At 62.9% G+C, this 52,267-nt stretch carries 47 protein-coding genes and 3 tRNA genes; 33 read left to right on the forward strand and 17 right to left on the reverse strand.

From position 1 onward, the window contains the following. The first annotated feature begins 209 nt into the window (after positions 1–209). From Q0D44_RS16195 to Q0D44_RS16230, 8 genes are all read left to right on the forward strand, one after another. A complete protein-coding gene (locus Q0D44_RS16195; RefSeq protein WP_294137995.1) occupies positions 210–1,436 on the forward strand; it encodes a hydrolase in 1,227 nt (408 codons plus the stop codon). Further along, complete coding sequence (locus Q0D44_RS16200; RefSeq protein WP_294137996.1) at positions 1,433–2,452, forward strand: arginine N-succinyltransferase; 1,020 nt, start codon at positions 1,433–1,435, stop codon at positions 2,450–2,452. The genes Q0D44_RS16195 and Q0D44_RS16200 overlap by 4 nt, the downstream gene beginning before the upstream one ends. Further along, complete coding sequence (locus tag Q0D44_RS16205) at positions 2,449–3,708, forward strand: N-succinylarginine dihydrolase (RefSeq protein WP_294137997.1); 1,260 nt, start codon at positions 2,449–2,451, stop codon at positions 3,706–3,708. The genes Q0D44_RS16200 and Q0D44_RS16205 overlap by 4 nt, the downstream gene beginning before the upstream one ends. A gap of 30 nt (positions 3,709–3,738) precedes the next feature. Continuing rightward, complete coding sequence (locus Q0D44_RS16210; protein ID WP_119745953.1) at positions 3,739–3,960, forward strand: hypothetical protein; 222 nt, start codon at positions 3,739–3,741, stop codon at positions 3,958–3,960. Positions 3,961–4,244: 284 nt separating this feature from the next. Continuing rightward, complete coding sequence (locus tag Q0D44_RS16215) at positions 4,245–5,144, forward strand: PAS domain-containing protein (RefSeq protein WP_294137998.1); 900 nt, start codon at positions 4,245–4,247, stop codon at positions 5,142–5,144. 167 nt (positions 5,145–5,311) lie between these two features. Next, positions 5,312–5,749: a TadE/TadG family type IV pilus assembly protein gene (locus Q0D44_RS16220; protein WP_294137999.1), complete on the forward strand. Its 438-nt coding sequence runs from the start codon at positions 5,312–5,314 to the stop codon at positions 5,747–5,749. Continuing rightward, positions 5,746–7,362: a pilus assembly protein TadG-related protein gene (locus tag Q0D44_RS16225; protein ID WP_294138000.1), complete on the forward strand. Its 1,617-nt coding sequence runs from the start codon at positions 5,746–5,748 to the stop codon at positions 7,360–7,362. The genes Q0D44_RS16220 and Q0D44_RS16225 overlap by 4 nt, the downstream gene beginning before the upstream one ends. 41 nt (positions 7,363–7,403) lie before the next feature. Further along, positions 7,404–8,855, forward strand: coding sequence for a cobyric acid synthase (locus Q0D44_RS16230; RefSeq protein WP_294138001.1), 1,452 nt, complete (start codon positions 7,404–7,406; stop codon positions 8,853–8,855). Positions 8,856–8,863: 8 nt separating this feature from the next. On the opposite strand, the gene Q0D44_RS16235 is transcribed toward Q0D44_RS16230, so the two are convergent. Both Q0D44_RS16235 and Q0D44_RS16240 read right to left on the reverse strand, forming a co-directional pair. Then, a tRNA-Arg gene (locus tag Q0D44_RS16235) sits at positions 8,864–8,940 on the reverse strand. 53 nt (positions 8,941–8,993) lie between these two features. Then, positions 8,994–9,070, reverse strand: a tRNA-Arg gene (locus Q0D44_RS16240). 142 nt (positions 9,071–9,212) lie between these two features. Here Q0D44_RS16240 and Q0D44_RS16245 point away from each other — a divergent pair. Further along, positions 9,213–9,698 carry a hypothetical protein gene (locus tag Q0D44_RS16245; protein ID WP_294138002.1) on the forward strand — a complete coding sequence of 162 codons (486 nt, stop codon included), beginning with the start codon at positions 9,213–9,215 and terminating at the stop codon, positions 9,696–9,698. Positions 9,699–9,740: 42 nt separating this feature from the next. Here the strand turns inward: Q0D44_RS16245 and ppdK are convergent, their stop codons facing one another. The 3 genes from ppdK to Q0D44_RS16260 all read right to left on the reverse strand — a co-directional run bounded on the left by ppdK (position 9,741) and on the right by Q0D44_RS16260 (position 15,904). Continuing rightward, the gene (gene ppdK, locus Q0D44_RS16250; RefSeq protein ID WP_294138003.1) at positions 9,741–12,443 is read right to left on the reverse strand and encodes a pyruvate, phosphate dikinase; all 2,703 of its coding nucleotides are present in this window, start codon (positions 12,441–12,443) and stop codon (positions 9,741–9,743) included. Positions 12,444–12,581: 138 nt separating this feature from the next. Beyond that, positions 12,582–15,032, reverse strand: a complete 2,451-nt coding sequence (glyS, locus tag Q0D44_RS16255) for a glycine--tRNA ligase subunit beta (RefSeq protein WP_294138020.1) — start codon at positions 15,030–15,032, stop codon at positions 12,582–12,584. Continuing rightward, entirely contained in the window at positions 15,032–15,904 is an 873-nt protein-coding gene (locus Q0D44_RS16260; RefSeq protein WP_294138004.1) for a glycine--tRNA ligase subunit alpha, read from the reverse strand. The genes glyS and Q0D44_RS16260 overlap by 1 nt, the downstream gene beginning before the upstream one ends. 134 nt (positions 15,905–16,038) lie before the next feature. On the opposite strand from Q0D44_RS16260, the gene Q0D44_RS16265 reads away from it, so the two are divergent. The 10 genes from Q0D44_RS16265 to Q0D44_RS16310 all read left to right on the forward strand — a co-directional run bounded on the left by Q0D44_RS16265 (position 16,039) and on the right by Q0D44_RS16310 (position 25,470). Next, entirely contained in the window at positions 16,039–16,932 is an 894-nt protein-coding gene (locus tag Q0D44_RS16265; protein WP_294138005.1) for a TraB/GumN family protein, read from the forward strand. Between the two features lie 3 nt (positions 16,933–16,935). Next, on the forward strand, positions 16,936–17,820 hold the full coding sequence (locus Q0D44_RS16270) for a TraB/GumN family protein (RefSeq protein WP_294138006.1): 885 nt from the start codon (positions 16,936–16,938) through the stop codon (positions 17,818–17,820). A 235-nt stretch (positions 17,821–18,055) separates the two neighbouring features. Then, entirely contained in the window at positions 18,056–18,670 is a 615-nt protein-coding gene (locus tag Q0D44_RS16275; protein WP_217674940.1) for a 50S ribosomal protein L25/general stress protein Ctc, read from the forward strand. Positions 18,671–18,822: 152 nt separating this feature from the next. Continuing rightward, positions 18,823–19,392 (forward strand): aminoacyl-tRNA hydrolase, encoded by a 570-nt coding sequence (gene pth / locus Q0D44_RS16280; protein WP_294138007.1) that lies wholly within the window; start codon positions 18,823–18,825, stop codon positions 19,390–19,392. Positions 19,393–19,481: 89 nt separating this feature from the next. Then, a complete protein-coding gene (locus Q0D44_RS16285) occupies positions 19,482–21,110 on the forward strand; it encodes an alpha-D-glucose phosphate-specific phosphoglucomutase (RefSeq protein WP_294138008.1) in 1,629 nt (542 codons plus the stop codon). A 71-nt stretch (positions 21,111–21,181) separates the two neighbouring features. After that, the gene (gene ychF / locus Q0D44_RS16290) at positions 21,182–22,282 is read left to right on the forward strand and encodes a redox-regulated ATPase YchF (RefSeq protein ID WP_294138009.1); all 1,101 of its coding nucleotides are present in this window, start codon (positions 21,182–21,184) and stop codon (positions 22,280–22,282) included. Positions 22,283–22,288: 6 nt separating this feature from the next. After that, positions 22,289–22,819 carry a hypothetical protein gene (locus tag Q0D44_RS16295; protein WP_294138010.1) on the forward strand — a complete coding sequence of 177 codons (531 nt, stop codon included), beginning with the start codon at positions 22,289–22,291 and terminating at the stop codon, positions 22,817–22,819. Continuing rightward, the gene (locus Q0D44_RS16300) at positions 22,816–23,316 is read left to right on the forward strand and encodes a DNA-deoxyinosine glycosylase (RefSeq protein WP_294138011.1); all 501 of its coding nucleotides are present in this window, start codon (positions 22,816–22,818) and stop codon (positions 23,314–23,316) included. The genes Q0D44_RS16295 and Q0D44_RS16300 overlap by 4 nt, the downstream gene beginning before the upstream one ends. 85 nt (positions 23,317–23,401) lie before the next feature. Further along, a complete protein-coding gene (locus tag Q0D44_RS16305) occupies positions 23,402–24,952 on the forward strand; it encodes an alkaline phosphatase D family protein (RefSeq protein WP_294138012.1) in 1,551 nt (516 codons plus the stop codon). Between the two features lie 50 nt (positions 24,953–25,002). Further along, complete coding sequence (locus tag Q0D44_RS16310) at positions 25,003–25,470, forward strand: MaoC family dehydratase (protein WP_294138013.1); 468 nt, start codon at positions 25,003–25,005, stop codon at positions 25,468–25,470. Between the two features lie 107 nt (positions 25,471–25,577). Here the strand turns inward: Q0D44_RS16310 and Q0D44_RS16315 are convergent, their stop codons facing one another. Together Q0D44_RS16315 and mutL are read right to left on the reverse strand one after the other, a co-directional pair. After that, on the reverse strand, positions 25,578–26,078 hold the full coding sequence (locus Q0D44_RS16315; protein WP_294138014.1) for a hypothetical protein: 501 nt from the start codon (positions 26,076–26,078) through the stop codon (positions 25,578–25,580). Positions 26,079–26,082: 4 nt separating this feature from the next. Beyond that, positions 26,083–27,870, reverse strand: coding sequence for a DNA mismatch repair endonuclease MutL (gene mutL, locus Q0D44_RS16320; RefSeq protein ID WP_294138015.1), 1,788 nt, complete (start codon positions 27,868–27,870; stop codon positions 26,083–26,085). 174 nt (positions 27,871–28,044) lie between these two features. On the opposite strand from mutL, the gene Q0D44_RS16325 reads away from it, so the two are divergent. The 6 genes from Q0D44_RS16325 (at position 28,045) to Q0D44_RS16350 (ending at position 33,937) form a co-directional block, all read left to right on the forward strand. Further along, on the forward strand, positions 28,045–29,091 hold the full coding sequence (locus Q0D44_RS16325; RefSeq protein ID WP_006957952.1) for a rod shape-determining protein: 1,047 nt from the start codon (positions 28,045–28,047) through the stop codon (positions 29,089–29,091). Positions 29,092–29,121: 30 nt separating this feature from the next. Then, on the forward strand, positions 29,122–30,036 hold the full coding sequence (gene mreC, locus Q0D44_RS16330; RefSeq protein ID WP_294138016.1) for a rod shape-determining protein MreC: 915 nt from the start codon (positions 29,122–29,124) through the stop codon (positions 30,034–30,036). Next, positions 30,033–30,560 carry a rod shape-determining protein MreD gene (mreD, locus tag Q0D44_RS16335; protein ID WP_294138017.1) on the forward strand — a complete coding sequence of 176 codons (528 nt, stop codon included), beginning with the start codon at positions 30,033–30,035 and terminating at the stop codon, positions 30,558–30,560. Before mreC ends, mreD begins: the two co-directional genes overlap by 4 nt. Next, the gene (gene mrdA / locus Q0D44_RS16340) at positions 30,557–32,629 is read left to right on the forward strand and encodes a penicillin-binding protein 2 (RefSeq protein WP_294138018.1); all 2,073 of its coding nucleotides are present in this window, start codon (positions 30,557–30,559) and stop codon (positions 32,627–32,629) included. Before mreD ends, mrdA begins: the two co-directional genes overlap by 4 nt. Then, the gene (rodA, locus tag Q0D44_RS16345) at positions 32,626–33,738 is read left to right on the forward strand and encodes a rod shape-determining protein RodA (RefSeq protein WP_294138019.1); all 1,113 of its coding nucleotides are present in this window, start codon (positions 32,626–32,628) and stop codon (positions 33,736–33,738) included. The genes mrdA and rodA overlap by 4 nt, the downstream gene beginning before the upstream one ends. 123 nt (positions 33,739–33,861) lie before the next feature. Next, positions 33,862–33,937, forward strand: a tRNA-Lys gene (locus Q0D44_RS16350). Between the two features lie 71 nt (positions 33,938–34,008). Here the strand turns inward: Q0D44_RS16350 and Q0D44_RS16355 are convergent. From Q0D44_RS16355 to Q0D44_RS16385, 7 genes are all read right to left on the reverse strand, one after another. Further along, positions 34,009–35,088: a tyrosine-type recombinase/integrase gene (locus Q0D44_RS16355; protein ID WP_066764613.1), complete on the reverse strand. Its 1,080-nt coding sequence runs from the start codon at positions 35,086–35,088 to the stop codon at positions 34,009–34,011. Beyond that, entirely contained in the window at positions 35,072–35,221 is a 150-nt protein-coding gene (locus tag Q0D44_RS16360) for a hypothetical protein (RefSeq protein WP_177185005.1), read from the reverse strand. Before Q0D44_RS16360 ends, Q0D44_RS16355 begins: the two co-directional genes overlap by 17 nt. A 404-nt stretch (positions 35,222–35,625) precedes the next feature. Further along, positions 35,626–36,162, reverse strand: coding sequence for a lytic transglycosylase domain-containing protein (locus Q0D44_RS16365; protein ID WP_253204225.1), 537 nt, complete (start codon positions 36,160–36,162; stop codon positions 35,626–35,628). Then, positions 36,159–36,734 carry a restriction endonuclease gene (locus Q0D44_RS16370; protein WP_066764615.1) on the reverse strand — a complete coding sequence of 192 codons (576 nt, stop codon included), beginning with the start codon at positions 36,732–36,734 and terminating at the stop codon, positions 36,159–36,161. The genes Q0D44_RS16365 and Q0D44_RS16370 overlap by 4 nt, the downstream gene beginning before the upstream one ends. Positions 36,735–36,745: 11 nt before the next feature. After that, positions 36,746–39,700 (reverse strand): MobF family relaxase, encoded by a 2,955-nt coding sequence (gene mobF, locus Q0D44_RS16375; protein ID WP_066764618.1) that lies wholly within the window; start codon positions 39,698–39,700, stop codon positions 36,746–36,748. Continuing rightward, entirely contained in the window at positions 39,697–41,787 is a 2,091-nt protein-coding gene (locus Q0D44_RS16380; protein WP_066764619.1) for a type IV secretion system DNA-binding domain-containing protein, read from the reverse strand. Before Q0D44_RS16380 ends, mobF begins: the two co-directional genes overlap by 4 nt. After that, positions 41,784–42,083: a ribbon-helix-helix protein, CopG family gene (locus Q0D44_RS16385; protein ID WP_066764623.1), complete on the reverse strand. Its 300-nt coding sequence runs from the start codon at positions 42,081–42,083 to the stop codon at positions 41,784–41,786. Before Q0D44_RS16385 ends, Q0D44_RS16380 begins: the two co-directional genes overlap by 4 nt. A 258-nt stretch (positions 42,084–42,341) precedes the next feature. On the opposite strand from Q0D44_RS16385, the gene Q0D44_RS16390 reads away from it, so the two are divergent. From Q0D44_RS16390 to Q0D44_RS16405, 4 genes are all read left to right on the forward strand, one after another. Then, a complete protein-coding gene (locus Q0D44_RS16390; RefSeq protein WP_231736537.1) occupies positions 42,342–42,857 on the forward strand; it encodes a helix-turn-helix transcriptional regulator in 516 nt (171 codons plus the stop codon). A gap of 61 nt (positions 42,858–42,918) precedes the next feature. Beyond that, positions 42,919–43,245 carry a hypothetical protein gene (locus Q0D44_RS16395; RefSeq protein WP_066764627.1) on the forward strand — a complete coding sequence of 109 codons (327 nt, stop codon included), beginning with the start codon at positions 42,919–42,921 and terminating at the stop codon, positions 43,243–43,245. A gap of 41 nt (positions 43,246–43,286) precedes the next feature. Then, positions 43,287–43,763 (forward strand): hypothetical protein, encoded by a 477-nt coding sequence (locus Q0D44_RS16400; RefSeq protein ID WP_066764634.1) that lies wholly within the window; start codon positions 43,287–43,289, stop codon positions 43,761–43,763. 71 nt (positions 43,764–43,834) lie between these two features. Continuing rightward, positions 43,835–44,710, forward strand: a complete 876-nt coding sequence (locus Q0D44_RS16405; RefSeq protein WP_216313457.1) for a JAB domain-containing protein — start codon at positions 43,835–43,837, stop codon at positions 44,708–44,710. A gap of 297 nt (positions 44,711–45,007) precedes the next feature. Here Q0D44_RS16405 and Q0D44_RS16410 read toward each other — a convergent pair whose 3' ends face one another. Then, positions 45,008–45,991 carry a radical SAM protein gene (locus Q0D44_RS16410; protein ID WP_066768708.1) on the reverse strand — a complete coding sequence of 328 codons (984 nt, stop codon included), beginning with the start codon at positions 45,989–45,991 and terminating at the stop codon, positions 45,008–45,010. After that, positions 45,988–46,581 (reverse strand): isochorismatase family protein, encoded by a 594-nt coding sequence (locus tag Q0D44_RS16415; RefSeq protein ID WP_066768706.1) that lies wholly within the window; start codon positions 46,579–46,581, stop codon positions 45,988–45,990. Before Q0D44_RS16415 ends, Q0D44_RS16410 begins: the two co-directional genes overlap by 4 nt. A gap of 62 nt (positions 46,582–46,643) precedes the next feature. Here Q0D44_RS16415 and Q0D44_RS16420 point away from each other — a divergent pair, with 62 nt between their 5' ends. The 3 genes from Q0D44_RS16420 (at position 46,644) to Q0D44_RS16430 (ending at position 49,678) form a co-directional block, all read left to right on the forward strand. Next, a complete protein-coding gene (locus Q0D44_RS16420) occupies positions 46,644–47,354 on the forward strand; it encodes an NUDIX domain-containing protein (protein ID WP_066768703.1) in 711 nt (236 codons plus the stop codon). 17 nt (positions 47,355–47,371) lie between these two features. Further along, on the forward strand, positions 47,372–48,676 hold the full coding sequence (pncB, locus tag Q0D44_RS16425; protein WP_066768701.1) for a nicotinate phosphoribosyltransferase: 1,305 nt from the start codon (positions 47,372–47,374) through the stop codon (positions 48,674–48,676). A 213-nt stretch (positions 48,677–48,889) separates the two neighbouring features. Then, a complete protein-coding gene (locus Q0D44_RS16430; protein WP_066768699.1) occupies positions 48,890–49,678 on the forward strand; it encodes an SDR family NAD(P)-dependent oxidoreductase in 789 nt (262 codons plus the stop codon). Between the two features lie 54 nt (positions 49,679–49,732). Here the strand turns inward: Q0D44_RS16430 and Q0D44_RS16435 are convergent, their stop codons facing one another. Next, entirely contained in the window at positions 49,733–50,158 is a 426-nt protein-coding gene (locus tag Q0D44_RS16435; RefSeq protein WP_082733583.1) for a GFA family protein, read from the reverse strand. Positions 50,159–50,339: 181 nt separating this feature from the next. On the opposite strand from Q0D44_RS16435, the gene Q0D44_RS16440 reads away from it, so the two are divergent. Continuing rightward, positions 50,340–51,779: an IS1182 family transposase gene (locus Q0D44_RS16440; protein ID WP_216313459.1), complete on the forward strand. Its 1,440-nt coding sequence runs from the start codon at positions 50,340–50,342 to the stop codon at positions 51,777–51,779. Positions 51,780–52,267: the final 488 nt, after the last annotated feature.

Genomic DNA, 52,267 nt, shown 5'->3' on the forward strand with positions numbered 1-52,267 from the left:
AACCCAGAAACCCACGGTCCCATCCGTCAGACCGTCTGGGGTGGCCACCCCAGACGGTCAACCCGAATGCAACTGCTCTCAGGTCAACCGCAAGATGCAAGAAACCTTTGTGCTACGTTTCTCGACTTCGCTCGAAACGAACGGATTGGAGAATGACTACGCTGTCACAGGGGTGGAGGCGCGGCGCGGGGTCTGATAGACCCGGCGGGATGACGCTTTTATCATCGCTCGATCAATCAGTGCTGGACCATGCGGCGGGGGCACCGATGCTGGCGCAGGTGCAGGCCTGGGCTGCCATCAACAGCGGGTCGCGCAATCTGGACGGGCTCGGCGTGATGGCCGGGTTGCTGGCGGATGCTTTTGCCGTGCTGCCGGGCGAATTGCGGCTGGTGGAGGCCGCGCCGGTCGAGACGGTCGCGGCCGATGGGCGGATCAACAGCATCGAATCCGGTCGGCACCTGCATCTGTCGGTTAGGCCGGATGCCCCGGTGCGGCTGCTGCTGACCGGGCATATGGATACAGTGTTCGGGATCGATCATTCTTTCCAGTCGCTGCGCTGGCTGGAGCCGGGGGTGCTGAACGGGCCGGGGGTGGCCGACATGAAGGGCGGGCTGGCGGTGATGCTGGCGGCACTCTGCGCATTCGAGACGTCAGGCGAAACGGCAAGGCTGGGCTATGATGTCTTCATCAACAGCGACGAGGAAGTGGGCAGCCCCTCCTCTGCCGCGCTGCTGCGGCAGGCGGCGGCGGGCAAGCTGGCCGCCTTCACCTACGAACCCGCGCTGCCCGATGGCACGCTGGCGGGGGCGCGGGCGGGGAGCGGCAATTTCTCGATCATCGTCACCGGGCGTAGCGCCCATGCCGGGCGGAACCCGGATGATGGGCGCAATGCGCTGCTGGCGGCGGCGGATCTGGCGCTGCGGCTGAAAGCGGCGAGCGGCAAGGGTTTTTCCTGCAATCCGGCGAAGATTGACGGCGGCGGGCCGAATAATGTCGTGCCAGATCACGCAGTGTTGCGGGTGAATTTCAGGCCGATGACGCCCGCTGACGAGGTTGCGGCACGGGCGCTGCTCGATCGGACCATAGCCGATGTGGCGCGCGACCATGATGTCAGCCTGCATTGCCATGGCGGCTTTGGCCGTCCACCCAAGCCCATGGACGCCAAGGCGCTGGCGCTGTTCGATCTGGTGCGGCGATGCGGCGCGGAACTGGGGCTGCCGATCGGCTGGCGCGATACGGGCGGGGTGTGCGACGGCAATAATATCGCGGCGTGCGGCGTGCCGGTGGTCGACACGATGGGCGCGCGCGGCGGGAGCATCCATAGCGACGCGGAGTTTCTGCTGACCGACAGCCTGGCTGAACGGGCGCAACTGTCCGCGCTGGCGCTGCTGCGGATCGCGCAAGGACAATATAGAAGAGAGGGGATGATCGCTTGAGCTTCATCATGCGCACCGCGCGCGCGGACGATTTGCAGACCTTGTACGAGATGGCCAAGCTGACCGGTGGCGGCTTCACCAACCTGCCGCCCGATCGCAAGGCGTTGTCAGCCAAGCTGGAGCGGACGCAGGCGGCGCTGTCCCGCACTGGCGAGGGCATTAAGGACGAGCTGATCGTGCTGGTGCTGGAGAATACCGAGACGGGCCAAGTGCGCGGCACCTGCCAGATTTTCTCGACCGTGGGGCAGAGCTGGCCCTTTTATTCCTATCGTCTGGGCGTGCTGACCCAGCATAGCCGGGAACTGGCGCGGACGTTCCGGGCGCAGATGCTGTCGCTGACCACCGATCTGGAGGGATCGACCGAGGTGGGCGGGCTGTTCCTGCATCCGCGCGAGCGCGCCGAGGGGCTGGGGCTGCTGCTGGCGCGCAGCCGCTATCTCTATATTCGCGGGCATCGGGCGCGTTTTGGCGACCGAATCATCGCGGAATTGCGGGGCGTGATCGACGAGGCGGGTGGGTCGCCCTTCTGGGACGGGCTGGCCGGGCGTTTCTTTGGGATGAATTTTCAGGAGGCGGACGAGTTCAACGCGGTGAACGGCAACCAGTTCATCGCCGACCTGATGCCCAAGACGCCTATTTATACCGCAATGCTGACCGACAGCGCCCGCGCCGTCATCGGCTTGCCCCACCCCAATGGCCGGGCGGCGATGCGGATGCTGGAGACCGAGGGGTTCATCAATGCGGGCTATGTCGATATTTTCGACGGCGGGCCGACGATGGTGGGGCAGATCGACCAGCTCAAAACGATCGCGGCGGCGCGTGACGTCAATCTGTCATCCTGCCATGAAAAGGGCGGCGTCAAGATGCTGGTGTCGACCGGCACGCTGGCCGACTATCGCTGCACCTATGGCTTTGTGGTCGAGGATGAGGATGGCGAAGTGTCGCTCGACGCGGCCAGCGCAGCGCGGCTGCATCTGGAACCGGGGCAGAGCTTCACCATGGCGGGACGAGCATGAGCGTTACCGAGATCAACTTCGACGGGCTGATCGGGCCGAGCCATAATTATGCCGGGCTGAGCCTGGGCAATCTGGCGTCGTCGCGCAATGCGGGCGCGGTCGCCTATCCGCGCGCGGCGGCGTTGCAGGGTATCGAGAAGATGCGCGGCAATATCCGGCTGGGGCTGGCCCAGGGGCTGTTCCTGCCGCAATGGCGGCCCGACGGGACATGGCTGGCGCAGTTGGGGACGGATATTGGCGCGGCCGAGCCGCATATCCGGGCGGCGGCGATGTCGGCGTCCTCCATGTGGGCGGCCAATGCGGCGACGGTATCACCCGCCAGTGATACTGCTGACGGGCGTACCCATCTGACCGTCGCTAACCTCGTCACCATGCCGCATCGTAGCCATGAATGGCCGCAAACGCTGGCGCAGTTGCGGGTCGCCTTTTCCGATCTGCGCGCCTTTGCGGTCCATGCGCCGGTGCCTGCGCCCTTTGGCGATGAGGGCGCGGCCAATCATATGCGGCTGTGCGATCATCATGGCGCGGCGGGGGTAGAGATATTCGTCTATGGCCGGTCGGGTGGCCCCTTCCCCGCGCGCCAGCATCTTGAGGCGAGCAAGGCGGTGGCAAGGCTGCATGGGCTGGACCCGGCGCGGACCTTGTTTGTCGAACAGTCCGAGGAGGCGATTGCGGCGGGGGCGTTTCACAATGACGTCGTGGCGGTCGCCAATGAGCGGGTGCTGTTCGCGCATGAACTGGCCTTTGCCGACAAGGCAGGCTTTTATGCCGATCTGCGCGCGGCGATGCCCGGTGTCGAGATTGTCGAGGTGCCAGCCAGCGCCGTCAGCCTGGCCGATGCGATCAAATCCTATCTGTTCAATGCGCAACTGGTGACGCTGCCCGATGGCGGCATGGCGCTGATCCTGCCGACCGAGGCGCAGGAGACCCCGGCGGTGTGGCAATGGCTGGAGCAGATGGTGGCGGGCAACGGGCCGATCCGGCGGCTGGTGCCGGTGGATGTGCGCCAGTCGATGGCAAATGGCGGCGGCCCGGCCTGCCTGCGGTTGCGGGTCGTAGCGGTCCCGGCAACGATCGACCCGCGATTCCTGATGGATGAGGGGAAGCTGGACGGGATCGCGCGGATCGTCACTGACTATTGGCCCGAACAGATCGCGCCGGACGACCTGTCGGACACGCGGCTGATCGCGCGGATCGAACAATCATGGTTAACCCTTGTTGACCATTTGCAGCTTTCGGGCGATCTAATCCCATAGCGGCGGGCCGCAACGCCAGGTGGGATCATAATGGAACGCATCAAACGCCTTTTCACCATAAAGACCAAGTTTGAGGCGTTCCTGATCATCTACGCGCTCGCGCTCGGCGCATCGGAGCGCGGCCTCGTCTATATGCAGCAATATCCTGGCTTTGGCGGGCAGTTGCTGGCGCTGGCCTGCACCGGCGCGGTGTTCATGGCGGGGGGCAAGATGCTCGACGCGCTGGACTATCAGCGCGCCTACGGCAGCTAGGCCCAATCGACATTCAGCCCTGACGGCCTGCAAATGGCGGTTTCCCGCGCTTCCGGTGCTCACCTACTTTTAGTAGGCTGCGTTGAAACGAGGCACGTGACTCGTTTCAAGGGTCACGGAAAACCACCATTTTACCTACGGTGGCCTTCGGCTCGGCTCGTCATCATCTGAATGTCGATCGGCCCTAAATCGCGCTTCGCTCCGAAACGGAGTTGTCTGTCGATTCACCTTTTGATCCGGCACTGTATCTTGCCTCCCAAACATGAACAGGGAGATATGGAGCCATGCTGGATGACCGTCGCGGGCAAAGCGTTGCCGCCGCCGAACTGGTACGCAATTTCGCGCATTGGCGGGAGGTCGGCGCGCGGGAGCCGGTGATGATCACCCATCATGGCCGCGAGACGCATATCTTCATGGGGGTGGAGAGTTTCCGCAGTCTGGGTGTGAGCGATGGTCCCGCCGCAGCGCCGGACCGGATGCGTGAGCTGGCCAACCATATCCATCAGGGGCTGATCCTGTGCCGCAGCGACCTGAGCATCGATTATGTCAACAGTGTGGCGCTGGCGATGACCAAAAGATGGGACCGGCATCTGGAAGGGCGGTCGTTATGGGAGGCGCTGCCGGAATTTGCCGGCGCGCTGACGGAAGCGCATATTCGCCACAGTCTGGCGTCGGGTGAAGCCAGCGCGGCGGACATCCCCTCCCCGTTCCGCAGCGACACCTGGCTGCATTTCGAAACATTCCCGTTCGGCGACGGCATCGCCCTGCTGCTGCGCGACATTACCGCGGACATGCGCCGTCACAGGCTGGCCGACGTCAAGTCCGCGATCCTGAAAGCCATGAGCGTGCATGGCGGGGTGGGCTATGTGCGCGTATCGACTCGCGGGTTCATCGAGATTGCCGACGACACATTCTGCACGATGATCGGCCTGCCCGAAGAGAGGCTGTCGAGTGTGTGCCTGCCCGACGTCGTGGAAGTATCGGCGCGGCCGCATTTTCGTGAGCAATTGGAGCGGGTGCTGCGCGGCGAGGGCGACCGGCGGGTGGCGACGCGGCTGCTGACCAATGGCGGGGCGGTGATGCCGGTCGAGGCGGCAATCGCGCAACTCCATGGCACCTACGGCACCGAGGGTGCGGTGATCGTGATGACAGGCGAGCGTGTGGCGGCCACACAGGGCAAGTAAGCGGCGGTCGGCGCGGCTTTTACGCAAATTCATGGTCCGATTCGGAGGGAGTGGATCAGGATCGATTGATCCTGAGGATTGGCGGGGCGGCGACATGCGGAATTTGCATATTATCCGCCGCAAGCCGATCAAACCGGCTGTTGAGCGTGCGACGCTAAGCTGTCCTTATGCGCCAAAGCCCCTCCCCCCGGTTCCGGCCGATCGCCTCCCTGCCCCGCCATGACGCGGGCAGCGCCTTGGTTGAGGCAGCCTTTGCCCTGCCGCTGCTGATCAGCCTGCTGTTTGGCATATTAGTCTATGGCAGCTGGTTCATGACCGCCCACAGCCTGCAACAGGCGGCCAATGATGCAGCGCGGGCGGCAGTGGCGGGCCTGGACGCAACCGAACGGCGCGCGCTGGTGGACCAGAGCATTGTGGCCAGCCGCGCCGCCTTCCCCGCGCCCGCCGCACAGACGATCAGCATCGGCACGGAAGAGAGCGGCGGCTATTATCGGGTGACGCTGAGCTATAATCTGAGCAACGCGCCGATCTTTGCGGCTACCCCCATTCCCCTTGCCGCCACGACGCTGCAGCGCAGCGCGGTCATACGGATTGCGGTGCCGTGAACGGGCGCGGCGTGATGCGCGATGCGCGCGGCGGCATCAGCCTGATCCTGGCGGGATCGCTGTTCATGCTGGCCGGCGCGGCGACGGTCGCTGTCGATCTGGGATCGGTCTATCTGGCCAAACGGCAGTTGCAGGGCATTGCCGATGCGGCGGCGCTGGCGGCTGTCGGTGGTGGGCGCAGCGCAGCGGAAGAATTGGTGGGACAAAGCGGGGTCGGCGGCATCGCGCTGATCGGCTTGGAGGGCGGCAGCTACCGTGCCGACAGCGCGGTTCCGGTGCCCGATCGCTTCGTTGCAGGCGAAGGCGGGGCGATGCGGGTCGAACTGCAACGGCGCACGCCGCTCTTCTTCGCCCGGCTGCTGGTCGGGCGCGATGGCATCGACCTGCGCGCGCGGGCGATTGCGGCGCGCCAGGATGCCGCGGCCTTCTCGATCGGCACCGGGCTTGCCGCGGTCAATGGCGGACTGCCCAATATGCTGCTGTCGAGCCTGGCCGGGACGCAGTTCAACCTGTCGGTGATGGACAGCCAGGGGCTGGCAAGCCTGAACCTGGACCTGCTGGGCGTTGCCGACGCACTGCGGGTGCGGACGGGGCGCGATGGCGAGGCTTATGGCGCGCTGTTCGACCGCGAAATCCCGCTGTCCGATGTGATCGGCGCGATGGCCGACAGTGCAGGCGGCAATCAGAGCGCCGCGGTGCTGCTGGCGATTGCTGGACAGGTCGCGGGTCGATCGGTGCGGTTGAGTGATATCATCGACCTTGGACCGATGCGGGGCGCGGCCAGTGCAACGGGGCAGCCCAATGTGCTGCTGGACGCTTTTTCGATGCTGCGCATGATCCTCAGCCCGCCGTCCGGGACATCGGTGCCGATGGATTTGCACTTGACGGTGCCGGGTCTGACATCCACGCGCCTCAAGCTCATAATGGGCGAGGGACAGGCGCGCTCCCCCTTGTTGAGCGTGACAGCGGACAAGTCAGTTGTGCTGCGCACGGCGCAGACCCGGCTCTATCTGGAAAGCAATGCGGCGACGGCGCTGTCGGGTATCGCGTCGGTGCGTATCCCGCTCTACGTAGAACTGGCGGCGGCAGAGGCGAGGCTGGCGGCGATCGACTGTACGGCAGGGTCGGCGGGTCGCGGTGTGACGCTGGCGGTGACGCCGTCGATCGGCACGGCGGCGCTGGCGGATGTCGATGTGCAGGCGCTGACCAATTTCAACGCGCCCGCCAATCCGCGCCCGGCTGTGCTGGCACAAGTGCTAGGCACGAAAGTAACGGGCTATGCCAATATCGCGCTGGGTGGCTTGCAGCCGCAAAATGTGCATTTTTCGCCCACGGAGATCACCGCGCAGACAGCCAAGCGGGTCAGCACCAACGACCTGACGCAGGGACTGGCCGCGAGCCTTGCCAGCCGGACGCAGGTGCAGGTGTCCGTGCTGGGCATCAATCTAAGCCTAAGTCCGCTGGTGCCTGCCATCGGCACGCTGCTGGCGACGACCGCACCCTTGCTCGACGGGATATTGGCGAGCGTGACGGCAACGCTGGGGGTGCAACTGGGCTATGCCGACGTGCGGGTGCATCAGATGCGGTGCGGGATGGCGGCGATCGTCGCCTGACGGCTTGCGCTGGCGGCCCGGTGCCGTCAGGAGCGGGAGCCATGGGCGCTATCATGCTACAGGGAACCGGATCGGACGTTGGCAAATCGGTGCTGGTCGCCGGATTGTGCCGGGCGCTGGCGCGGCGCGGCTACAGGGTGCGGCCGTTCAAGCCACAGAATATGTCGAACAACGCCGCGGTGACGAGCGACGGCGGCGAGATTGGCCGGGCGCAGGCATTGCAGGCGATCGCTTGCGGGGTGCCGCTGCATACCGACATGAACCCGGTGCTGCTGAAGCCGCAGGCCGACCGGACGTCGCAACTGATCGTTCATGGTCAGGTGCGCGGAACGCTGGGGTCGGGCAATTTCCGTAGCGCGCGTGGAGAACTGCTGGGCGCTGTACTGGAAAGCTATGCGCGATTGAAAGCGCAGTGCGATATTGTGGTGGTCGAGGGGGCGGGATCGCCCGCCGAGATCAACCTGCGCGCGGGCGACATTGCCAATATGGGTTTTGCCCGCGAGGCGAATGTGCCGGTCGTGCTGGTCGGCGATATCGACCGGGGCGGCGTGATCGCGGCGGTGGTTGGGACGCGCACGGTGATCGACCCGGCGGATGCGGCGATGATCAAGGGGTTCCTGATCAACAAGTTTCGCGGCGATCCGGCTTTGTTCGAGGATGGCTATGCGCAGATTGCCACGCTGTCGGGCTGGCGCGGTATGGGGGTGGTGCCATGGCTGGATGCCGTGGCGCGATTGCCGAGCGAGGACGCCGTCGTGCTGGAGCGGCGCGCGCCATCCGCCGATGCGCCGCTGGTCATCGCCTGCCCGGTGCTGCCGCGTATCTCCAATTTTGACGAACTTGATCCGCTGAAGCTGGAACCGTCGGTCGAGTTGCGGATGATCGGACCGGGTCAGGTGATCCCAGCCGATGCCGCGCTGGTGATCCTGCCGGGGTCCAAGGCGACGATTGCGGACATGCGCGCGATGGTGGCGCAGGGATGGGATATCGACATTCGCGCGCATCACCGCCGTGGCGGGGCGGTGCTGGGAATTTGCGGCGGATATCAGATGCTGGGACGGACGATCAGCGATCCCGAAGGGCTGGAGGGGGCACCGGGCGGGGTAGCGGGGCTGGGGCTGCTGGAGGTGGACACGCTATTGTCGGCGGGCAAAGCGCTCGACTTGGTGCAGGGGCATGGTCTGGGCGCGGATTTCAGCGGTTATGCGATGCATATGGGTGCGACCAGCGGGCCGGACTGCGCGCGGCCCTTTGCGATGCTGGACGGCAACCGGGCCGATGGGGCAGTCAGCCGCGACGGGCTGGTGCTGGGCAGTTATGTCCATGGACTGCTGGCCAGCGCACCGCTGCGCGATGCATTGTTGCGGCGGCTGGGCGGGCAGTCGGCACTGGCCGATTATGGACAGACGGTGGAGGATGCGCTGGACGAGGTTGCGGCGCTGCTGGAGCAACATGCCGATATCGACGCGATGGTCGCGCTGGCGCTGTCATGACAGGCAAATGGTGCACCCGGAGCGATTCGAACGCCCGACCCTCAGATTCGTAGTCTGATGCTCTATCCAGCTGAGCTACGGGTGCGCTGGAAGGATGATAGACTGGCGTAAAGCCGGACTGGACGTCCTTCAAAATGTTGGTGCACCCGGAGCGATTCGAACGCCCGACCCTCAGATTCGTAGTCTGATGCTCTATCCAGCTGAGCTACGGGTGCACTGGAGTGGCGCGGATAGTAGGGCGCGCCGGATTGGGCAAGCCCCTTTTTTCACTTTTGCCCGACCATCCCGCCTTTCTGGGGCCGCGCGGCAACTTTTGGCCTCGCCCGCCGTTCGAGACGGTAATGAAAGGATGTCCTTATGAGCTTTACCCTGAATGACATCGCCTTGCTGCTGGTCGCGCTGGCCATCGGCCTGATCCTGGGCCTGATGATGAGCGGACGCGGCAAATATCGCCGGGCCTGGCGCGACGAGCAGGCTGCCCACCGGGCGATGGTCAAGGATCGCGACGCGCAGTTGGAGGCCGCCAATGCGCGGATCGTCGAGTTGGAGAAGCGGACGGTGCCGGTTGGCGCAACGCCTGTCGCTGGCGTTGCCGCCGAGCGGGATGATCTGAGCCGGATCAAGGGTTTGAGCCAGGCGCAGGAGGTGTCGCTGAATGAGGCGGGCTATCAGCGCTATGGCCAGATCGCGGCGCTGAACGGTGAGCAGGAGGCGGCGCTGGAGGCGCGGCTGGGTCTGACGCCCGGAACGATCGCGCGGGAGAATTGGCGCGAGCAGGCGCGCGCGCTGGAAGGCGGCGGGCAGCGCAAGGGGCTGTTCGGGCGAGCTGCTACGCCGGTTTGAGCGCTTAAGAAAAGGGCGGGGTTTGCGCCCCGCCCTTTTGCCTTACTTCTTGTTCGCCAGAGCGGCCTGCGCCGCGGCCAAGCGGGCGATCGGTACGCGGTAGGGCGAGGCCGATACATAATCGAGGCCGGTGGCTTCGCAGAAGGCGATCGAGGCCGGATCGCCGCCATGTTCACCGCAAATCCCCAGCTTGATGCCGGGACGGGTCTTGCGACCGCGTTCGGCTGCAAGCTGGATCAGTTCGCCCACACCCTCGACATCGATGCTGACGAAGGGATCGCGGGCGAAAATGCCCTTGTCGACATAGGTGCCAAGGAAGCGGCTGGCGTCGTCGCGGCTGATGCCGATGGTCGTTTGCGTCAGGTCGTTGGTGCCGAAGGAGAAGAATTCCCCGACTTCGGCAATTTCCCCGGCCTTGAGCGCGGCGCGCGGCAGTTCGATCATTGTGCCGACCAGATATTCGACGCTGTCGCCCTGTTCGGCGAACACTTCGGTGGCGACGCGATCGACGATCGCCTTCATCAGCTCCAGTTCTTTGGCGGTAGCCACCAGCGGGATCATGACTTCGGGGATCGGCGCTTCACCGCCACGCTGCTTGACGATCAAGGCCGCCTCAAAGATGGCGCGGGCCTGCATTTCGTAGATTTCGGGATAGGTGACGCCCAAGCGGCAACCGCGATGGCCGAGCATGGGGTTGAATTCATGCAGTTCGTTGGCGCGGCGCTTCAATACTTCGATGCCGACGCCAGCGGCCTTGGCCACTTCTTCAAATTCGGCTTCGGCATGGGGCAGGAATTCGTGCAGTGGCGGATCGAGCAGGCGGATGGTAACGGGCAGGCCCGCCATCACCATGAAGATCTGCGCGAAATCATCGCGCTGTTCGGGCAGCAGCCGTTCAAGCGCGACGCGGCGGCCCTTTTCGCTGTCGGCCAGGATCATTTCGCGCACGGCAGTGATACGGGCCGCGTCAAAGAACATATGTTCGGTGCGGCAGAGGCCCACGCCTTCCGCACCGAATTCGCGCGCGACCTTGCAGTCCTGCGGGGTTTCGGCGTTGGCGCGGACTTTGAGGCGACGGACCTTGTCCGCCCAGACCATCAACGTGCCGAAGTCACCGGCCAGTTCGGGCTGAACGGTCGGGACTTCGCCCGCCATGACTTCGCCGGTCGACCCGTCAAGGGTGAGGATATCGCCTTCCTTCAACTCCCGGCCATCGACACGCAGGATTTTCGCCTTGGTGTCGATCGAAATGCCGCCTGCGCCGGAGACGCAGGGGCGGCCCATGCCGCGCGCAACGACGGCGGCGTGGCTGGTCATGCCGCCACGCGCGGTCAGGATGCCCTTGGCCGCGTGCATCCCGTGAATATCCTCTGGCGAGGTTTCCACGCGGACGAGGATGACGGCGTCGCCCATTTCGTTGCGGCGCTCAGCGGTGTCGGCGTCGAACACGATCAGACCCGATGCAGCGCCGGGGCTGGCGGGCAGCCCCTTCGTCAGAACATCGCGCGGTGCCTTGGGATCGAGCGTGGGGTGGAGCAGCTGGTCGAGCGCGGCGGGATCGACGCGGGCGACGGCTTCTTCTTCGGTGATTAGCCCTTCATGCGCCATATCCACCGCCATTTTGAGCGCTGCCTTGGCCGTGCGCTTGCCAGAGCGGGTCTGGAGCATCCACAGCTTGCCCTGCTGGACGGTGAATTCAATGTCCTGCATGTCGCGATAATGGGTTTCGAGGATCTGGAACACCTTGGCCAGTTCGGCATAGGTTTCCGGCATCGCCTCTTCCATCGACAGCGGCTTGGCCCCTGCCCGCTCCCGCGCGGCCAGCGTCAGATATTGGGGCGTGCGGATGCCCGCGACGACGTCCTCACCCTGGGCGTTGATCAGAAATTCGCCATAATAGACATTTTCGCCGGTCGACGGGTCGCGGGTGAAGGCCACGCCGGTGGCGGAGGTTTCGCCCATATTGCCGAACACCATCGCCTGCACATTGACGGCGGTGCCCCATTCGCCGGGGATGTTGTTGAGGCGGCGATAGACTTTTGCGCGCTCCGACTGCCACGAACCGAACACGGCGCTGATCGCGCCCCAGAGCTGGTCATGGACGTCCTGCGGGAATGGCTTGTTCCAGAGTTTCTGGACCAGCGCCTTATATTCGGCGACCAGTGCCTTCCAGTCGTCCGCCGTCATTTCGGTGTCGAGGCTGTAGCCCTGATCTTCCTTGGCGACTTCCAGCGCTTCCTCGAACGCGCCATGGTCCAGTTCCAGCACCACGTCCGAATACATCTGGATGAAGCGGCGATAGCTGTCCCAGGCGAAACGTTCGTCGCCCGATGTATTGGCAAGGCCGACGACGGTTTCGTCGTTGAGACCGAGGTTGAGGACCGTGTCCATCATGCCGGGCATCGACGCGCGGGCGCCGGAGCGGACCGAGACGAGCAGCGGATCGGCGGCGTCGCCGAATGTCTTGCCGGTGATCCCCTCAATATGGGCAAGGCCGGTGGCGACTTCCGCCTTCACACTGTCGGGATACACGCCGCCATCTTCATAATAGCGGGTACACATGGCCGTCGTGATGGTGAAGCCGGGGGGAACCGGCAGGCCGATCGCGGCCATGCCGTCGAGGTTCGCGCCCTTGCCGCCCAGAAGGTTGCGGTCACCCTGCCCGCCATCATCCACGCCGCCGCCAAAACGATAGACATAACGTGTTGCGGTCGTGGTCATGATGGCCTCTTGTGTATCATTCATTCCCGGCACTCCCTGCACTGATTGCCGATTATATTGCATTGCAACAATCTGGCATTCATAGCCAGATCATGCGCGGCAGAATAGGATTATTACGTCTTAACTTCGCATTTTTCCCGGTCAACGCGACATTATATTGCGTTAACCCGCAATCTTTGAAAAGTCCGCCACGCTGTGAACCGCATCGCGGACCCGCGCCAGCAGCGCGAGGCGGGCGGTGCGCTTCGCGGGATCGGGGTCGTTGACCGTCACGCTTTCAAAGAAGGCGTCGATGGGCGCACGGAGCGTTGCAAGGGCAGCCATCGCCCCCTCGAAATCCTCCGCCGCCACCGCCTGTGCCGTGCGCGGTTCCGCCACGTCGAGCGCGGCGATGAGCGCAGCTTCGGCTATTTCGGGCGTGTAGGACAGGCCTGAATTGCCCTCCCCCTCCAGGGTCGGAAGGAGTCCCGTGCCTCCTTCCGAGGTTGGGTGGGGGGGTGCCACGTCGATAGCGGGACGCTCGGCTTCGCCTCGCTCCCCCTCTCCCCGGCCCTCTCCCCGCTGGGGAGAGGGAGTTTGTGGCGCTTCCTTCTTGAGGATGTTCGCGGCGCGCTTGTAGCCGGCCAGCAGGTTCGCGCCGTCGTCGGTGGCGACGAAGGATTGCAGCGCATGGACGCGGGCGAGCAGGCGAACGAGATCATCCTCGCCACCCAGGGCAAACACCGCGTCGATCAGGTCGTGACGGACACCGGCTTCGCGTTGCTGGACTTTGAGGCGGTCGGCCAAGAAGTCGAGAATATATCCTTCCTCCGACGCAAGCCTTTGCTCATATTCGACAGTCGCTGCTGCTGCTCGACGATCCCAGTTTTCCAGTATCTTCGTTTCCCCTGCTTCGCTCAATCCTTGAGTACCCGCAGCTTCCGCAATAGATGCGTAAGTCTGCGCTAAAGGCGTTAGCGTCATAGTCGCGTCAACGGGCGCAGCGCTGCTTACTGCTTTATTCACTATCGAGCTCAAACACAGCCTCACGCCCGTTTCCAGAATAATTCGTATTATTCCAATGGCGGCACGCCGGAGTGCAAAGGGGTCTTTGGAACCCGTTGGCTTCTCATCAATAACAAAAAAGCTTGCAATCGTATCCAGCTTATCCGCCAAACTCACCGCCACCGTGACCGGCGCGGTGGGGACGTCGTCGCCCTGGCCGACCGGCTTGTAATGGTCGCGGATGGCGTCGGCTACCGCGTCTGGCAGGCCTTCGGCGCGGGCGTAGTAGCCGCCCATAATGCCTTGCAGTTCGGGAAATTCGCCGACCATTTCGGTGACGAGGTCGGCCTTGCAGAGGCGGGCGGCCTGTTCGGCGAGGGTGGCCAACTGCTCCCTCTCCCCTGTGGGGAGAGGGTTGGGGAGAGGGGGTTCTGCGCTAGTGTCGCGCGCATCATTAGCGTCGAGCACCCTCTCCCTGCCCTCTCCCTCAAGGGAGAGGGTTCCAGAAGTGACGATGCCCTCTTCCACCAGCCAGCGGGCCAGCTTCGCGACGCGCTCGACCTTGTCGGCCACCGTTCCCAGCTTGTCGTGGAAGGTGATGCGCTCCAGCTTTTTGGCGTGGTCCTCCAGCCGGGTTTTGCGGTCCTGTTCCCAGAAGAAGCGGGCATCGGAGAGGCGCGCGGCCAGCACCTTGCGGTTGCCGGCGATGATCGCCGCGCCGCCGTCCTTCGCCTCGATATTGGCGGTGCAGATGAAGGCGGGGGCGAGTTTGCCTGTCGCGTCGCGCAGGACAAAATATTTCTGGTTGATGCGCAGGGTCAGCTGGATGACTTCGGGCGGGACTTCCAGGAAGGCGGGGTCGAAATCGCCGAGCAGCGGGACCGGCCATTCGGTGAGGCCCGCATTTTCCGCGATCAGCCCCTTGTCCTCGACCACGGTGTAGCCGTGGGCGGCGGCGGCCTGCGCGGACTTTTCGGCGATGATCGACTGGCGTTCCTGATGCGACACGATGACGTGGCAGGCGCGCAGCTTTTCGGCATAGTCGCTGGCGCCGCCGATCGTGATCTCACCGCTGTGGTGGAAGCGGTGGCCGAGCGTCGCGTAGCCGGACTGGATGCCGTCCACCTCACACGGGATCAAATCCTCACCCAATATCGCGACGATGCCCTGTAGCGGGCGGACCCAGCGCAGGCTTTCGGTGGTCTGGGACGCGCTGCCCCAGCGCATCGATTTGGGCCAAGGGAAGGCGCGGATGATGGCGGGGATGGCCTGCGCCAGCACGTCGGCGGTGGCGCGGCCGGGTTTGTTGACCACCGCGAACCAGATGCCGTCGCGATCCTCCAGTTGGTCCTGGGTCAGGCCGGTCTTGCGCAGGAAGCCTTCGAGCGCCTGGGGCGGCGCGCTGGTGCGCGGGCCTTTATGTTCTTCGCTGACGGCGGCTGTTTCCAGCGGCAGATCGCGGGCGATGAGCGCAAGGCGGCGCGGCGTGACGAAACTTTCGATCGCGCCGGGGGTGAGGCCGGATTTGGCAAGTTCCTCGGTAAACAGGCGGGCGAGATCGTCGCTGGCCTTCAATTGCATACGCGCGGGAATTTCCTCGCAGCGCAGTTCGAGGAGGAAGTCAGTCATCACGCGGTCCACCCGTTCGATTCCATCCATGCTTCGCAGCTGCCCTTGGCCATGTCGCGGACCTGGCCCATGTAGCTGGCGCGTTCCTGGACCGAGATGACGCCGCGGGCCTGGAGCAGGTTGAAGGTGTGGGACGCCTTGATCGCTTGCTCGAACGCGGCGAGCGGGACGCCATTGTCGATGCATTGGCGCCATTCGGCCTGGCAATCCTTGAACCAGCGGAACAGTTTTTCGGTGTCGGCGACCTCGAAATTCCATTTCGACATCTGCTTTTCGTTCTCAAGGAACACGTCGCCATAGGTGACGCCCGCGTCGTTGAATTTCAGGTCATAGACGCTGTCGACGCCCTGAATATACATGGCGAGCCGTTCCAAGCCGTAGGTGAGTTCGCCCGCGACCGGCTTGCAGTCATAGCCGCCCATCTGCTGGAAATAGGTAAACTGGCTGACCTCCATGCCGTCGCACCAGACTTCCCAGCCCAGCCCCCAGGCACCCAGCGTCGGGCTTTCCCAGTCATCCTCGACAAAGCGGATGTCGTGGACCAGCGGGTCGATGCCGATCTCTACCAGAGAACCCAGATAGAGATCCTGAAGGTTCGCGGGCGACGGCTTCATGATCACCTGATATTGGTAATAATGCTGGAGCCGGTTGGGGTTTTCGCCATAGCGGCCGTCGGTCGGGCGGCGGCTGGGCTGGACATAGGCGGCGTTCCACGGCTTTGGCCCCAGCGCGCGCAGCGTGGTCGCGGGGTGGAAGGTGCCCGCGCCGACTTCCATGTCATAGGGTTGCAGGATGACGCAGCCCTGTTTCCCCCAATAGGCATGGAGGGTCAGGATGAGGTCCTGAAAGGAAAGCGCTTTGCCTTCGGCCACGGGTGGTCCTTGCGATATGACGGTTTAGCCTGGCGTCGCGCATTGGCGTATGGGGCTGAAACGGTCAAGGGAAAGGCGCGCAAAACAGGGTTAAGCGGCTTGCCCTTGGGCCGCCCTGCCCGCATGTGTGGGGCATGAAGATGCTTCGTTTATGCGCCGCTGCGCTGTTGATGATGAGTGGCGTGGCGCAGGCGCGCCCTGCCCCGACTTCACCCGCTGTCGCTACCCCCGCGATGTGGCGGGTACGCGATGCCGATACCACCATCTATCTGTTCGGCACCGTCCATGTGATGAAACCGGGGATCGACTGGTTTCGCGGCGGGGTGAAGGCCGCGTTTGACGGAGCCGATGAGCTGGTGCTGGAGATTGTCGAGCCGGACGATCCCAATGTCATGGGCGCTGTCATGATGAGCAAGGCGCTGGCTGGCGACGGGGTGGCCTTGTCCGCCCGGCTGGACGACCCGGCGCGGGACAAATATCGCGCGGCGATGGAAGCCAATGCCATGCCGTGGCAGGCGTTCGAGGGCTTTGCCCCGTGGATGGCGGGCATGGCGCTGTCGGTCGCGCCGCTCCAGAAGCTGGGCTATCGGGCCGATCTGGGCGCGGAAAAGGTCTTGCGCGCGGCGGCGGTGAAGGCGGGCAAGCGGGTCGAGGCGCTGGAGACGGTCGAGCAGCAGATCGATTTCTTCGCGACGCTGCCGATGGCGCAACAGGTCGAATTTCTGAACGCGACGGTTGATGGATTGCCTGAGATGGAGGGCGAATTTGCGGGGCTGTTGCGCTACTGGCAGGCGGGCGATCCCAAGAAGCTGGCGAAGTCGATGAACGAGTCGCTGGAAGCGACGCCGCAGCTGGCGCAGATACTGCTGATCAGGCGCAATGCGAACTGGGCGCAGTGGATCAAGACGCGGATGGACCGGTCCGGCACGGTGTTCGTGGCGGTGGGCGCGGGGCATCTGGCGGGCAAGGGCAGCGTGCAGGATCAGTTGAAGGCGCTGGGCATCGCGACCCGGCGGGTGAAGGAGTAAGTGATGCGGCTGTTCACCCATTTTCTGGCGCTCTGCGCGCTGACGCTGGTTGCCGCATGTGGCAGCGATCCTGCCCCCGCGCCGGTTGCCAAGAGTGGCCCGGCGCTGTGGCAGGTGCAGCGTGGCGAGATGAAGGGCTGGCTGTTTGGCACCATCCATGTGCTGCCCAAGGGGGTGGCATGGGAAACGCCGACAATCAGCGAGGCGATGGCCAAGGCCGACCGGCTCGTGCTGGAGGCGGCGGACTTGCAGGATGAGGAGAAAACGCTGGCCCTGTTCGAATCCATGGGCCGCAGTCCGGGCCTGCCACCGCTCGACCGGCGGGTGCCGGAAGAGGAGCAGGCGGCGCTGAACAAGGCGATCAGCGAGGGAGGGACCAGCACGCAACTTTTGTCGGGCTACGAAAGCTGGGCCGCGGCGATGCTGCTGTCGGCGGCGACGCAGCAGGCGCTCAATGTCAGTCAGGATGACGGGGTGGAGCCAGTGCTGATCGCCACCTTCAAGAAAGCGGGCAAGCCGATCGGCGGGCTGGAGACGATCGAGCGGCAGTTCGGCGCGTTCGACACGCTGCCGCAAGCGGCGCAATCGCGCCTGCTGGTGCAGACGGTGCATGAGGCCAAGGATATGAAAGGGTTATATGATCGCATCCTCAAAGCCTGGACCACCGGCGACATGGACGCGATCGCCAAGGAGGATGAGAATGGCGAGCAGCCCGACCCGATGGTCGAGGAAGCGGTGCTGGTGGCGCGCAACCGCGACTGGGTGAAGGCGATCGAACCGATGAAGGGCGCGCCGTTCATTGCTGTCGGGGCCGGGCATCTGACGGGGCGGGAGAATCTGATCGACCTGCTGAAAGCGCGCGGGTTTGCGGTGACGCGGGTGCAGTGACGATAACCCTAACCCGTTCACCCTGAGCGCAGTCGAAGGGTTCCGCTGAGCGCAGCGAAGCGTCCTTCGCTTGCGCTCAGGTGAAGGCTTCGACTTCGCTCAGCCCGAACGGATATAGTAGCTGGACCGCCCGCTTGCTTTCTGGCCTTTTTCTGCTAAAGGCCGCGCTCCCGCTATGGTCATCCCTGGAGGCGTGGCGGGAAAAGTAACTCAAACCAGCTTTTGGAGACACGCAATGAGCGAGCAGCTTACGCTGTCGGCCGAGGCACGCGATCGGGCAGGCAAGGGAGCCTCCCGCGCCCTCCGCCGTGAGGGCCGCGTACCCGCCGTCATCTATGGAATGAACGAAGAACCCCTGTCGATCCATGTCGAGGAAAAGCTCCTCAACAAACTGCTCGGCACCGGCCACTTCTTCAATTCGGTCATCATGGTCGAAGTAAACGGCAAGACCGTCCGCACCCTGCCCAAGGATGTGGCTTTCCACCCCGTTTCGGACCGTCCGCTGCACGCCGACTTCCTGCGCGTTTCGGAACATGCCACCGTGCATGTCAATGTTCCCGTGCGCTTCGAGAATGAAGATGCGTCGCCCGGCCTCAAGAAGGGCGGCGTGCTGAACGTCGTTCGTCATGATGTCGAGCTGATCGTCGATGCCGCCGAAATCCCCGAAGATGTCGTGGTCGACCTGACCGGCTTCGAGGTCGGCGATTCGATCCACATCAGCGCGGTGACGCTGCCCAAGGGCGCCAAGACCGCGATCGACGATCGCGACTTCACCCTGGCGACCATCGTTGCGCCGTCGGCTCTGAAGAGCGCCGGCACCGAGGCGGAAGCGGAAGCGGAAGGCGAATAAGCCTTTTCCCGTCAGACTGACCTAAGCCCCGTTCGGGCTGAGCGAAGTCGAAGCCTGCCACTGAGCGAAGCGAAGTGCCTTCACTTCGTTCAGGCGGCCCCTTCGACTTCGCTCAGGGCGAACGGGGTTTTGTCGTGAAGGAGCAAGGGAAGATGCAAATCTGGGTCGGTCTGGGCAATCCGGGCGCGCAATATGCGATGCACCGGCACAATGTCGGCTTCATGGTCGCGGACCTGATCGCGGACCTGTATCGCTTCTCCCCGCCCCGCAAACAGTTCCAGGGCTGGACCCAGGAAGGGCGGATCGGGCCGGAAAAGATATTGCTGTTGAAACCCGCGACCTTCATGAATGAAAGCGGGCGCGCCGTTGGTGAGGCGATGCGCTTCTACAAGCTGGAGCCGCAGGACGTCACTGTCTTTCACGACGAGCTGGACCTGGCGCCAATGAAGGTGAAGGTGAAGCGTGGCGGGGGCAATGCCGGGCATAATGGCCTGCGGTCGACCGACGCGCATATTGGCGCGGATTTCCGCCGGGTGCGGATCGGCATCGGTCATCCGGGGCATAAGGACCGGGTGCATGACTATGTGCTGGGCAATTATCACAAGAGCGAGAACGACGCGCTGGCCGACATGCTGGGCGCGATCGGCGCGGAGGCGGAGTGGCTCGCCAAGAATGACGATGCGCGGTTCATGAACGCGGTCGCGCTGCGGCTGGCGAACTGAACGGACGAACTGGCAATAACTGCATTGCGAACAGTGACGAGGCCGGGCCATAAGGGCGCGGGGCATTGCGTTATGCAGGGGATTTCCGGGTGATTCAGACAGTTTCGACCACGCCGTTTACCGACCAGAAGCCGGGCACGTCGGGCCTGCGCAAGAAGGTGAAGGTCTTTGCCCAGCCCCATTATGCCGAAAATTTCGTCCAGTCGGTGTTCGACAGCCTGGATGGCTTTGCCGGGCAGACGCTGGTGGTGGGCGGCGACGGGCGTTATCTCAATCGCGAGGCTATCCAGATCGTCCTGAAAATGGCGGCGGCCAATGGCTTTGGCCGGGTGCTGGTGGGCCAAGGCGGCATTTTGTCGACGCCGGCTGCATCGCACCTGATCCGGTCGTCGGGCGCATTTGGCGGGCTGGTGCTGTCGGCCAGCCATAATCCGGGCGGGCCGGACGAGGATTTCGGGATCAAATATAATGTCGGCAATGGCGGCCCCGCGCCGGAGAAAGTGACCGACGCGATCCATGCGCGGACGCTGACCATCGACCAGTATCGCATATTGGAGGCCGCCGACACCGACCTGGACAGTATCGGCACCAGTCGGATGGGCGATATGCTGGTCGAGGTGGTCGATCCGGTCAGCCTTTATGCCGATCTGATGGAGCAATTGTTCGATTTCGGCGCGATCCGGGCAATGATCGCGGGCGGCTTTACCCTTGCCTTCGATTCGATGAGCGCGGTGACCGGTCCCTATGCGGTCGAGATATTCGAGCAGCGGCTGGGCGCGCCGTCCGGCACGGTGATGAACGGCACCCCCCTGCCCGATTTCGGCCATCACCATCCCGACCCCAATCTGGTTCATGCCAAAGAGCTGTACGACAAGATGATGGCCACCGATGCGCCCGATTTTGGCGCGGCGTCGGATGGCGATGGCGACCGCAACCTGATCATCGGGCGGCATTGCTATGTGACGCCGTCGGATTCGCTGGCGGTGCTGGCGGCGAACGCGCATCTCGCGCCGGGATACAAGGCGGGCCTGAAAGGCATTGCCCGGTCGATGCCGACCAGTGGCGCGGCCGACCGGGTGGCGGAGAGGCTGGGCGTTCCGCTCTATGAGACGCCGACCGGCTGGAAGTTCTTTGGCAATCTGCTCGATGCAGGCATGGCGACGATCTGCGGCGAGGAAAGCGCCGGCACCGGGTCCGACCATGTGCGCGAAAAGGACGGCATCTGGGCGGTGCTGCTATGGCTGAACATCGTCGCGGTGCGCCAGCAGAGCGTGGCGGCGATCATGGCCGATCATTGGGCGACCTATGGCCGCAATTATTATGCGCGCCATGATTATGAAGCGATCGCCACCGATCGGGCAGATGCACTGATGGCGGCGCTGCGCGGCAAGCTCGACAGTTTGCCTGGAACTGGCAACAGCGGCGGGACGATCAGCACGGCTGATGATTTTGCCTATACCGACCCCACCGACGGATCGGTCAGCCGCAACCAGGGCGTGCGCATATTGTTCGAGGACGGATCGCGGGTCGTGTTCCGCCTGTCCGGGACCGGCACGCAGGGGGCTACGCTGCGCGTCTATATCGAGCGCTATATGGCCCCCGACGGCGACCTCACGCTGGCGACGGGCGACGCGCTGGCGCCGCTGGTGGCCGCCGCGCAGGAGCTGGCGGACATAAGCGGCTATACCGGCATGGATGCGCCCAGCGTCATTACCTGATGGAGATGCTGGCCAATAGGGACTGAAACCGCTATCGGGCGCGCCATCGAATATGAAGTGAAGGCAGTCAAATGGGTTTTCGTTGCGGTATCGTCGGGCTTCCCAATGTGGGCAAGTCCACCCTGTTCAATGCGCTGACCGAGACGCAGGCGGCGCAGGCGGCGAACTATCCCTTCTGCACGATCGAGCCGAACGAGGGGCGCGTGGCCGTGCCGGACGCCCGGCTGGAGACGATCGCCAAGATTGGCGGGTCGCAGAAGATTATCGAGACGCAGCTGGCGTTCGTGGACATTGCGGGTCTGGTGCGGGGCGCGTCCAAGGGCGAAGGGCTGGGCAACCAGTTCCTGGCCAATATCCGCGAGACCGACGCGATCGTCCATGTGCTGCGCTGTTTTGAGGATGACGACATCACCCATGTCGAGGGCAAGGTCGATCCGATCGCGGACGCAGAGACGGTCGAGACCGAGTTGATGCTGGCGGATCTGGAGAGCCTGGAAAAGCGGGTGCCGAACCTGCTGAAAAAAGGTGCTCAGGGTGACAAGGAAGCCAAGGCTGCCGCCGCTGTGCTGGGACAGGCGCTGGAATTGCTGCGCGACGGCAAGCCCGCGCGCCTGACCAAGCCGCGTGACGAGGAAGAGGAACGGCTGTTCGCGCAGGCGCAGCTGCTGACGGCCAAGCCGGTGCTGTACGTCTGCAATGTCGAGGAAGCTGCGGCGTCTGAAGGCAATGCCTTTTCCAAGCGGGTGTTCGAGAAGGCGGCGGCGGAAAATGCCAGCGCGGTGATCGTGTCGGCGGCGATCGAGGCGGAACTGGTGACCATGCCGGTCGAGGAACGGGGCGAATATCTGGAAGCTTTGGGGCTGACCGAGGCGGGCCTGGCGCGGATCATCCGGGCGGGCTATGAATTGCTGGGCCTGATCACCTTCTTCACCGTAGGGCCGAAGGAAGCGCGCGCCTGGACCGTGCATAAAGGGTCGAAGGCGCCGCAGGCGGCGGGCGCGATCCATACCGATTTCGAAAAAGGCTTCATCCGCGCCGAAACCATGGCCTATGCCGACTACGTCCAGTTTAATGGCGAGGCCGGGGCCAAGGAAGCGGGCAAGTGGCGGTCGGAAGGCAAGGACTATGTCACGCAGGATGGCGACATCATGCTGTTCCGGTTTAACGTTTGACGCGACGTGAGCGCGTCCGTCATTCTTCTACACAACGCCAACGAGGCTATCGAGATGCTATCGCATCTTCACGCTTCGGCCCAACATACGCGCGATTGGATTGTCGCTAACAGCGACGATCCGTTACTGCTTTTACGAGCTTTAAAATTTGAGGAAGTCGGACTTCATCCCGTTGAAAATCGTCCACTAAACGTAATAGAGCAGCTAAATCAGACGTTCACATATGCAGTTGCGTTTGCGGCTGCTTCCCAGTTATTCAATCTCCACCCAGACTTAGCGGGACTAAAAATAGCGCCCGGCGCGCATATGGCACTTCCTCTCGACATAATGAGTATCGAAGAGGGATTGATTGGTGCCGAAACATTCGCAGCGGTTGATTATCGAAACAACCGAAAATTGACACGTGATCTGGACGTCATGGCTCTTCGTAACGAGCAACACCGGTATGTATTTTTTGCGTCCCCCACATTCCCCACAACTGAGCGGCAAATCAAGCTGGAGCGCCATGGTGTTCAAGTTTGGTCAGTTGAGATTTGAAGCCTACGCTCAAATTCGCCTTTCCGCCCAGCGTCGATGCTGACACAAGGCTGCTGATTCTGGGCAGCCTGCCGGGCGATGTGTCGATCGCACGGCAGGAATATTATGCGCATCGGGGCAATGCGTTCTGGGCGCTGATCGGCGAAGTGCTGGGCGAGGCATTGGTCGGGCAGCCCTATGCGCTGCGGCTGGAGCGGTTGCGGGCGCGCGGCGTGGGGCTTTGGGATGTGATGGCTAGTGCCACCCGGCCCGGCAGTCTGGACAGCGCAATCAGCGATGCGGATGTTCGCGACCTGAGCGGTTTCGTTGCCGCCCTGCCCGCTTTGCAGGCGGTGGCGTTCAACGGCAAGACGGCGGCGCTGCACGGGCGACGGCAATTGGGCGCGCGGGGTGACCTGATGCTGATCGACCTGCCCTCCTCCAGCGGCGCTCATGCCACATTGTCGCGCGCGCAAAAGGCGCAGGCGTGGCGGGTGTTGCGCGGCTGGATCGTCTGAGGGGCTGCATATCTCTGTCATATTGCGCGGCTAGATCAGCAGGCTAAGAGACAGTATTAAAACAGCTTCACAGAAGGTCGCCCCCATGTTTTCCCGTCGCCAGCTACTGACCGTTGCCACCACAGCGCCGCTGATCGGCGCGCCGGCTTTGTTGAAGGCGCAAAGCTGGTTTGCGGGCTATCCTTTCGCTTTGGGGGTGACGTCGGGTGATCCAGCGGCGGACGGCTTTGTCATCTGGACCAAGCTCGCCCCCAAGCCATTCGAGCCGCATGGCGGGATGCCGATGGTGCCGCTGCCGGTGAAGTGGGAAGTGGCGAGCGACGACAGGTTCAAGACGATCGTCGCATCGGGCGAGGCAACGGCGCGGCCGGAACTGGGGCATAGCGTCCATGTCGAGGTGGCAGGATTGCAGCCTGATCGCCCCTATTGGTATCGCTTTTCGCTGGGCAGCGACCAGTCGCCGCGCGGGCGGGCGCGAACTTTGCCGCTGGCGTCGGCCAGCCCCGCTGCCCTCAAATTCGGGGTGGCGGGCTGCCAAAATTATGAGGATGGGCTGTTCACCGCCTTCCGCCATCTGGCGCGCGAGGATGACCTCAATTTCGTCTATCATTATGGCGACTTCATCTACGAATATAAGCAGCGCGGGCCGGACTATGACAAGGACGGGCTGCCAGAGGATCAGATCCGGCATCATATCGGCCAGGACTGTTTCGACGTGGCGGATTATCGGCTGCGCTATGCCCAATATCTGAGCGATTATGATTTGCAGGCGGCGCGCGCCAAGCACACATGGTTTTCGACCTTCGACGATCATGAGGTCGAGAATAACTGGACCGGCGACCGCAACTGGAAGGATGTGCCGCCGGAGATTTTCCGCCTGCGCCGTCAGGCGGGCTTGCAGGTCTGGTATGAATATATGCCGGTACGGGCCGCGATGCTGCCGCGCGACGGCATCATCACCAACATGTATCGCGAGGCACGCTTTGGCGACCTGCTGTCGATCGATTTTCTCGATACCCGGTCCTTCCGCAGCGACCAGCCGTGCGATGACGGTTTCAAACCCTATTGCCCCGGCATTGACGACAGCAAGGCGCAGGTGATTTCAGCCGAGGAAGAAAGCTGGCTGGTGCGCAACATGACGCGGGGCCAGACCAAATGGAATTGCCTGGCGCAGCAGGTGATGATGATGTCGCTCGACCGGCGGCGTTACGCGGACGAGAAGGCGAAAATCTATAATATCGACAGCTGGGCGGGTTACAGCGCGCCGCGCAACCGCTTGCTGGGCAAGATGCGCGGGCTGGACAATGTCGTGGTGCTGACCGGGGACGAGCATCAGAATTTCGCCGGGCTGCTCGACAATGGCGACAAGACGGTGGCGGTGGAATTTGTGTCCACCTCGATCTCGTCGGGCGGCAATGGATCGGACCGGCGGACCGGCAGCGACATGATGCTGAAGAACAACCCGGAATTGAAATTCATCAACGACCAGCGCGGCTATCTGGTGTGTGAAGTGACGCCCGACGCCTGGACGACCAAGGCGCGGGTGGTGGATCAGGTATCGGCCCCCGGCGGCGCGATCAGCACGCGGGCGAACATGACGGTGCAGCGTGGCCAGCCCTCGCTCCAGATCAGTTGACATTGACGTAAACGTAAGCTCGCATTAGGTCCGTCATGAAAGGAAATGCCATGACGGACGCGACGGTCTATTTCGAGGATATTGAAGTGGGCGACAGCTTCGCCTTCGGCCCGCTGACGGTGAGCCGGGAGGAGACGATCGCCTTTGCCGCCGAGTTCGACGCGCAGCCTTTTCATCTGTCCGACGAAGCGGCAGCGGCCACCCATTTCGGCACATTGTCGGCCAGCGGATGGCACACCACCGCTTTGTTCATGAAGATGTTTGTGACCGAAATGCAGCGCGATCCGGGGCGGCAAGCGGCGAGTCTGGGCGCGATGGGCGTGGACGAGTTGCGCTGGCTGCGCCCGGTGCGGCCCGGCGACACGCTGCGCGGCACCAGCGAGGTGATCGACAAGAAGGTATCGCAAAGCCGGCCGGAAATGGGGATCGTGCGCAGCAAGGTGACGATCCTCAATCAGGACGACAAGCCAGTGCTGACGATGATCCCGATCGCAATGTGGCGGACGCGACCGGTTTGATTTCAATTAATCCCTTCCTCCATTCGCCCTGAGCCTGTCGAAGGGCCGTCCTTTCTGGAAAAAGAAGTGCAGGGCTTCGACAGGCTCAGCCCGAACGGATTATGGGGTCAGTGCATAGGCTGGTTCGCCTTTGCATCCGCCGCCATCACCCGCACGCTGGCGGCATTCGATCCGGCGATCTGCACCAGGTGCCGCCCGGCGGGGAGGTCGAACCAGACGATCTTGCGGATGCCGGAGCAGGCCGGGCCATGGCCATGCTCGACCGAGGCGACGGCCTCCGCGCCGGTCACGACATCGACCCAGGCCGGGCCGTCGAGCGCAATCCCCACCCGTGCGCCCTGTTTGAGCGACAGGGTGAATAGGCCGCCATGCCCCTCTTTTGCGCCTTTGCCCGGCGGCGTTGCGAACTGGACATGGGCAGCGGGGACGAGGGTCGCGACGACCGGCTTGCCCAGGATCAGCGCGGATGCGCCATGGGCTTGCGCGCCAGCCCTGGCCTGTCCGCTCTGGGTCCAGCTGGTCCAGGGTTCGGCGAGAGGCGCGGGGGTGGCGCATTCCGTGGTGGCAACCGGGGCAGCGACCAGTAACAAGGCAGCGAGGATGGTCATCGGATCACTTCCTTCCGAACAATTTTTCTATGTCGCCATGCCCCAGCTTCACCCAGGTCGGTCGGCCATGGTTGCACTGGCCAGAGCGCGGCGTGACTTCCATTTCGCGGAGCAAGGCGTTCATTTCCGCGACGCTCAGCACGCGGCCTGCCCTCACCGATCCGTGGCAGGCCATGGTGGCGGCGACGAGGTCCAGCCGTTCTTTTAAGGACAGGGCGCTGTCATAGGCGGCGAGATCGTCGGCGAGGTCTTTGACGAGGCCTTGCACGTCGGACTGGCCGAGCATGGCAGGGACAGCGCGGACCAGCATGGCCGACGGGCCGAAGCGTTCGAGGTCGAGGCCGAAGTCGCGCAATTCTGCGGCGCGGGATTCAAGACGGTCGCAGGCGGGTTCTTCCAGTTCGACGACTTCGGGGAGCAGCAGCGCCTGCGATGCAACCCCCTGCCCCTCCATCGCGCGGCGCATCCGCTCCAGCGTCAGCCGTTCATGGGCGGCGTGCTGGTCGACGATGACGAGGCCGTCCTCTGCTTCCGCGACGATATAGGTGCGCGCGACCTGGCCGCGCGCAACGCCGAGTGGGAAGCTCTGGCCTTCAGGTGCAGGGGCCATGGCGGGTTCGGCGCGGGCCTGGGGCGGCGGGGTCATGAAATTCGACCGGCGATCGCCGAAGGAGGAGGATGAGGCGAGCGGGTTGTAGCTGACCGATGCGGTGTCGAAGATCGGCATCGCGCCGATCGGTGTGGGCGAGACAGGTTCGGCGCGCCAGGCGGAAAGTGCGGCGGGATCGGCGTTCTGGACCGAACGAAAGCCCTGTTCGTCAAGGGCGCGGCGCAGACCGGAAATGATCATGCCCCGGATCATGGCGGGATCGCGGAAGCGCACCTCGGTCTTGGCGGGGTGAACATTGACGTCCACGTCGAGCGGCGGCACGTCGAGGAACAGGGCGACGACGGGATGCCGGTCGCGTGCCAGCATGTCAGCATAGGCACCGCGCAGCGCGCCGATCAGCAAGCGATCGCGCACGGGGCGGCCATTGACGAACAGATATTGATGATCGCCAACGCCGCGATTGTAGGTGGGGATGGAGGCGACGCCGGACAGGCGGACGCCTTCGCGCTCCAGGCTGACGATGACATGGTTTTCGGCCAGCGCCCGGTCAGTGAGCGCGGCCACCCTTTCCTCCCGCGCGTCGCCCGCCTGCACGCCGAGTGTGCGACGGCCATCATGTTCCAGCGCGAACGCGACGGCGGGATGTGCCATTGCGAGACGGCGGACGATGTCGAGGCAGGCGGCATATTCCGCCTTGGCCGATCGCAGGAATTTGCGGCGGGCAGGGACTTTGGCGAAGAGTTGCTCGATAGTGACGCGGGTGCCGGGCGGCAGCGCGGCTGGCCCCTCCGCCACCAGCTGGCCATTATCGACCGTGCGGTTCCAGCCTTCGCCGCCCTGCCGCCGGCTGTCGATAGACAGGCGGGCGACACTAGCGATGGAGGGGAGCGCTTCGCCACGGAAACCCAGAGTGGCCACATTTTCAATGGCATCGTCGTCGGGCATTTTGGACGTGGCGTGCCGCTCCAGCGCCAGCGCCATGTCCGCCGAATCCATGCCGACGCCATCGTCGCTCACCTCGATCCGGTCGAGGCCGCCATTGGACAGGCGAATGGCGATGCGAGTCGCACCCGCATCCAAAGCGTTTTCGACGATTTCCTTCAGCGCGCTGGCGGGTCTTTCGACCACTTCACCGGCAGCGATACGATTGACCAGATGTTCGGGCAGGCGGCGTATTGACATTGATTAGGGACTAGCCCAATCGGTCGCTTTCCGCGACCCGCGACGCCAAATATTTTGCACTGCACAGGATGACTGAACAGGGCAAAAGCCATGCGGCGCAGCGGACGAACGGAACAGCTTTCCGACCGGTCCCCAAGTCGCGTCGCGGGGACGGCGGGCGATACAGGATAAGGCATGTCGATCTTCTCGCGTCTCTTCAAATTCACTTCGCAGGATATGGCCATTGACCTCGGCACCGCCAACACGGTGGTCTATGTGCGCGGTCGCGGCATCGTATTGAACGAGCCGTCGGTGGTGGCGGTCGAAACGCTCAATGGCGTCAAGCGGGTGAAGGCGGTGGGCGTCGACGCCAAGCTGATGATGGGCAAGACCCCGGATTCGATCGAGGCGATCCGGCCTTTGCGTGACGGCGTGATCGCTGACATCGATGTCGCCGAACAGATGATCAAGCATTTCATCACCAAGGTGCATGGCGGCAAGCATAGCCCCTGGCGCGCGCCGGAAATCGTGATCTGCGTGCCATCAGGCTCGACCAGCGTCGAGCGCCGCGCCATCCGCGACGCGGCCAGCAATGCGGGCGCGCGGCAGGTGTTCCTGATCGAGGAACCGATGGCTGCCGCGATCGGTGCCGACATGCCCGTGACCGAGCCGATCGGTTCGATGGTGGTCGATATTGGCGGTGGCACGACCGAAGTCGCCGTGCTGTCGCTGCGTGGCCTGGCCTATACCACCAGCGTCCGCGTGGGCGGCGACAAGATGGACGAGGCGATCGTCTCCTTCGTGCGTCGTCACCATAACCTCCTGATCGGTGAAGCCACGGCGGAGCGGATCAAGAAGCAATATGGCATCGCCCAGTCGCCCGCCGATGGCGTGGGCGAGACGATCCATATCAAGGGTCGCGACCTGGTGAATGGCGTTCCCAAGGAAATCAGCATCAATCAGGGCCAGATTGCCGATGCGCTGGCCGAGCCGATCAGCACGATCGTGGAAGGTGTGCGGATTGCGCTGGAAAATACCGCGCCTGAACTGGCCGCCGATATTGTCGATCAGGGCATCGTCCTGACCGGCGGCGGCGCGCTGCTGAAGGGGCTGGATGACGAGCTGCGCGACGAGACCGGCCTGCCCGTCACCATTGCCGAAGATCCGCTGACCTGCGTGGCTATCGGCACGGGCCGCGCGATGGAAGATCCGATCTTCCGGGGTGTATTGCAAACCGCCTGATCGGTAGGCCAGAGCGAAAGGGACGCGGTGATGGCGCGGCCACCCAGCCGCCGCCCCGGACACAACCGGAAGGCGCAATATAGCCTGTTCGCCAGCTATGTGGTGGCGGTCACCGGCGCAGCCATCGGGCTGTTGCTGGTTATCGTCGCGATCTTCGATCCTACGGGTTTTGCAGGGATACGCGCGGTCACGGCCGAAGTGACGCGCCCTGTGTCGGCGGGCCTCAAAAATATGGTGAGCGGGGTCAGCTCCGTCGATGAGGTGCTGGCCGCCTATTGGCGCGCGGGATCGCAAAATGTCGCGCTGCGCCGTCAGGTGGAGGCGGACCGCAACCGCATCATCGAAGCCAAGGCGGTGGCGCAGGAAAATGCGCGGCTCAAGAAGCTATTGAAGCTGGTGGATGAGGATGCCAGCCAGTTGCTGACGGCGCGACTGATCAGTTCCTCCTCCAGCAGCGCGCGGCGCTTTGCGCGGTTGAATGCAGGGCGCTGGCAGGGTGTGTTGCCGGGGATGCCGGTGCGCGCGACCGAAGGACTGATCGGGCGGGTCCACAGCACCACGCCCAACACGTCCGACGTGCTGTTGCTGACCGACACCGGCAGCATCGTTCCGGTCCGCCGGGCGAGCGACAATATCCCCGCGATTTCGACTGGTGCTGGCGATGGATCGCTGGAGATCCGGGCGCTGTCGGCGGGGCGCAATCCGTTCAAGCCGGGCGACCTGCTGGTGACGTCTGGCATTGGCGGCATTTATCAACCCAACATCCCGGTCGCGGTGATCGTGCGGGTGCAGGGGGAGATCGCCTGGGGCTTCCCGCTCGCCAATCCCTCGCGCGTCGATGCGGTCGTGGTCGAGCGTGCCTATGAGCAGGTCGTGACCCGGCCCGATCCTGCCGCGCCCGCCCCGACGCAGGGCGCGGAGCCGGGTAACGCGGCGACGCCATGATCGACCGGCACCTATACCATGTGCCGCGTCTGGGGCGGAACCCGTCCCGCTTCCGGCTGGCGGGCATCCCGGTGATCACCGTCATGCTGGGATCGACCGTCACCGCACTGCCGCTGATCGCGCAATCGCCGGTGATGCCGCCCTTCGGCCTGCTGATCCTGCTGTCATGGCGGTTGTTGCGCCCGGAATTGTGGCGGGCGTGGATCGGGCTGCCGCTCGGCCTGTTCGACGATATGCTGAGCGGCCAGCCGATCGGGTCCGCCATGTTCCTGTGGACGGTCATGCTGATGGGCGTCGACGCGATCGAGCATCGCATGATATGGCGCAGTTACCGGCAGGACTGGCTGATCGCCGGTTTCGCCATTATATTCTGCATGGCCGGTGGGTTGTTCTTTGCCCGCATCACCGGCGGAGGCGATGTGAGGTTCCTGTTGGTCGCGCCACAGATGTTCTGGACGATATTGCTGTTTCCCTTAGTCGTCCGGCAATGCGCGCGGATTGACCGCTGGCGCGTAATGGCATGAAATTTCCCAGCCCCAAACGCCAGATCATCACCGAAGCAGCCCAGTCCTTCACCTTCACCCGTCGCACCATGGTGCTGGGGGCGATACAGGGGGGGATTGGCGCGCTGCTGGCCGCGCGGATGGCGTGGATCAGCATTGCGGAAAATGAGAAATATACGCTGCTGTCGGAGAGCAACCGGGTCAATCTGACGCTCATTCCACCACGCCGCGGCTGGATCATCGATCGCAATGGGCGACCGCTGGCGAACAATCGCACGGACTTTCGCGTCGACCTGATCCCGCAGCGGGTGGTGGATGCCGATGCGACGGTGAAGCATCTGGCGCAATTGCTGAGCCTGGAATCGGACGAGGTCGATCGCATCCGCGAGGAACTGGACAAGTCGGCGGGCTTCCGCCCGGTGCAGGTCGCCGACAAGCTGACCTATGACCAATATGCCGCCGTCAGCGTGCGCCTGCCCGACCTGCCCGGTGTCGCGCCCAGCCAGGGTTTTTCGCGCCATTATCCCGCCGGGTCCACGGTCGGCCATCTTCTGGGCTATGTCGGCGCAGCAACGGCGGAGGAATATAAGGAACGCAAGAATCCGCTGCTGATCACGCCGGGCTTCAAGGTTGGCAAGGACGGGCTGGAACGTGCGTTTGACGAGCATCTGACCGGCAAGCCCGGTGCCAAGCGGGTCGAAGTGACCGCGCGCGGCAAGATCGTGCGGGAACTGACCACCCGGCCCGACACGCCGGGCCATTCGATCAAGCTGACGATCGACGCGGGATTGCAGGAATATGCCGGGCGGCGGCTGGCGACCCAGAGCGGCTCCGTCGTCGTCATCGATTGCACCAATGGCGACGTGCTGGCGATGGCGTCGATGCCCAGTTTCGACCCCAACAGCTTTTCCGACGGCATCAGCCAGCTGGAATGGGCGATGCTGTCACAGGACGACCATGTGCCGCTGCGCAACAAGACGTTGCAGGGCCTGTATCCGCCCGGATCGACGGTGAAGCCGATGGTGGCGCTGGCGCTGCTGGAGGCCGGCATCGGGCCGCAGGAGACGGTCGGGTGCGCCGGTGCGCTGCGGGTGGGCAATACGCTGTTCCACTGTCACAAGCGGCGTGGCCATGGCGCGGTCAATATGCGCACGGCGATCGCCCAGAGCTGCGACATCTATTTCTACCAGATGGCCCAGCGGATCGGCATGGACCGGATCGCGGCGATGGCGCGGCGGTGCGGCATGGGGCAGCGGTTCGACCTGCCCTTCCCGAGCCAGAGTTATGGCACGGTCCCTGACCCGGCCTGGAAGCTAAAAAAATATGACCAGAAATGGCAGGTTTACGACACGGTGAACGCCACCATCGGTCAGGGCTATATGCTGATCAACCCGTTGCAGATGGCAGTGATGGCGGCGCGGCTGGCGACCGGCAAGCAGTTGATGCCCAATTTCCTACATGGCGCGAAACGGCCTTCGCCGTCGTCCGTCGGTGCGTCGGAAGAGCATCTGGTGATCATCCGCGACGCCATGAGTGCGGTGGTCAATGGCGGCGGCACTGGCGGGGCTGCGCGCATGGCCATTCCCGATGTGCTGATCGCGGGCAAGACCGGCACGGCGCAGGTGCGGCGCATCACCATGGCCGAGCGCGCAGGCGGGGTGCGGCGCGACGCTTCACTGGCGTTCAAGCTGCGCGACCATGCGCTGTTCCAGGGGTTCGCGCCGTTCGACAATCCGCGCTACGCGGTCGGCTGCATCATCGAACATGGCGGGCATATGATCCGCAATGAGGATGCGCCGATGATCGCGAGCGATACGCTGTCCTATCTGTTCGATCCCAAAAAGGCGATGGAGAAGCTGGAGACGCTGGAGAAAGGCTGGGGCGGCACGCCGACCGAGCGGCAGGCGCGGCAGATGGGCGCGTTCCGCCTGGCCCGCGCGATCGAGAAGGGCGAAGTGCCACCACCCGCCGCCGACAATGCCAGCAATGCGGCTGAGGCTGGCAACAGCGCCACGCCACCGCCCCCAGCGGCCGATGAGGCAGGCGACGTCCCGCCCCCGCCCGGCAGCAATGTGGCCGACGCACCATGAGCATCATTCCCCAGCCCCTCACCCAATTTCCCTGGCGCGTTCTGGGGCTGCTGCTGGCCATCGCGATGTTTGGCACGCTGGTTCTTTACAGCGCGGCGGGCGGCAGCATCTTTCCCTGGGCGACAAATCAGGCGGTGCGCTTCTGCGTGTTCTCCGCGATGGCGCTGGTGCTCAGCCGTATTCCGCTAGAGATTTTCGCGCGCTTTGCCTTTCCCGCTTATGCCGGCGTGCTGATCGCGCTGTTTCTGGTCGAACTGATCGGCGGGGTCGCGGGGGGCAGCCAGCGCTGGATTAACCTGGGCTTCATGCAGCTCCAACCGTCTGAATTTATGAAGCCGATCATCGTGCTGGCGGTTGCGCGCTTTTATGCCCGATTGCCGGTGGGCGAAATCCGCAGCTGGAACGCGATCTGGCCCGCGCTGGTGCTGATCGGCTTGCCATGGGCGCTGGTGTTGGTACAACCCGACCTTGGCACCGCTACGATGATCCTGGCGGGCGGCGTGACGGTGATGTTCCTGGCCGGGCTGCCGCTGCGCCTGTTCATCGGATCGGGGCTGACGCTGGCCTGTATCGTGCCGGTCGCCTTCAGCTTCCTGCATGATTATCAGCAAAAACGCGTCCTCATCTTCATGGACCCGGAAAGCGATCCGCTGGGCGCAGGCTATCATATCAGCCAGTCGAAGATCGCGATCGGTTCGGGCGGCATCTGGGGCAAGGGCTTTCTCCAGGGCTCGCAAAGCCATCTCGACTATCTGCCCGAAGGTCATACCGACTTCGTATTCGCCACCATGGCGGAGGAATGGGGCATGGCTGGCGGCCTGTTGCTGATCGGCGCGTTCATGCTGCTGTTCCGCTGGGGTCTGCGCGTGGCTATGCGCACGAGCGACCGCTTCGCCCGGCTGGTCGCGGCGGGGCTTACCACTACGATCTTCTTCTATGTCGCGATCAACCTGATGATGGTGATGGGGCTGGCCCCGGTTGTGGGCATCCCCTTGCCCTTCATGTCCTATGGCGGATCATCGATGCTGACGGTCATGCTGTGCGTGGGCATCATCATGGCGATCGACCGTTCCAATAGCCGCGCCAGCAACCCTGGCAACTGGGGCTGAAACCGCCCCGCGCAATATTTCTGCGCCGCAACGCAATTTAGGGTTTGCGAATCCCGATGACGCTGCTAATTGCCCGCCCACGCCAACGGGCACTGGTCATCCAGACCGCCCGATTGCCGGTGTGGACGCATAGCTCAGTTGGTAGAGCAGCTGACTCTTAATCAGCGGGTCCTTGGTTCGAGCCCAAGTGCGTCCACCATATCTTTCAAAGACTTAGGCGGTATTTTGAGGTCCAAAGCTGGACCCACCCCCTCCAGTTTACAGCTTGGTTTACAATTTCCTCCGGTTTTCGAGCTTCGAAATGGCCGTTTCCGCCATCTCGGAATCCCGCTTGAGATAGTGCGTATCGAGGATCGTCTCGACGTCCTTGAGGCTATGCCCGGTGATCGTCGCGATCTGCGGAACACTCGCTCCTGCGATCGCCAGGCGGGTCACGACAGTGCCCCGCAGGTCGTGGAAGGTGAGACCAGCGACACCGGCTTTCACACAGGCCTTGCGCCACGATGTCCGAAAGCCGTCGCTTGTCCAGGATTGCCCGCGTTCGGTGAGCAGTATCGTTGCCGGCAACGACTTCCCCTCGACGTCGTAGCGGGCCTTCAAAGCGTCCAGCGCAAGCTTGAGCGGTGCTCCCACAGGAACGATCACCCGCTTGGGCTTGCGGTTCTTCACTTTGCTCTTTGTCTTGCTCTGCGTGAGACGGATTTCCGCGCCGTCATACGCCGCCCAGGGCAGGTTGATGAGATCGCCCTGACGCTGCCCTGTCCACAAGGCGAGCGTCATGGCCAGGTGTAGGTGGGGCGGAGCGTGCTTATAGAAGGCTTCCTCGTCACCGTCTTTCCAGACGGAATCGACGCGGCCGGATTGATATAGACGGCCGGGCCGTTTGCAGGGGTTGGCGACGACCAGTCCGCGATCAAGCGCCCATGCAAGAATCCGCGCCAAAACCGCAAAGCGATAATCCGCCGTGCGTTCCGATGTGCCGGCAATTCGATCGCGCCAAGCCAGAAACTCGCCGCGCGTGCGCGGGTCACCCAGTGCGCCTATCGGAAAGTCTCCGAACTCCGTTTCGATGAATCTCAGATGCTTCCCATAGTCCTTGCGGGTGCGGGGAGCGAGACGGGTATAATCGGTGGATTGCTCGAAAGCCCGAAACACGCCGTTGAGCGTGTCGCTTGGTTTGGGCCTGCTTTTTCGCTCATCGTGCGCTGTGACATAAGCCTGATGGAATTCCGGTGTGCCGAATTTGGCCTCGATGCGGGGCCCTCCACGCCACGCATAATAGTAGGTTGCGTATAGGCCGCTTGCCAGTTTCTTGCGTACCCTGTGGACACCTTTAAGATTGACGCGCATCGCGCCGCGCCTTCCATTCGTCGAACGGGGTCGACGAAACCGCGGATGGTTCCGTTTCCAGATGCACGAGGATGATCCGCCCATCAGGGTGGATCTCGGTGCGCACGATCGTCAGTCCACCCTCGCAGGCCATACGGATGGCCTGGGCGAGACTGGGGCGTCGTGGTGAGGATTTACGCTGTTCGGCCACAGCACGCTGCCAAAGACCGCAGGACGCGAACCCAACTCGTGTTCCCCTGCCTGGCGCACTCCCCACTCCCTCCCTTGGCGAGCCGGTTGGTGAGATCTGACGTTATATCTGGCTGTGACGAAGAGCGCCGTATCCGGTTGGGCGCCGCTGTAGATGGATGGGCCTCAGCGTCCGGGAAGCGGACGATAGTGGCTGCAACTCCCACTGGGACAAGAGTCGGCCCCGAAGTCCGAAAGATGGCAAAACGCATTGTGCGCTCCTCACTGGAGCACCCACGCGATGTCACGAAGCAAAAGTAATAATATCATATTTTTTAGTAACTTGAAGACGGTTATTCGTTAGTGCTCTCATTTCAGTTGTACGGTAGCGGGCGAAGTTCCAGGCACGAACACATCGTTCCCGAACCTTCCGCTCAGGTGCATGGCCACAGAGGCGATATAGTTTCGCTGACGCCACGTTGTCGGGCTGTGGTAGACGCCAACGGCCTTCCAATAGTCCCCCGTCGTCCGCAGAGCGGACAGAAACACCCACCGTGCGGCCTCGGCGTTGAAACAGGGATCAAAACGGAGCCAATGACGCACATGGGCTTTCGGCCGGCCGATATGCGCTGCGATGCGTCCGACCCACCAACTGTTGATCTGCAAAGGCCCCAGGTCATGGGTGCCGTTGGTGTTGGCGACCTCGGCACCGATCCAGCCTGCCTCCTGGTCGCGTAAGCCCCATAGCGTCTTTTCGAGCCAGGGCCTGCCAAGTGAGGCCTGGCGGATGCACGCACCGATTAGACGTTCCTCATCCCGATTGCGCGTCCTGGCCTGCGCCAAGGACGGTGAAATTATCACTCCGCACAGCAATATACCGATGAGACAGGGAACGAAACGCATCATACAGCCCTCATCGCCTTTGACGCCGCTCGGTCATGGTGCCCTAAGCCGGTGAGGTCTGGAAACGGCCCATCCGTCAGCAAGGCCAGAAGCGCGCGACCGGAAATGATTTCGATAGTGCTGCCATGCGCGACGGCGGCCCGGCTTTGCAGCCCGGTCCGTCCCGTATGGATGAAGAGGCCGCGCCGCCCCTTCGTGCGACAGAGCGCCTCAAATGCCGGGACATGTTCCGGCCGGATCGTATCAGCATAGCGCTTGGCCTGGATCAGCCAGACTGCGCCATTGATGACCACCTGTCCGTCGATCCCGCCATCACCGGTGTAACGGCGGTTTCGAATGACCTTGTGACCACGGCGCTCGAAACTTTCGAGCAGAAGCTCCTCGAACGCGAGCGGGTCCATGGCGCGCAGGCGGGCATAGAGGAGTTGTGGCGGCTGCAACCGGTCCCGCCCGCGAAGTTGGGCCGCCATGGCCCTGGCCTGCCGCCTCCGCCAGCGATGCTTCACGGGCATCCGAAATCGACGGACGAAAAAAGCCAGAAGGATGAGCAGCAGCGCGGACAGGATAAACAGCATGGGAAAGGACCTTATCGCTCGGGACCGTGAGACGGCTCGGGGTGATGGACAGGAAATGGCGTTGGCCGCGTCGGCTGATTGTCTGGTGCCCCGCGATCGGTGCGGGCGCGGTCGAGAATGCCCTCGAGGAAGCGGTCCAGGACCTGTGCAATACTGCGCGCGCCCTCGGCGAGATGTTCGGCGGCGCCGCGCGGCGGACGCTCCCGGCGATCAAGATGCCGTTCGAGCATGCGATCGCGGCGTTGTGCGCGCAATTGCTCCTGTTCGGCCTTGAGATTGGCCAGATGCTGTCCATGGCGGTTAGAGAGTGCATCGACACGGTCTGCCTTCAGCCGCCCCAACCCTTCCGACGAAGATGTTTTCTCGCCCGACTGCCGCTCGAGCTTGGCGATCAACGCCTCGACGTCGTTGGTCCAAAGCCTCGCGCCGAAGGCCGCGCGGGTGATGGCCGTGTAGAAATTCTGGGCGTTGACCAGCGGCGATTCGACCGGGGCGAGCACGAAGACGCGCGGATAGGTCTTGGACTGGGCGGAATAGACGGTTTCGGCATAGCCATGATCCCAGGTCCTGTGCTCGGCGAGATCGACCTGTTGCACACGTCCGTCCCGGTCCCAGCGGATCGTTGCCACCTCCCCTCCCAGCTTCTGCACGGTTCCGCGCTCGGAATTGCGCAGATCCAGTTCACGGTTGACGAGACGCCACTGGATACGGTCTCCTTCGGCAAGATCGCGATATTCGGGATTGAATATGTTGATGTGCCGGGCCCCGGTGGTCTGCGGATCCCATCGGATTGTGCGTCCTTGCTCATCGACGAGGCGCACGACCTGCCGGCCATTGGGTTCACGCCCCAGTCCGATGACGTGATAGTCGGCATTGCGGGCGACACCGAGGCCGACGATGTCGCGGTCGAAGCGCACGATCTGACCAGAGCCGTAAAAACGCGCCATATGCTTTTCAATGTCGGTCAGGCCGGCGGGTGCGAGGATGGACAGCCGGCTATCCTGGGCGGCGAGACCATTCTCATCCTTCAGCGCATCGCGAATCTTGCTGTTGACGATGAGGCGGGTCGCATTGTCGAGGACGAGAATATTGGTGCCGACCCGCGAGTCCGGCTTGAGCCGTATCCAGGCATGGACGACCTGCTCGGCCATCCTCTCATTGTCGGTGACGGTGCTGACGCTATCGAGCTTTGCCAATGACTCGGTGAAGTTGCCCGAACGTGCGGCAGTGACGGCCGCCTTGATCGATTTGGTTTCCTGACGCACGGCCTCGGTAAGTTCGACCGTCGGCAGGCCCAGTTTGCGCATCAGCCAGAACGGCTTGCCCTGCTCGATGGCGCCAGTCTGTTTCTCGTCGCCCAGCAGCAGCAATCGTGCGCCCGTCGTCCTGCTGATTTCAAGCAGCCGCTGTGCCTGGCGGTTACTCAGTTGCCCCGCCTCGTCGAGGACCAGCACATGACGGTCGGTGATCCCCTGCCCGCCTCGCGCGACGAAGCCGGCAACAGTATAGGAGGCGATATCTGCCCTCTTGCCAAGTTCGGCGGCCGCCGAAGATGTGGGCGCCAGGGCGATCAAGGTCGTGCCGGGCTCAGCCGCCTCTCCCAACACTCTGACCAGCGTCGATTTGCCGGATCCCGCGACACCGTGGATGGCGGTGATGCGATCGGGTGTCAGCGCCGTCTCGACAAGGGCATTCTGCTGCTGTTTGTTGAGGCTGGTCCCCTCCAGCACGGTAAGTAATCGATCACTTGAGGCAATCGGGCGAGCATCATTCAGGCCGAGCGCGATATGCTGGGTGAGCGCCAGTTCCAGCCGCCAGGATTTGCGACTGGTTCTCCCGCGCGTCAGTATCTTGTCGCCGGTCTGCTCATGGGTCGGCAGCAGCTTGCGCACCAGTTCGTGGTTTTCAATCCGGGGACGGATATCCTCGAGCCGGACTTCGCCGACATGGGCGGCGAGACCAGTGCGCAGAATATCGCCCAGATTGTTGACCGCTTCCGTCGTCTCCAATTGCCGCAAGCCGAACAGCGCGGCACGCGATGCCTCCTTTTCGGTGGGTGGCAGGTGTCTGCCTTCTCGCTCATGCGTTTCGTCGGTGATCAACCGCAGCGCGTCGAGCCGTGGCCCGGTCCGCTGGTGCCACCGCGCGACAAGGTCTTCCTTGCCGATCTTCACCTTGGCCTTGCGCGTGGCGTAGAATGAGGCGCGCTGGGCCTTCTGTCCCACCAGCCCATGTTCGCGGGCATGTTCTTCGATCGCGTCGGCGCGCTGCGAGAATTGTTCAATCAGATCATCGGGAACACCGCGTATCTCGAAGAGGCCCGATCGCGGGTTGGTGTCAATCTCATAGCCAGCCTCGCGCAACCCGAAGGCCAGGGCATTGCGATAGATCTGACCCGCGACGCGCTGTTCGCCATACATGACCCTGCTTTCCAGGCTCGCCATGGGATCGCCGGCTTCACGGTTGGTCATGTTGAGGACGGCCAGATGGGTGTGGAGATGAGGATCGAGTTCGCGACTGCCATGTTCGGTAAAGCGCGCAACGAGGATGCGACCGGTGGTTTCGTGAACGATCTGGCCTTCGTTCCGGCGGCGCAACTGCGCCTGTTCCTCCAGATAGGCGATAGCGGCGGTCACCGCTCCCTCATGGGCGGCAAGTACGCGTTCGTCCCCGGCCACCAGCGCCATGATCGACACGGACTTTGGCGCGTTGACCGCGAAGTCCCAGCCGGGATGGTGTTGGATCTGCCCATCGGCGCGATGGCGCCCCAGCTGCTGGTCGCCAACCTTGCCAGCCAGAAGGTCGCGAAACAGCTTCGGATCGACCGCGCCTGACAGCCCAAGATCAGCCGCGAGCTTGCCGGCCCATTCCGAAGGCTCGTTCCCGCCCTTGGTGTAATAGTCGCCGACCGTATAATAGCGGGCAATGTTGGCGGGCCGACCATGGAGACGCTGGGGCTGGATCATGCCGGCCTCGCCTGCTCACGCGGCCCATCTTCATGGCCATGCTGGACAAGTTCGGAGCGGATTTCTCCCTGCTTGCCGGCAAGGATGGACCACAGGGATCGCGCGGGAGCCGGGAGCTCGGCATGCTCTTCATTCAGCAGGATGTCCTCGACCCGCTGCGGATCGATATCGGGCGCCGGAGGGCTGAACAGATCCGGCTGTGGTGAAGGCGGCGTTGGCGTCTCCTGGAATACCGGGGGCTTCTTCGACGGCTTTTCTCCGGCGTTGGGGGCTGGCGGCGTCTGCGCAGCCTCGCGCTCCATGGCTTCACGGACCCGCGATTCGGCGTGGGCAATGCGAACGAGTGTTTGCGCCTTGTCGATCTGGGCGGGCGGATCAGTACGTTCGGCGAAGGCCTCTCCCAGCGATGGAATGTTGTTGAACCGGCTATCGAACCGGACCACAGGCAAATTGCGGCCGAAGCGCAGGAAGCCCACCAGATTGGGCAGGTTGGTGACTTCGGTCGGCATGACCAGCGGCCGTGTCACCTGCATACGCGATAGGTTGACGCCATCGCGCATGTCGTTGACGCCATAGGACATGCCCTCATTGGCCTCCACCTGTTCGACCTGACCAAGGTTGATCGAGACATGATCGGCGGTATCCGTATCATTCGCCCGCAGCGCCACCCAGGTTGAGCAATAGCCGGTGATCGCCGCGGCATCTTCCTTGCCGTAGGTCGCCTTGAGCTGTGGATAGGACTGGAAGCCCAAAATGCCGCATCCGCCATATTTGCGCGCCCGCGCAAGAAAGTCCGAAAGCGACGGCAACTTATGCAGCGTCGGCAGTTCGTCGATCACGCAATAGAGCCGCCGGTCGCGATCTGGCGTCAGGCTCATGATGGCGCTGATTGCGATGTCGAGCCAGACGGTGATCAGCGGGCGCAGCGAGGGAAGCTGATCGGCTTTCACGGTGATGAAGAGCCAGCTTCCCTCGGCGCCTTTCTCTACCCAGTCGCGGATCGAGAAGCCGTCCTCGGTATCGTCGAGATAGCTGAAGCTGCGCATGACCGAGGCGAGTTCGGCCTGGATGCCGGCGGATGTCCGCTCGCCTTCCGTGCTGATGAAGGCGGCGGCGTCCGTGCCGGTGACGAAGGCGGCCAGATCCTTGAGCTTCGAACGCAAGAGCCGATCGAGCAGGACCGAGACATAGGTATGTTTCTGACGCGCGAGTTTGCGCATGACCGCGACCAGCGTGCCCCGCGCCGCCTTGGCCCAGAAGGGATCGCCATGCTTGTCAGGAATCGTCGACTCGGCGATTTGATCATAGTGATAGTCGCGCGGCACATCGACCCAGGGCGACCACCGCGCCGTCCGCTGGTCGAGCGGGTTGAGCAGCATGTCGGTGCCTTGCCGGTAGAATTTCTCGACGAAGGTGCCGGCGGTGTCATAGACGATCGCGCGACGGCCTGATTTACGGATACCTTCCAGCATGCCGACAATGAGATTGGTCTTGCCGGTACCCGGAGCGCCGCACAGCAGGATATGCTCGGGCTCGAAGGCTTCCGGAACTGGAACGGCTCCGATAACGAGCGGCCCTTTTTTCTGACCCCACAGCGCGCGTCGAACCTGGCGGATGGTGCCGAAGCGCGCGCCGCGCAAATATTCGTTGGAGCCGAGCCCCCTGCCCGTCCGCGTGAAATAGAACCACGCCCAGCCGAGCATGGCAAACGCGAACAGCCCGGAAATTAGCGCCCCATGCAGCAGATAGCCCTCGAAAGACCGCAGGGTCTTGTTCGCGAGCGCCGAGGCGACCAGCCAGTCCGCCGAAGTCCAGTAAGCCAGGCCTTCTGGCGTGCGAAACTGTACCGGGTCATTGGTTCCGGCAGCCGCGTCGACCTTGATCATCGCCTCGGCCAGCTTGAGCAGGACAAACCGCTCATATTCGGTCGATTTTTCGAACGCATACCAAAGCGTGCCGATGATCCAGATGATGAAGCCGGCTAATATCGTCTGGTAAAAGACCTGTGTGGTCATGCGGACGTTGTGGACGATCGCCTGCCCGCCGCGCGTCCATGAACCCAGCATATCGTTGCGGAAGATGCTCATGGGAGATCCTCTCCACCGAGCAGACCGCGTTCGGCGAGAATAACGCGGGCCTGCGACATCCCTTGCTCGAGCGCCTTGGGAGACTGCTGGCCGACGGACGTCGCGACGATCGATAATATCTGGATCGAAGTGGCGAGGATCTCATCCTGGGAGGAGAAGACGTAGCGCTTGCGTTCGTCGACCGCCTGCTCAAGCAGCTGCCGTATGAAGCCGGACAAGGACAGGTTCGCACCGCGAGCACGGCGCATCAAGGCAGCATGCAGCGACTCATCGAGACGGAAATTGAGCTTGGGCAAGCGAAGGGTCTCCTTGTCCGGAGACCTTCGCAGATGTCATGAAGCCTTGGCACGTTACCGAATCCGCATTCGTGGCGCAAGTTACGAAGATTCAAAAATCTATAGCCGGAAGAATTATAGGAACGCTTTTCGGCTGTTACCGACCGCGGGGTGTTTCAATCGAGGAGTATGGATATGCTTCTTCGCGGCGATTCGCCTTGATCGCGTGCGGAGATTGCGCATTGCCATATCGCGTGTTCGGGCAGGAGGAAGGCATCAGTGGAAGAATCAGACGGCCTCTCCCGCTGGTCACGCCTCACTGACAAGCATCGCGCCTGCCTCGATCTTGTTGTTGAACGCAAGAGTTCGAAGGAAATCGCACGGGTTCTTCAGATTTCCAAGCCCACCGTCGATCAGCGCATCACCGCCGCCCGAAAAATTCTCGATGCAGCCGACCGCGATCAGGCGGCAGTCATCTACGCCAGGTTGAAGAGTGTATATGATCGCGTCACATATGATCCAGTGCAGCTTCCCCCGCTGCCTGTCCTGGTGCCATCAGACTTCTCGGACGGCGACCCGTCATCGGTTCTTTTGCTGAGCGATAGTATCGCGCCCAGCATCAGGTCCGGGGACATAGGGAAGGATTTTCTGGCGCCGTTCCAGGAAGGGTGGAGACACGATTACGGCATCCCGGCGCGCATAATGATCATGGTGGCTATGCTCACCGCCCTGGTCATCGTCGTGTTTCTGGGCCTCGGCATTGCCGAGACGCTTACGCGCCTCGTTTCCAACTAATCCTGACAATCTGGCCCAACATTGCCCGGAAGCGCTTCGCGCTCCCGGCGAAGGAGAAACTATGTCCAATTCCGAATCGCTCGCGGTAGCTCGTCTCCAACGCGATGTGCCTGGTGCCGAAGCCCGGATCGACGACGCAATCATCGCCCTTTCCACGCTCATGACCAGCGTCGTGACTGCCCGGCGTGAGATAGGCGTTGCCGCGAAAACGGGGCAGGCGACCATCATACGTCTCGCAAAGGCGCAGATGTCGCTGATCGATATCAGCAACGACGTTCTACGGGCCCATGGCGAACTTGCCGATATCGGCAAGGAGACCGCAGGTCTCGATCTCCACGAATGTCCTTCGATGGCCGTAGCGCCCCCTCACCTCGCCGCCGTTGCCTAAAGTCGATTGACCAGGAGCCATCGACATGATTTGGAAACGGAATGTTACGCATTGCCCTGTTTCTGATATTCCTGTCGATGGCGATCGGATACGCCATCTGGAAGGGAGGAGTGCCGGAACGGGCTATGGCCGCTATCCTGATAGCCATGGCCTTGATGGATCAGGCTCTTCACCTCTTCATACCGGCCCACTTTGCGACGGTCGACACCGGTCATCTTACGATCGATCTCTTTGCGGCGGCATCGACGATCTCGCTGGCCATAGTGGCGCACAGGTTCTGGCCGATGGTGGCTGCCGTCCTTCAGATACTTCCACTTCTGGCGCATTTCAGCCGGGCGCTGGATCTGAGCATGCATCCGATCGCGTATCTGACGATGCAGGTTGCCTCATCCTGGCTTCTCCCGCCGCTTCTGGCCCTCGGAACCTGGCGACATCGGCTGCGCCTGCAACGCAACGGCAGCGATCCATCCTGGCAGACTTCATTGAAATCATCGAGCCGGTCGATGGAGACCAGCTAGCAAACGCCCTCTTCGACGAATTTCGTAGCCTCGGGCGCATCTTCGCTCAAAGCCCCCAGTCGCTGGAGCGTGTGCTTGGCGGTCATGCAGCCGTCGCCCGGATATTGCTGGGCTCCCGCCTGGTGCTCCTTGAAGGAATGCGGGAGGAATTTGCTTCTCTTCCGATCAGTCCAGACTGCCCCAATTTGCTTCAATATCTGATGGCTTCGATGGGCGCTCTGCCCGACGAGGTCTTGCGGGTCATATTTCTTGACAGCGCGGGGCATCTGATCGCCGATGAGCAACTGCAGGTTGGTTCTCTCCGGCAACTGGCACTTTATCCTCGCGCTATCTTTCGACGTGCTATGGAACTCGATGCTGCCGGATTGATCCTTGTACACAATCATCCAAGTGGAAATCCGAATCCCAGCGAAAGCGACATTGCCGTCACACAGACCTTGTCGGAAATCGGTCGTTCCCTCGACATCGATATCGTCGATCATATCGTGGTTACCGCGACCCGGACCATGAGAGTGTCATCCCTAAACATGTTCCAGCCCCATCGACCGACAGAAAGCTCCCATGTCATTAAGGACAGCGTAGGGCCGAAAGCCGGCTACCCCTATGATCGAGGTCCCGCAGCCCTTGAGAACGCAAGAGCCGTCCGCGAGCGCCGCAAGTTCCGAAGTGCGTTGATCGGGTCGCCGGAACTGTTTGGTGAGCCGTCCTGGGAGATGTTGATCGAGGTGTTCATCCAGGAAGCCGAAGGTGTAAAGATCGCGGTCAACACATTATGCCGTTCCTCCACCGCCACGCCCAGTACCGCGCTTCGTATCTTCAACAAGCTTTGCGAGGCGAGGCTGCTGGTAAAGGTAAGCGATCCCAATGATGGTCGCCGTCACTTTGTTCAGCTGACGCTTCGGGCCAGAAAATCGCTTTATGCCTATTTTTGCGTAGAGAAAAATTGACCCGCAGGCACGGATGCAAGTAGGTCATCAAGAGCAGAACGACTGTACCTAGCTGGGGCAACCAGACCGACTTGGCAGGGCAGGATTGCAATAATATCCTACAGCAGGACTACGTGGAGGACGCCGCCACGGCGCGATTCACCCGTCTGTCGCCATCCAACGTCGCCTGGCGATCTAATTGCTATTCCTGCTGTTCGTCGCGGATCCTACGGGGCTTCTCGAGACGATCTCGATCCTCTGGCAGTGTGACGATCCGCTATGGATTGGGAGCGAAGGCTGAATCGAGCGCACGCCGCCTCAGACGACCTGCGCCGCCAGCGGTTCGAATTTGGCGAATTGCTGGGTGCTCGGGCAATCGGCGCAGTCGCGGTGCGCGTTCCCGCTCTGATGCGATCGCAGGCGCTGCGGCAAGGCATCGAGATCGGCGGGGCTTTGTAGACCGTCTACCGTGATCTCGAAATGCTCGGGCGCGAAGCTGCACGGCGCGACCCGGCCCGCCTCGTCGATAAACAGGAAGGTCTCCGCGACCCGGCAATCGGTTATGGGAAGCGCCCGCCCCGCCACGCTATCCGCGAACCGTTCGAGATAGGCAGCACCACCTACCAAGGTCGTCCCCACCTGGCGGAGCTCGGAGCGCAGCCGCGGCACTTCGTCCGCAAGGCGCGCAACGTCATCAGAGCTCAGGCCATGGCTGGGATAGAATTCGGGCCGGTCGCGCCCGCCCAGCTGATTGAAGCTGATCTCGTCGACTCCCCAGTCGGCGAGCATGCGGCATAGCGAGGCGAAGCCCGCAATATTGTCGCGCATCAGCACGACATTGACCCGGACCTTGAGCCCCGCGCCCGCCGCGTCGCGTTCGGCCACCAGCGCGGGCACCGTCTGCGCGAGCTTGGCGAATGCGCCGCGCCAGCCGCGCATGGCATCGTGGAAATCGGCCATGCCATCGATGCTGATCGTCACCTCGCTGTAGCACCGTACCAGTTCTGCGCGGACCTGCGGCGCACCCAGGCGGGTGCCGTTGGTGGTCAGGCTGAGATCGACACCCTGTTCGGCGGCACGTGCGTCCAGTTCCGTGCGTGGTGCCCACAACAGGGGCTCGCCGCCGAGCCAGCTGAGCAGCACGGGCTGCCCTGTCGCACCGCGCCAGGCGCCGAGCAGGTCGATGAACCGCGCGACCCTGGCCGGATCGGCTTCCTCGCGCGGCAGGCCCAGGCGCTTGTCGTACGCGCAGAACGGGCACGCCAGATTGCAATGGTTCGATACGCGCCACAGGACGATCATGCCGCCGTCTCCAGCCGCAGCGGCGCATTCGCGAAATCCTCGGCAACGACTTGCTCAATCTGCCGCGCGATCCCGCGGGTCAGGCCCGCCGGCAGCTCGACCGCGAAGGCGCGCGCCACAAATCCCTCGATCGCCCAGCGCACGCAATAGTCGGCAGCGACGCCGATCACCGCCACCTCGCGCACGCCGCGCGCTATCAGCGCCGCGAAGAAGGCGTCGCGCGCCACGGTCTCGCCCGTGGCGACCGCCTCGATCGCGATATCGGCCTCGGCCCACATGTCGAACACGCCTTTCTCGAGCCGGTAGACCGGAATCGCCGCATTGACGACATTGGAATCGAGCATGTTTGCCCAGCCCGGCGTGCTGTGCACGCAGTGAAGGGGAAACTGTTCGGCCTCGGCAGAGGCGGGATAGGCCTCGGCCGAATGGGTGTCGAAGGTGAAAAGCACCCCGGCAGTTTCCGCCGGCCGGAGCAATGCGAGCCAGCGCTGCATCGGGGCGATCAGCGCCTCGGCTCCGGCGACCGGCAGCGCCCCGTCCGCGCACATGAAATCGGCCTGTGTATCCACCACGACGACGAAGCGTTGCATAGTCGCATCTCCCATGAATCAGGCTTGACATAAACCCATATTGCATATAAGTAAAGCGCATCATGAATATAAGTGGCGATAGCGAATTTCTCAGCGACTATGATCCGACGGCGTACGATTGCCCCTCGGTCACCGTCGATCTCGTGCTGCTTGGCCTGCACCGCCAGCGGCTGTCGGCGTTGCTGGTGCGGCGCGACCAGCCGCCGCAGGCGGGGCACTGGGCATTGCCCGGCGGATTCGTCGCGATCGACGAGAGCCTCGACGTCGCCGCCGCGCGGCTGCTCCGCGACAAGGTGGGTTTCGACGGCGCCCATCTCGAGCAGCTCTACAGTTTCGGCGCCGTCGATCGCGATCCGCGCATGCGCGTGATCACCATCGCCTATCTGGCATTGCTCCGCGAGGATCAGATGAATGCGGCCGTGCGCGCGGGCCGGGTCGCGGTCGCGGCGCTCGAAGGCGAGAGGTTGGCGGCGATCGGCGAGGACCAGGCGGCGCTTCCTTTGGCCTTCGATCACCAGGCGATCCTGGCGCTCGCTCGCGATCGGCTGCGCGGCAAGATCGACTATTCGGACCTGGCCTTCGCGTTCCTGCCCCCGCGCTTCACGCTGCGCGCGCTCCAGGACGTGCACGAGGCGGTGCTCGGCACGCCGCTCAACAAGCCCGCCTTTCGCCGCCGAATGCTCGATCGGGGCCGACTGGTGGCGACGGGCATGCGCGAGGACGAGGCATCGCATCGCCCCGCCGAACTGTTCACGCTCGGCAGCGCCCGCTGACCAGCCCGGAGCCATTGATGGTCTATACCGATATTGCCACGCGCACCTACAACCATGGCTGGCGGCTCGACCCGATCGTGCGCAGCCTGCTCGACACCGATTTCTACAAGTTGCTGATGCTCCAGCTGATCTGGCGGCTCCACCGCGACACCCAGGCGACCTTCGCGCTGATCAACCGCACCCGCTCGGTCCGCCTCGCCGAGGTGATCGACGAAGGCGAGCTGCGCGCGCAGCTCGATCATGCGCGCACGCTGCGGCTGGGCAAGAAGGAGCTGATTTGGCTCGCCGGCAACAGCTTCTATGGCAATGCGCGGATGTTCGACCCCGAATTCCTCGCCTGGCTCAAGGATTTCCGACTCCCCGAATATGAGCTGCGCGTCGTCGACGGCCAGTTCGAGCTGCACTTCGCCGGGCCATGGACGCACACCACGATGTGGGAGATCCCGGCGCTTTCGATCATCAACGAGCTACGCGCCCGCGCGGCCATGGCCGGCAAAGATCGCTTTGCGCTCGATATCCTCTACGCCCGCGCCAAGGCGAAGATGTGGGACAAGGTCGAGCGACTCCGGCATCTGCCCGATCTGGTTCTTTCCGACTTCGGCACGCGTCGAAGACACGGCTTCCTATGGCAGCGTTGGTGCGTCGAAGCGGTCAAGGAAGGGTTGGGCGACCGCTTCATTGGGACTTCGAACGTCTTGCTGGCGATGGACAGCGATCTCGAGGCGATCGGCACCAACGCGCACGAACTGCCGATGGTCGCCGCCGCACTGGCAGAGAACGATGGCGCGCTGGCCACAGCGCCCTATCGCGTGCTTGACGAATGGCGGCAAGCTTATGATGGTAATCTGCTGATTGCCTTGCCCGATGCGTTCGGCACCACCGCGTTCCTGCGCAACGCGCCTGAATGGGTTGCAGACTGGACCGGTTTCCGCCCCGACAGCGCTCCGCCGATCGCGGGCGGCGAGCAGATCCTTGACTGGTGGCGCGAACGGGGCCGAGATCCGCGCAGGAAGCTATTGATTTTTTCGGACGGCATGGACGTCGATTCGATCGAGGCTACCTATCGATATTTTCACGGACGTGTGCGCACGAGCTTTGGATGGGGCACCAACCTGACCAACGACTTCCGCGACTGCGATCCCGACGGTGGCGCCGGCCTCGCGCCGATCTCGCTAGTCTGCAAGGTCGTCAGCGCCAACGGCCGCCCGGCAGTCAAGCTCTCCGACAATCCCGCAAAGGCCACTGGCGAGCCGAAGGAGATCGAGCGCTACCTTCGCGTTTTCGGAGAGGCGGATCGCGGCGTGCAGCCGGTCCGCGTATGACCGCTCGGGGCGGTTGCCGCCGAGCTGGAGGGCAGAACCCGCGCATAACTCCCGGCGACATTCACAGGCGGGCGGCGGTTATCGCCTGATTTTCGGACATGGCAAATGGCTGGACGTGGTGATCCCGCTGGCGGCAGACCCCCGCCACGCCACAGAAGGAATGCGAATGTCGAGCAGGCTGGCAACCAGGCAGACGGGCGGCTATGAGAAAGCATGACGCCGTTGCCGATTAACAACTCGTGGGTGCTGGTAACTGGTGCCTCAACCGGCCTGGGCAGAGCGTCTGCCCTCCGCTTAGCGGAATCATACCAAGCCAAGCCGCTGATAGTTGGTCGACGACTAGATAGCTTGTTACAGTTACAGGCCGAAATTGGCGAGCGGTTCGATGTCGCTTGCGAGATCGTTGTCGCCGATCAACGTGAAAACGAGGGTCGGAAGAAAATCGCGGCCAAGGTTGCAGACCTTGAGGTGAACGCGGCTTTGTTAGCTGCTGGGCTGACCAGCGTCGGCTCATTCGATGTAGATCGGGCCGCTGCCTACGCCGAGGTAATTGAGACAAACATACTTGGGTTCACCGACCTACTGGCCCGCCTCGTTACGATATTCAGGCAGCGCCCCTCTGAAACATCGATCATCGCGGTTTCAAGCTTAGGGGGTGAAACATCTGTGCCATTCCAAGCGGTCTATGGCGCGTCCAAGGCCTATGTTAGCACCCTTGTACGTGGGGTTTCCGCCGAGCTTGCCGGCACGGGGGTCAGCGTTGGATCATTTGTACCAGGCGGCATCGACACCGGCATGGCTGCCCTTAGCGATCTGAGGTGGGGAAAGATGGGCTTGATGGATGTCGATCGGTGCGCCGCACACGCGGTCAAGGCTCTAATTTATCGGCAACCCTTCACCATACCGGGGCTGAGCAACCGGCTTACTTATATGGCCAGTAGGGCTCTGCCTCGATCACTGGTCAGTCGTATCGCGGCGCTGCCTTATCGGCAGCCGCAATAAACTGATTTTCGTTGGGCACCGAAATGTAGACAAACCGCTATTCGTTGGCCCAACCTATTGTGCAGGTATATAGCGAAGCGTGCCTACCTGGCGCGTATGCCCGCCAGTGTCGTTCGGGTGATTTACACCGTCTAAGACGGGCACTTCGAAGAAATCGAAGGGGCTTATTCCATCCAAACAGGCTACGTTCACCCCATACTGGTTCTGATTGGATCGGCGCTGATGGTGAGTATAGATTCCGCAACGAGAGCAGAAGAAGTGCTGGGCTGATTCCGTATTGAAACGATAACTTGTTAGGGTGCCTTCACCCTGAAGAAATCTGATCCCGCCCATCTGCGCCGAGACAACGACCGCACCTCGCATTCGACAATAGGAGCAAGTGCAACGGCGGATTGTATTGAGGCTATCACTGAGCGTCGCCTCAAAGCGGACTGCGCCACAATGGCACTGCCCATTTCGGATATTCGCCTCGTCTGCCATGATGCAAGCCTCTTGTGAGCCTCAAATCTATGTCTGCCGACACCGTAAAATCAAGGTGTCGCTAGCGGCTGCAAGTGAAACGACACGAGCGATCCGCTCCAACCCGACCGACAATCACATCAGTCTGTCCGAAAACTCCGTAGCGGATTCCCGGGTTGTTGCGGGTTTGGTATGATCGGGCATGGGCTACATCGAAGGACATTCGCGCGATCAGATGCTGCTGCTGCCAGCCTCGGTCAATGACGATGTTTCGGCGGACAACCCGGTACGCTTCATCGCTGCGTTCATCGATGATCTGGATCTTGGCGAGCTTGGCTTTGACCGCTCGCGGCCCAAGCGCACCGGCCGCCCCGGTTATGATCCGGCCGATCTGCTGAAGCTGTATCTCTATGGCTATCTCAATCGCGTCCGGTCGAGCCGGTGCCTGGCGGCCGAGACGGCACGCAACCTTGAAGTAATCTGGCTGCTTGGCGGGCTGCGCCCTGATTTCCGCACGATCGCTGACTTCCGCAAAACGAACCGCGCCGCGTTCAAGCCGCTGTTCCGATCCTTCGTACTGCTGTGCCGCCGCCTCGACCTGTTCGGGCGCGAGTTGGTGGCGGTGGACGGTACGCGGCTCAAGGCGGTGAACAGCCGCAAGCGCAACTTCACGCGTCAGAAGCTGGCCGGATGGATCAAGCTCGCGGACGAGCGGATCGAAGAGTATCTGGCCCGCCTTGATCTTGCCGATAGGGCCGAAGCCGAAGCAGAAGGTGCGGCCCGCCGTGCAGCGGCGCTGGAGGCAAAGATTGCACGGATGCGGAAACGGCGTGAACTGCACAGTGCGATGCTGGCCGATCTTGTCGCGAGTGGAGAAAGCCAATTGTCGCTTACCGACCCCGACGCACGTGGGATGGCAACCAGCCCCAAGGTCGGCGTGGGTTACAATGCGCAGGTCGCGGTCGATGCCAGGCACAAGCTCATCGTCGAACAATATGTCACCAACTCGGGCAGTGATCTGGGCTTTCTGGCGCAGACGGCCAGCGCCGCACGCGAGATACTGGGCGTCGAGCAGATCGATGCTGTTGCCGACAAGGGTTATTACAAAGGGGAAGATATCGCCACCTGCGAGGATGTCGGCGTCGTTCCCTATGTCGTGCGCCCGCAACGCGGCCCCGGCATCAATGAGGGCTATTTCGCGAAGAGCGAGTTTCGGTACGACGCCGACGAGGATTGCTACACCTGCCCCGGCGGACAACGCCTCGATCCCTATACGCGTTCACAAAAGCCGAACGGGCATGTCACGATCCGTTACGCAAACATGCGGGCCTGCGGGACCTGTGCGCTCAAACCCCAATGCGCGTCCGGCACACGGCGAAGCATCGACCGATGGGAAGGCGAGGCCGTGCTTGAGCGCATGGCGGAACGTCTTGCCGCACGGCCCGACATTACCGACCGGCGGCGCGAGACGGTCGAGCATCCCTTTGGCACCATAAAGCAGTGGATGAACCAGGGCGCGTTCCTGATGCGGGGCCTGGCCAACGTCAATGCCGAGTTCAGCCTGACAGCGCTCGCCTATAATCTCAGGCGGGCCATCAACATCCTCGGCATCCCGGCCCTGCTAGGCGCTGTGCGGGCCTGAAATGGCGCAGCGTCCGCCATCGATGCCACTACATCACGTTACATTGCCTGATACGGCCCATCAGGGCACCCTCTCGCGCTCTTGCCCCGAAAATCACCATAAATCGCAAACCGACTTGGCCCGCTCGACCGAATGACTATCCAATCCGGCGTTTTCGGACGGACTGACATGAAACGCGCCGGTCCATCTTGGCGGTAGCGGCTAGGTGCGAGATCAGCCCCGACGCCCCCTGACGGAAAACCCTGCCACCGGCGTTGTCGGACACTTTCTCAATCCGACAGTGATTTTCGGGCATTCCACGGGATCACAGGGCCGCGCAATTCCGTGCGCGCCGGATTTTCGCCGGAACCGCATGACGACTGCTTGAGATTCATGTGATTGCCGACAGAAAAGTAGAGTCTGCCGTCCTCTGCCGTTGAGACGGTTTTCGATCAAACTTCTATCATGCGATAATATTTGGGTAGCTTGAGTTTTGCCTCTCTGAGAGC

Origin of the sequence: Sphingobium sp. (assembly GCA_023266575.1) — a bacterium.
In the GTDB taxonomy this organism is placed as follows: Bacteria; Pseudomonadota; Alphaproteobacteria; order Sphingomonadales; family Sphingomonadaceae; genus Sphingobium.

Bases quoted from the DNA above. Each gene is read 5' to 3' on its own strand.
- Q0D44_RS16195 (WP_294137995.1), top strand. From the start codon at position 210: ATGACGCTTTTATCATCGCTCGATCAATCAGTGCTGGACCATGCGGCG.
- Q0D44_RS16205 (WP_294137997.1), top strand. From the start codon at position 2,449: ATGAGCGTTACCGAGATCAACTTCGACGGGCTGATCGGGCCGAGCCAT.
- Q0D44_RS16210 (WP_119745953.1), top strand. From the start codon at position 3,739: ATGGAACGCATCAAACGCCTTTTCACCATAAAGACCAAGTTTGAGGCG.
- Q0D44_RS16215 (WP_294137998.1), top strand. From the start codon at position 4,245: ATGCTGGATGACCGTCGCGGGCAAAGCGTTGCCGCCGCCGAACTGGTA.
- Q0D44_RS16220 (WP_294137999.1), top strand. From the start codon at position 5,312: ATGCGCCAAAGCCCCTCCCCCCGGTTCCGGCCGATCGCCTCCCTGCCC.
- Q0D44_RS16230 (WP_294138001.1), top strand. From the start codon at position 7,404: ATGGGCGCTATCATGCTACAGGGAACCGGATCGGACGTTGGCAAATCG.
- Q0D44_RS16245 (WP_294138002.1), top strand. From the start codon at position 9,213: ATGAGCTTTACCCTGAATGACATCGCCTTGCTGCTGGTCGCGCTGGCC.
- ppdK (WP_294138003.1), bottom strand. From the start codon at position 12,443: ATGAATGATACACAAGAGGCCATCATGACCACGACCGCAACACGTTAT.
- glyS (WP_294138020.1), bottom strand. From the start codon at position 15,032: ATGACTGACTTCCTCCTCGAACTGCGCTGCGAGGAAATTCCCGCGCGT.
- Q0D44_RS16265 (WP_294138005.1), top strand. From the start codon at position 16,039: ATGAAGATGCTTCGTTTATGCGCCGCTGCGCTGTTGATGATGAGTGGC.
- Q0D44_RS16270 (WP_294138006.1), top strand. From the start codon at position 16,936: ATGCGGCTGTTCACCCATTTTCTGGCGCTCTGCGCGCTGACGCTGGTT.
- Q0D44_RS16275 (WP_217674940.1), top strand. From the start codon at position 18,056: ATGAGCGAGCAGCTTACGCTGTCGGCCGAGGCACGCGATCGGGCAGGC.
- pth (WP_294138007.1), top strand. From the start codon at position 18,823: ATGCAAATCTGGGTCGGTCTGGGCAATCCGGGCGCGCAATATGCGATG.
- ychF (WP_294138009.1), top strand. From the start codon at position 21,182: ATGGGTTTTCGTTGCGGTATCGTCGGGCTTCCCAATGTGGGCAAGTCC.
- Q0D44_RS16305 (WP_294138012.1), top strand. From the start codon at position 23,402: ATGTTTTCCCGTCGCCAGCTACTGACCGTTGCCACCACAGCGCCGCTG.
- Q0D44_RS16310 (WP_294138013.1), top strand. From the start codon at position 25,003: ATGACGGACGCGACGGTCTATTTCGAGGATATTGAAGTGGGCGACAGC.
- Q0D44_RS16315 (WP_294138014.1), bottom strand. From the start codon at position 26,078: ATGACCATCCTCGCTGCCTTGTTACTGGTCGCTGCCCCGGTTGCCACC.
- mutL (WP_294138015.1), bottom strand. From the start codon at position 27,870: ATGTCAATACGCCGCCTGCCCGAACATCTGGTCAATCGTATCGCTGCC.
- Q0D44_RS16325 (WP_006957952.1), top strand. From the start codon at position 28,045: ATGTCGATCTTCTCGCGTCTCTTCAAATTCACTTCGCAGGATATGGCC.
- mreC (WP_294138016.1), top strand. From the start codon at position 29,122: ATGGCGCGGCCACCCAGCCGCCGCCCCGGACACAACCGGAAGGCGCAA.
- mreD (WP_294138017.1), top strand. From the start codon at position 30,033: ATGATCGACCGGCACCTATACCATGTGCCGCGTCTGGGGCGGAACCCG.
- mrdA (WP_294138018.1), top strand. From the start codon at position 30,557: ATGAAATTTCCCAGCCCCAAACGCCAGATCATCACCGAAGCAGCCCAG.
- rodA (WP_294138019.1), top strand. From the start codon at position 32,626: ATGAGCATCATTCCCCAGCCCCTCACCCAATTTCCCTGGCGCGTTCTG.
- Q0D44_RS16355 (WP_066764613.1), bottom strand. From the start codon at position 35,088: ATGCGCGTCAATCTTAAAGGTGTCCACAGGGTACGCAAGAAACTGGCA.
- Q0D44_RS16360 (WP_177185005.1), bottom strand. From the start codon at position 35,221: ATGGCCTGCGAGGGTGGACTGACGATCGTGCGCACCGAGATCCACCCT.
- Q0D44_RS16365 (WP_253204225.1), bottom strand. From the start codon at position 36,162: ATGATGCGTTTCGTTCCCTGTCTCATCGGTATATTGCTGTGCGGAGTG.
- Q0D44_RS16370 (WP_066764615.1), bottom strand. From the start codon at position 36,734: ATGCTGTTTATCCTGTCCGCGCTGCTGCTCATCCTTCTGGCTTTTTTC.
- mobF (WP_066764618.1), bottom strand. From the start codon at position 39,700: ATGATCCAGCCCCAGCGTCTCCATGGTCGGCCCGCCAACATTGCCCGC.
- Q0D44_RS16380 (WP_066764619.1), bottom strand. From the start codon at position 41,787: ATGAGCATCTTCCGCAACGATATGCTGGGTTCATGGACGCGCGGCGGG.
- Q0D44_RS16395 (WP_066764627.1), top strand. From the start codon at position 42,919: ATGTCCAATTCCGAATCGCTCGCGGTAGCTCGTCTCCAACGCGATGTG.
- Q0D44_RS16400 (WP_066764634.1), top strand. From the start codon at position 43,287: ATGTTACGCATTGCCCTGTTTCTGATATTCCTGTCGATGGCGATCGGA.
- Q0D44_RS16410 (WP_066768708.1), bottom strand. From the start codon at position 45,991: ATGATCGTCCTGTGGCGCGTATCGAACCATTGCAATCTGGCGTGCCCG.
- Q0D44_RS16415 (WP_066768706.1), bottom strand. From the start codon at position 46,581: ATGCAACGCTTCGTCGTCGTGGTGGATACACAGGCCGATTTCATGTGC.
- Q0D44_RS16420 (WP_066768703.1), top strand. From the start codon at position 46,644: ATGAATATAAGTGGCGATAGCGAATTTCTCAGCGACTATGATCCGACG.
- pncB (WP_066768701.1), top strand. From the start codon at position 47,372: ATGGTCTATACCGATATTGCCACGCGCACCTACAACCATGGCTGGCGG.
- Q0D44_RS16430 (WP_066768699.1), top strand. From the start codon at position 48,890: ATGACGCCGTTGCCGATTAACAACTCGTGGGTGCTGGTAACTGGTGCC.
- Q0D44_RS16435 (WP_082733583.1), bottom strand. From the start codon at position 50,158: ATGGCAGACGAGGCGAATATCCGAAATGGGCAGTGCCATTGTGGCGCA.
- Q0D44_RS16440 (WP_216313459.1), top strand. From the start codon at position 50,340: ATGGGCTACATCGAAGGACATTCGCGCGATCAGATGCTGCTGCTGCCA.